General features: G+C 62.7%; 48 protein-coding genes and 2 pseudogenes (1 of these 50 running past the window's edge). 18 read left to right on the top strand and 32 right to left on the bottom strand.

What is annotated here, in order from left to right; genetic code table 11:
- Nucleotides 1-801, top strand: the 3' portion of a protein-coding gene (locus AC07UR_RS31325; protein ID WP_173422376.1) for a hydrogen peroxide-inducible genes activator. 111 nt of this gene lie to the left of the window's left edge; 801 of the gene's 912 nt are visible here — the last part of the coding sequence; its start codon lies off the left edge, out of view; it ends in the stop codon at nt 799-801.
- Between the two features lie 53 nt (nt 802-854).
- Here AC07UR_RS31325 and AC07UR_RS31320 read toward each other — a convergent pair whose 3' ends face one another.
- The 3 genes and pseudogenes from AC07UR_RS31320 to AC07UR_RS31310 form a co-directional block, all read right to left on the bottom strand.
- A complete protein-coding gene (locus AC07UR_RS31320) occupies nt 855-1,844 on the bottom strand; it encodes a sodium-dependent bicarbonate transport family permease (protein ID WP_209792613.1) in 990 nt (329 codons plus the stop codon).
- Nucleotides 1,845-2,354: 510 nt separating this feature from the next.
- Nucleotides 2,355-3,284: a DUF535 family protein gene (locus AC07UR_RS31315; protein WP_494700357.1), complete on the bottom strand. Its 930-nt coding sequence runs from the start codon at nt 3,282-3,284 to the stop codon at nt 2,355-2,357.
- A 587-nt stretch (nt 3,285-3,871) separates the two neighbouring features.
- Nucleotides 3,872-4,076, bottom strand: a pseudogene (locus tag AC07UR_RS31310) (type II toxin-antitoxin system prevent-host-death family antitoxin).
- 106 nt (nt 4,077-4,182) lie between these two features.
- On the opposite strand from AC07UR_RS31310, the gene AC07UR_RS31305 reads away from it, so the two are divergent.
- The 6 genes from AC07UR_RS31305 to AC07UR_RS31280 are packed head-to-tail and all read left to right on the top strand — an operon-like array spanning nt 4,183 to nt 9,255.
- A complete protein-coding gene (locus tag AC07UR_RS31305; RefSeq protein ID WP_209792628.1) occupies nt 4,183-5,226 on the top strand; it encodes a transporter substrate-binding domain-containing protein in 1,044 nt (347 codons plus the stop codon).
- Between the two features lie 29 nt (nt 5,227-5,255).
- Nucleotides 5,256-5,837: a protein-tyrosine phosphatase family protein gene (locus tag AC07UR_RS31300; protein ID WP_209792629.1), complete on the top strand. Its 582-nt coding sequence runs from the start codon at nt 5,256-5,258 to the stop codon at nt 5,835-5,837.
- Nucleotides 5,834-6,454, top strand: coding sequence for a GntR family transcriptional regulator (locus AC07UR_RS31295; protein ID WP_209792630.1), 621 nt, complete (start codon nt 5,834-5,836; stop codon nt 6,452-6,454). The genes AC07UR_RS31300 and AC07UR_RS31295 overlap by 4 nt, the downstream gene beginning before the upstream one ends.
- Nucleotides 6,451-6,960: a protein-tyrosine phosphatase family protein gene (locus tag AC07UR_RS31290; protein ID WP_209792632.1), complete on the top strand. Its 510-nt coding sequence runs from the start codon at nt 6,451-6,453 to the stop codon at nt 6,958-6,960. The genes AC07UR_RS31295 and AC07UR_RS31290 overlap by 4 nt, the downstream gene beginning before the upstream one ends.
- A 7-nt stretch (nt 6,961-6,967) precedes the next feature.
- The gene (locus AC07UR_RS31285; RefSeq protein ID WP_209792635.1) at nt 6,968-8,161 is read left to right on the top strand and encodes an ABC transporter permease subunit; all 1,194 of its coding nucleotides are present in this window, start codon (nt 6,968-6,970) and stop codon (nt 8,159-8,161) included.
- Entirely contained in the window at nt 8,158-9,255 is a 1,098-nt protein-coding gene (locus AC07UR_RS31280; RefSeq protein WP_209792637.1) for an amino acid ABC transporter permease, read from the top strand. The genes AC07UR_RS31285 and AC07UR_RS31280 overlap by 4 nt, the downstream gene beginning before the upstream one ends.
- Before the next feature lie 218 nt (nt 9,256-9,473).
- On the opposite strand, the gene AC07UR_RS31275 is transcribed toward AC07UR_RS31280, so the two are convergent.
- Nucleotides 9,474-9,701 (bottom strand): hypothetical protein, encoded by a 228-nt coding sequence (locus tag AC07UR_RS31275; RefSeq protein ID WP_494700355.1) that lies wholly within the window; start codon nt 9,699-9,701, stop codon nt 9,474-9,476.
- Between AC07UR_RS31275 and AC07UR_RS31270 the strand changes: the two genes are divergently transcribed.
- Nucleotides 9,693-15,164: an autotransporter-associated beta strand repeat-containing protein gene (locus tag AC07UR_RS31270; RefSeq protein WP_209792640.1), complete on the top strand. Its 5,472-nt coding sequence runs from the start codon at nt 9,693-9,695 to the stop codon at nt 15,162-15,164. The two genes, AC07UR_RS31275 and AC07UR_RS31270, sit on opposite strands and share 9 nt — an antisense overlap.
- 71 nt (nt 15,165-15,235) lie before the next feature.
- Nucleotides 15,236-15,895, top strand: coding sequence for an invasion associated locus B family protein (locus tag AC07UR_RS31265; protein ID WP_209792642.1), 660 nt, complete (start codon nt 15,236-15,238; stop codon nt 15,893-15,895).
- Nucleotides 15,896-16,320: 425 nt separating this feature from the next.
- Here the strand turns inward: AC07UR_RS31265 and AC07UR_RS31260 are convergent, their stop codons facing one another.
- From AC07UR_RS31260 to AC07UR_RS31220, 9 genes are all read right to left on the bottom strand, one after another.
- Entirely contained in the window at nt 16,321-18,102 is a 1,782-nt protein-coding gene (locus AC07UR_RS31260) for an adenylate/guanylate cyclase domain-containing protein (protein ID WP_494700354.1), read from the bottom strand.
- A 452-nt stretch (nt 18,103-18,554) separates the two neighbouring features.
- Nucleotides 18,555-19,349: an ABC transporter ATP-binding protein gene (locus AC07UR_RS31255; protein WP_209792644.1), complete on the bottom strand. Its 795-nt coding sequence runs from the start codon at nt 19,347-19,349 to the stop codon at nt 18,555-18,557.
- Nucleotides 19,346-20,308 carry a FecCD family ABC transporter permease gene (locus tag AC07UR_RS31250; protein ID WP_209792646.1) on the bottom strand — a complete coding sequence of 321 codons (963 nt, stop codon included), beginning with the start codon at nt 20,306-20,308 and terminating at the stop codon, nt 19,346-19,348. The genes AC07UR_RS31255 and AC07UR_RS31250 overlap by 4 nt, the downstream gene beginning before the upstream one ends.
- Nucleotides 20,309-20,403: 95 nt before the next feature.
- Nucleotides 20,404-21,465 (bottom strand): iron chelate uptake ABC transporter family permease subunit, encoded by a 1,062-nt coding sequence (locus AC07UR_RS31245; protein ID WP_234942049.1) that lies wholly within the window; start codon nt 21,463-21,465, stop codon nt 20,404-20,406.
- The gene (locus AC07UR_RS31240; RefSeq protein ID WP_209792648.1) at nt 21,462-22,226 is read right to left on the bottom strand and encodes a siderophore-interacting protein; all 765 of its coding nucleotides are present in this window, start codon (nt 22,224-22,226) and stop codon (nt 21,462-21,464) included. Before AC07UR_RS31240 ends, AC07UR_RS31245 begins: the two co-directional genes overlap by 4 nt.
- Nucleotides 22,226-23,266: an iron-siderophore ABC transporter substrate-binding protein gene (locus tag AC07UR_RS31235; protein WP_209792650.1), complete on the bottom strand. Its 1,041-nt coding sequence runs from the start codon at nt 23,264-23,266 to the stop codon at nt 22,226-22,228. The genes AC07UR_RS31240 and AC07UR_RS31235 overlap by 1 nt, the downstream gene beginning before the upstream one ends.
- A 46-nt stretch (nt 23,267-23,312) precedes the next feature.
- On the bottom strand, nt 23,313-25,745 hold the full coding sequence (locus AC07UR_RS31230; RefSeq protein WP_209792652.1) for a TonB-dependent siderophore receptor: 2,433 nt from the start codon (nt 25,743-25,745) through the stop codon (nt 23,313-23,315).
- A 210-nt stretch (nt 25,746-25,955) separates the two neighbouring features.
- Nucleotides 25,956-26,912: a FecR family protein gene (locus tag AC07UR_RS31225; RefSeq protein WP_209792654.1), complete on the bottom strand. Its 957-nt coding sequence runs from the start codon at nt 26,910-26,912 to the stop codon at nt 25,956-25,958.
- Between the two features lie 121 nt (nt 26,913-27,033).
- Nucleotides 27,034-27,513, bottom strand: coding sequence for an RNA polymerase sigma factor (locus tag AC07UR_RS31220; protein WP_327795896.1), 480 nt, complete (start codon nt 27,511-27,513; stop codon nt 27,034-27,036).
- 522 nt (nt 27,514-28,035) lie between these two features.
- Between AC07UR_RS31220 and AC07UR_RS31215 the strand changes: the two genes are divergently transcribed.
- Entirely contained in the window at nt 28,036-29,064 is a 1,029-nt protein-coding gene (locus AC07UR_RS31215; protein ID WP_209792658.1) for a four-carbon acid sugar kinase family protein, read from the top strand.
- Nucleotides 29,065-29,067: 3 nt separating this feature from the next.
- Complete coding sequence (locus AC07UR_RS31210; RefSeq protein ID WP_173422395.1) at nt 29,068-29,769, top strand: FadR/GntR family transcriptional regulator; 702 nt, start codon at nt 29,068-29,070, stop codon at nt 29,767-29,769.
- Nucleotides 29,770-29,892: 123 nt separating this feature from the next.
- Here AC07UR_RS31210 and AC07UR_RS31205 read toward each other — a convergent pair whose 3' ends face one another.
- From AC07UR_RS31205 to AC07UR_RS31195, 3 genes are read right to left on the bottom strand one after another with little or no spacing between them, the layout of a single operon-like run.
- Nucleotides 29,893-31,011, bottom strand: a complete 1,119-nt coding sequence (locus AC07UR_RS31205; protein ID WP_209792660.1) for an iron-containing alcohol dehydrogenase — start codon at nt 31,009-31,011, stop codon at nt 29,893-29,895.
- A 7-nt stretch (nt 31,012-31,018) separates the two neighbouring features.
- Nucleotides 31,019-31,975: a 4-hydroxythreonine-4-phosphate dehydrogenase PdxA gene (gene pdxA, locus AC07UR_RS31200; RefSeq protein WP_173422397.1), complete on the bottom strand. Its 957-nt coding sequence runs from the start codon at nt 31,973-31,975 to the stop codon at nt 31,019-31,021.
- On the bottom strand, nt 31,972-33,168 hold the full coding sequence (locus tag AC07UR_RS31195) for a sialidase family protein (RefSeq protein WP_209792662.1): 1,197 nt from the start codon (nt 33,166-33,168) through the stop codon (nt 31,972-31,974). Before AC07UR_RS31195 ends, pdxA begins: the two co-directional genes overlap by 4 nt.
- Before the next feature lie 236 nt (nt 33,169-33,404).
- Here AC07UR_RS31195 and AC07UR_RS31190 point away from each other — a divergent pair, with 236 nt between their 5' ends.
- The 6 genes from AC07UR_RS31190 (at nt 33,405) to AC07UR_RS31165 (ending at nt 40,276) form a co-directional block, all read left to right on the top strand.
- On the top strand, nt 33,405-34,283 hold the full coding sequence (locus AC07UR_RS31190; RefSeq protein ID WP_209792665.1) for a DMT family transporter: 879 nt from the start codon (nt 33,405-33,407) through the stop codon (nt 34,281-34,283).
- A gap of 33 nt (nt 34,284-34,316) precedes the next feature.
- Nucleotides 34,317-35,816, top strand: coding sequence for an ABC transporter substrate-binding protein (locus AC07UR_RS31185; RefSeq protein WP_209792667.1), 1,500 nt, complete (start codon nt 34,317-34,319; stop codon nt 35,814-35,816).
- Nucleotides 35,817-35,905: 89 nt separating this feature from the next.
- Complete coding sequence (locus tag AC07UR_RS31180) at nt 35,906-36,820, top strand: ABC transporter permease (RefSeq protein WP_173422401.1); 915 nt, start codon at nt 35,906-35,908, stop codon at nt 36,818-36,820.
- Between the two features lie 11 nt (nt 36,821-36,831).
- Entirely contained in the window at nt 36,832-37,755 is a 924-nt protein-coding gene (locus AC07UR_RS31175; RefSeq protein WP_209792670.1) for an ABC transporter permease, read from the top strand.
- On the top strand, nt 37,748-39,367 hold the full coding sequence (locus AC07UR_RS31170) for an ABC transporter ATP-binding protein (RefSeq protein WP_209792672.1): 1,620 nt from the start codon (nt 37,748-37,750) through the stop codon (nt 39,365-39,367). Before AC07UR_RS31175 ends, AC07UR_RS31170 begins: the two co-directional genes overlap by 8 nt.
- Nucleotides 39,368-39,394: 27 nt before the next feature.
- On the top strand, nt 39,395-40,276 hold the full coding sequence (locus AC07UR_RS31165; RefSeq protein ID WP_209792674.1) for a dihydrodipicolinate synthase family protein: 882 nt from the start codon (nt 39,395-39,397) through the stop codon (nt 40,274-40,276).
- 28 nt (nt 40,277-40,304) lie between these two features.
- On the opposite strand, the pseudogene AC07UR_RS31160 reads toward AC07UR_RS31165, so the two are convergent.
- From AC07UR_RS31160 to AC07UR_RS31110, 11 genes and pseudogenes are all read right to left on the bottom strand, one after another.
- Nucleotides 40,305-40,526, bottom strand: a pseudogene (locus AC07UR_RS31160) (HPP family protein); the annotation flags it as partial.
- A gap of 31 nt (nt 40,527-40,557) precedes the next feature.
- Nucleotides 40,558-41,475 carry an FAD:protein FMN transferase gene (locus AC07UR_RS31155; RefSeq protein WP_209792676.1) on the bottom strand — a complete coding sequence of 306 codons (918 nt, stop codon included), beginning with the start codon at nt 41,473-41,475 and terminating at the stop codon, nt 40,558-40,560.
- A gap of 4 nt (nt 41,476-41,479) precedes the next feature.
- Entirely contained in the window at nt 41,480-42,061 is a 582-nt protein-coding gene (locus tag AC07UR_RS31150) for a nitrous oxide reductase accessory protein NosL (RefSeq protein WP_209792678.1), read from the bottom strand.
- A complete protein-coding gene (locus AC07UR_RS31145) occupies nt 42,058-42,879 on the bottom strand; it encodes an ABC transporter permease (protein WP_209792679.1) in 822 nt (273 codons plus the stop codon). Before AC07UR_RS31145 ends, AC07UR_RS31150 begins: the two co-directional genes overlap by 4 nt.
- Nucleotides 42,876-43,775 (bottom strand): ABC transporter ATP-binding protein, encoded by a 900-nt coding sequence (locus AC07UR_RS31140; RefSeq protein ID WP_209792680.1) that lies wholly within the window; start codon nt 43,773-43,775, stop codon nt 42,876-42,878. Before AC07UR_RS31140 ends, AC07UR_RS31145 begins: the two co-directional genes overlap by 4 nt.
- A complete protein-coding gene (locus AC07UR_RS31135; protein ID WP_209792681.1) occupies nt 43,741-45,069 on the bottom strand; it encodes a nitrous oxide reductase family maturation protein NosD in 1,329 nt (442 codons plus the stop codon). The genes AC07UR_RS31140 and AC07UR_RS31135 overlap by 35 nt, the downstream gene beginning before the upstream one ends.
- A 3-nt stretch (nt 45,070-45,072) precedes the next feature.
- Nucleotides 45,073-47,001: a TAT-dependent nitrous-oxide reductase gene (nosZ, locus tag AC07UR_RS31130; protein WP_173422410.1), complete on the bottom strand. Its 1,929-nt coding sequence runs from the start codon at nt 46,999-47,001 to the stop codon at nt 45,073-45,075.
- A 35-nt stretch (nt 47,002-47,036) separates the two neighbouring features.
- Nucleotides 47,037-49,193 (bottom strand): NosR/NirI family protein, encoded by a 2,157-nt coding sequence (locus AC07UR_RS31125; RefSeq protein ID WP_209792682.1) that lies wholly within the window; start codon nt 49,191-49,193, stop codon nt 47,037-47,039.
- Nucleotides 49,194-49,665: 472 nt separating this feature from the next.
- On the bottom strand, nt 49,666-50,337 hold the full coding sequence (gene ric, locus AC07UR_RS31120; protein ID WP_209792683.1) for an iron-sulfur cluster repair di-iron protein: 672 nt from the start codon (nt 50,335-50,337) through the stop codon (nt 49,666-49,668).
- A 177-nt stretch (nt 50,338-50,514) separates the two neighbouring features.
- Nucleotides 50,515-50,835 carry a DUF6522 family protein gene (locus AC07UR_RS31115; protein WP_209792685.1) on the bottom strand — a complete coding sequence of 107 codons (321 nt, stop codon included), beginning with the start codon at nt 50,833-50,835 and terminating at the stop codon, nt 50,515-50,517.
- Nucleotides 50,829-51,038 (bottom strand): hypothetical protein, encoded by a 210-nt coding sequence (locus tag AC07UR_RS31110; RefSeq protein ID WP_173422414.1) that lies wholly within the window; start codon nt 51,036-51,038, stop codon nt 50,829-50,831. The genes AC07UR_RS31115 and AC07UR_RS31110 overlap by 7 nt, the downstream gene beginning before the upstream one ends.
- Nucleotides 51,039-51,274: 236 nt before the next feature.
- Here AC07UR_RS31110 and AC07UR_RS31105 point away from each other — a divergent pair, with 236 nt between their 5' ends.
- The gene (locus AC07UR_RS31105; RefSeq protein ID WP_173422415.1) at nt 51,275-51,682 is read left to right on the top strand and encodes a group III truncated hemoglobin; all 408 of its coding nucleotides are present in this window, start codon (nt 51,275-51,277) and stop codon (nt 51,680-51,682) included.
- Nucleotides 51,683-51,713: 31 nt separating this feature from the next.
- On the opposite strand, the gene AC07UR_RS31100 is transcribed toward AC07UR_RS31105, so the two are convergent.
- The 5 genes from AC07UR_RS31100 to AC07UR_RS31080 form a co-directional block, all read right to left on the bottom strand.
- Nucleotides 51,714-52,898, bottom strand: coding sequence for an NnrS family protein (locus AC07UR_RS31100; RefSeq protein ID WP_209792687.1), 1,185 nt, complete (start codon nt 52,896-52,898; stop codon nt 51,714-51,716).
- On the bottom strand, nt 52,895-53,635 hold the full coding sequence (locus tag AC07UR_RS31095) for an ABC transporter ATP-binding protein (protein WP_209792688.1): 741 nt from the start codon (nt 53,633-53,635) through the stop codon (nt 52,895-52,897). Before AC07UR_RS31095 ends, AC07UR_RS31100 begins: the two co-directional genes overlap by 4 nt.
- Nucleotides 53,632-54,279, bottom strand: coding sequence for an ABC transporter permease (locus tag AC07UR_RS31090; protein WP_234942050.1), 648 nt, complete (start codon nt 54,277-54,279; stop codon nt 53,632-53,634). The genes AC07UR_RS31095 and AC07UR_RS31090 overlap by 4 nt, the downstream gene beginning before the upstream one ends.
- Nucleotides 54,280-54,446: 167 nt before the next feature.
- A complete protein-coding gene (locus AC07UR_RS31085) occupies nt 54,447-55,430 on the bottom strand; it encodes an ABC transporter substrate-binding protein (RefSeq protein WP_209792689.1) in 984 nt (327 codons plus the stop codon).
- Nucleotides 55,431-55,446: 16 nt separating this feature from the next.
- Entirely contained in the window at nt 55,447-57,570 is a 2,124-nt protein-coding gene (locus AC07UR_RS31080; protein WP_234942057.1) for a TonB-dependent receptor, read from the bottom strand.
- Nucleotides 57,571-57,671 lie beyond the last annotated feature (101 nt).

The following is a 57,671-nucleotide window of genomic DNA, read 5'->3' as shown; positions in this document are numbered from 1 at the left end:
GTCCAGATTGGGCTCGTTGAAAAATCCCTCGGGGTAACGCTGTTCGAACGCACCTCGACAAGCGTGGTTACGACCCCGGCGGGCCAGGACGTCGCGCGAAGCGCTCGCATGGCGCTCGCGACGGTCGATGATCTTGTCGAAGGTGCATTGAAGGACACTCAAAGTCTTGGCGGCCTGGTTCGAATGGCCACGGCGCCAACGTTTGGTCCCTACTTTCTTCCAGGGTTCCTGCCAGGGATTCATCGGAAGTTCCCAGCCCTGAAGATCTATATCCGGGAGGATCGGCCGGCATGGATCGAAGCGGCGGTCGCCGAAGGTACGGTCGATTGCGGCCTGGGGCCGGCCCCGGAACGTTCGGGCCTGAGGTTCCGGCGCATAGGAGACGAGAAGATCTTTCTCGGCGTGCCTGCCGAGCACCGGCTGGCATCACAGACGACCGTCAAGACAAGAGCGCTGCGGGGAGAGACGCTTCTGGCGCTTGGAAGTGGTCACCGGCTGCTTGAGAATGTGCGCCATCTTGCGGCGGCTGCCGATGCCCGCGTCATCGATGATTACGAAGGTACAAGTCTCGATTCCATCCGGCAGATGGTCTCCATCGGCATGGGCTGCTCGCTGTTTCCGGAGCTTTATGCGCGTGCCGAGTTTCGCAAGGACGACGATGTCAGGCTGATTGAGATCGAGGACTGGGCGGCCCGTCGCGAGGTTGGCTTTTACTGGCGCGAGAACAGCGGGCGACAGCGCCACTATGAGATCCTCGCGCGCGAAGCGGATGCAGTCGCCCGCGAGAAGGGCATTGCCTGATTGGTGCGCGACCCGCGCCTAGCGTGTCCATCAGGCCTCCCTGCTGCAGTGTCTTAGGAGGCAAGAATACTGGCTATCGAGATGTAAAGTGGCACTCCAACCAGCAGATTGAGCGGGAACGTAACGCCGAGTGCCATGGTCAGGTAGATCTCGGGCCTCGCATCTGGCGCTGCCATGCGCATCGCGGCGGGTGCCGCGATATAGGAGGCGCTGGCCGCAAGGGTCATCAACAATGCCGCGTTGCCATGCGACAGACCAAAAGCCAATGCCGACAGGAACGCGAGAGCAGCAGACAGCGCCGGCATCCAGGCTGCAAACAACATGAGCGGCCAACTGAGGGAGCGCCGACCGGTGCGCAGTCCCTGCCCTGCCACAGCCCCCAGGTCGAGGAGGAAGAGGCAAAGAACACCCCTGAATGGATCCACCAGGAACCCGGAGACGTCCGAGAGGCCATTCTTGCCTGTCACCGCGCCAATGGCAAAGGCGCCGACGAGGACAACGATCGTCACATTGAAGAAGACTTCTCGTATGACGGACTGTTTGGCCAATTGACCGTCTGAGCGGGTTTCCGATCCGGCCTTTCGCAAGAGATAGACGGCACTGATGATGGCGGGCGCTTCCATGGCGGCAGCCACCGCAGCCATCGTGGCGCTGAATTCGAGGCCCAATCGGATCAAGGCATCGGTCGCCGCCGTGAAGGTGACGATCGAAATCGACCCGTAGTGCGCGGCGATCGCCGCCCGCTCGGTTGCCGGCAGGGGCGAAACGTATCCGAGAAAGCGAAAAGCGGCAAACGGCGTCGCCCCCGACAGAACCACTCCGACGAACAGGCACAGAAGCACCTCGCTCGACAGTACACCCATGCTGACCGCGGCCCCTCCTTTGAAACCGATCGCCAGCATCAGGTAGATCGCGATCATCTTTGAAACGCCGCTTGGCAAAGCGATCGACGCGCCCAGAAGCGAGGCACCGAAACCAAGACAAAAGAACAGTACGGGTGCCGAGAGAAGGTTCTGCTCGACGATGGATAGATACAGATTCATGTGATGCCGTCAGATTGGGGTTCTCAAAAAAAGAAGCGGCACGAGCCCAGTCGTGCCGCTCCAAACCTGCGAAGGTACGGCTCCTTGCAGTCGTTTACTTCCGTGGGACGCGTTCGTTTCCGCCCCTTCGGTCGGAGCAATTGCCACGCCGTCAGGCATAGGGCAAATTCATAGTCGCTATAACCGCAATAGATTGCGGCTATTGATGAAGGCTTGACGATGGCGACGTTCGTCCCGGCTGCATGAGTGCCAGTCGTTCGACGCGCGCCTTGAACGCGGCCAAAGACAGATTGCGGCAATCCTCGATTTCAGTAGGCACGGTGCATTCGATCGGCCCGCGGCTGCCTAAAGCTGAGCGAAGCGGTCCACGAAAGCTGGGGCGTATCAGACAGTCGGTTGTCTGTGATCTTCTTCATCGACCAGCCCTGGACATGGAAGGCCCGCCGGACACAGGCAATCGTATTACGCCCGCCAGAGGGGCCAACGTGCCATGCTTAAACACAGCGACGGCTAGCTTCCGCTACCGCTGAGCGATCTTTTTACACTGCTCAGCCGACTTGAAGTGCAATTGCTGATGTCACTGCGCACCTCATCGATTAGAGCCTGACGTAGCCGCCAAGCCGAACGCTTCGATGGGGCGACCTCCTCGATAGATCGTCTGCTGCGAGATGAAGGCAATTCGAAAGTGTAACGGTCACGCGCAACACCACCAAGCTCGACCCAGAATTGGTCGTAATCCGCCATCCATCTTCTTCCGCTCCGGACGTCGAAACTGACGTGACCGACGTTAGAAACCGCCATGATGCTCTTGGCAGCGAAAGATACTTTCAGTTGGTATAGTGCATGGATCAACAGGTCTTTCGGTCTCAGTCCGAAAAGATCGCGCGTCACTTGGATTGTAAACGGTTTGCCGTACTTCTTGGGGCAGCCCTGCAGTCCTCCCACCCATAGGAAGACTGGGCCTGCCTCCACAATCGTTCCGATAGTGAAGCTGAGCGTGGCAACGGTGATTCCGCCGTCCACCGTAAGCAATCGACAACTCAACTCACCTTCTTTGGCAAGCCACCTGGAACTCCGCTCCAGCCTGAGCTCATATCGAGTACCGGTTCGCCCGACGAGTGTCGAAAGGATGAGCCCACCGTCCGTCAGCAACGCTCGGACATCTTCGGGTCCGAGCGTGTCGAGGAGGACGTCGTAGTGAGAGGCAAGCAGTCGAGAACGTTGCGCAGGTCGGAGCCGGTTTAGCAAAAATCTGCGTGCAGGCTTGGCCGCCAAATCGAACGGTATAGTCTCGACGAGAGATTGCTCGGTGATCACATGGAGCTTTTCAAGCCAGCGTAGCGTACTCACTGGCGATCGGAGAATGCCCAACCACAGACGACGCTTCTCTCTGGGAGTGGATGGGCCTAAACGGCCAAAGCATGACCATCCCAACGACACTGTGGTGCGCGGATGGATCGGACCAAGGAAACGCGTCGTCTCTGAGGTCTTCCCCAATGCACTGTTCTGGCCTCGCTCACGGTTGAGCACATGATGATCCTTACAAGAACGGATGCGCTGAGGTTGTAGGCAGAACGGTCAAGGACGTGTCGGCATAGCGTGGAGAATTGACAAAGGATTGAGGGCGTTAAGCTGCACACAGAGGCATTCGGAGCCTCATGCGGCCCGCCGGTAGAGCATGCCATTTTGATCGGGATCATTTCCTGGGGTTGCCGAGCAATTGTCGCGTTCCTGCCGCTTCCGAAACCGCTCCCCCCCCCGAAATTTGCAGGCAAGCCGTTTTTTAAGAAAGGCCGACCGCTCTGCAGCCGCCACGGATGGGCATGGAAACCATCCTTGCGCCTGCAACTGATCATGATTGCCGACTTCGACGACGTGCCCTCCTACATGCCGATGATGCGGTTGCAGGCGCGCACGGTCGCCAGCCGGTGACTGCGGGGCGACGACAGGCTCGATCGCCGATGCCTTCAACATCTGCATGCCGACGACGAATTCGACCAGGATCTGCTGGCTCTACATTCACCGCATCACTGATGCAGATCGTCCCAAGCGCGACCGCAGAGCGGATCATCGACCAGCGTTGGCCGGCCGGCGCGCAAAGCGTCATAGTCATGAGCGGACCTTGCGACGGCCGTCCGCTCGCTGCGCAGCGTCACAATCTGTGGCCCTTCATGGCGCCATCTGCACTTCCTTCGAGGATCGGTTCTGGGCGTCCCGCAGCTGCCGTTCCACAAATTCGTTCCAGGTTATTACCCCGTTGACAGCAGGGAAAACCACTTCTACGGTATAGCTGTATACAGGTATAGCTGTCTATGCCTGACTAAGGAGGGGAAACATCATGCTTCGGTCTTATCTCGCGGCAGCGCTCGCCTGCGCCGCCGGCCTTGCCCTTACGTCCCATGCTCAGGCTGGTCCGGTTTTCGATGAGGTGGTCTCGAGCGGCAAGCTCGTCTGCCTGGTCAGCCCCAGTGCGCCGGGCTTTTCCGTGCCTGACAGCTCCGGTGTCTTCCAAGGCTTCAATGCCGACTTTTGCCGCATGGCGGCCGCTGCCATCCTTGGTGATGCGAGCAAGGCGGATATTCGCGGCATCGGATTTTCCGACTCGCTGAAGAGCCTGGTCTCCCGGCAAGCGCACATTGCCTCTCGCTCGGTCACAGAAACTGGGACACGCTCGGCCGATCCTGGCCTCGCTTTCGTCGCGACCACATTCTATGACGGCCAAGGCTTCATGGTACCGAAGGCGCTGGGCGTGAAATCCGCCACGGAATTGAAGGGTGCGACGATCTGCGCCGAGGACGGCTCGACGACGCTGCTCAACATCGCCGACTGGTTCGCCGCCCATGGCTTCGAGTACAAGGTCGAGAACATTGCTGACAAGACGGCGCGCCTGCAGGCCTTCTTCGCCGGCAAGTGCGACGCCTACGCCTCCGACATGACGGCACTCGCCGCCGACCGCCGCCTTGCCAAGAATCCCGACGACTACGAGCTCCTGCCCGAAATCATCTCCGCCGAGCCGCTGACGCTGGTGGCCCAGCCGGACGAAACACTGGAAAAGGCCATGCGCTGGGCTTTCCAGATCATGTTGAATGCCGACGAGCTCGGCATCAATTCGACCAATGTCGATGCCGCCATCGCCGATCTCGACAAGCAGCCGAAGGCGGTGCAGCGTCTCTTCGCCAAGGATGGCGCGACCGCGGACATGGCCGCCAAGATGAAACTGCCGGCCGACTGGGCCTACCAGGTTATCAAGCAGGTCGGCTCCTACGGAGAAGTGTTCGACCGCCATCTCGGCCCGGAGACGCCCTTCAAGCTGAAGCGCGAAGGCAGCCAGAACGCATCGGCCAGCAAAGGTGGCTTGATGTACGCCTATCCGATACGGTGAAGCGAGCGGCAAGAACGAGGAACGGCGGCGTGGCGGATATCGACGATCCCATATTCATCCGCGCCATCGTCGACTGCCCCGGCGGCGGACGCCTCGTGACCCTCGGCGCGCCGGGCGTCACGATCGATCATCGCGGCGAGATCTGGATCGATCCAGACGGCATCGACGAGACACTCCAGGCGCTCGTCGCCTGCGGGACCGCTCTTTTCCTCTTCCTGGCGCGCGACAGCGACTGCCCGCCCGGCTTCCGCCTCCAGCTACGTGAACGCGTGAAGCAGACGGGCATGGCCTTTGCCGCCCTGCCGATCGACGATTTTTCCGCGCCCGGCGCGGCGTGGATGCGGGCCTGGCAACGGCTGGAAGGACAGGTTTCGGCGCTGCTTGCGCAGGACAGGGCCGTTGCGCTCTGCTGCAGCTACGGCGCAGGGCGCAGCGGCATGGTCGCCGCTCATATTCTCAATGGACAGGGCCTTTCGGTCGAAGAGGCCCTGTCGACGGTGCGCCAGGGCTTTCCGGAATCGGTCGAAAGCCCGCCTCAGGAAAACTGGCTGCATATCCGGAATAACAATTGCGCGCTGGCGCACCAAAGCAATGGAGAGGGGAAAGCGTGAGCTTGCCGCAAACATCGAGATCCGGTCCACCCCGTTCGGAGGAAATGCTGCAGGAGCTGCGCTTCCGCATCTGCATGACCCATCCCGACACGCCGATGATGCTGCACGAGGGCAAGCTGGCGCAGGAATTCGGCGTCAGCCGCACGCCGATCCGCCAGGTTCTGCAGCGGCTCTCCTTCGAGCATCTCCTGGAAACCCGCTCGGGCGTCGGCACGATGGTTAGCGCGCTTGATTCGGCCAAACGCGACCTGCATTTCTCCATGCTGTCGGACATGCTTCGGCTTTGCACGCGCTGCTGCGCCCCGGCCTTTGCGATGCCTTCCCGCATCCAGCTCGCCACGATCGGCGAACTTGCCGCCAATCCCGGTGATGCTCCCCTCGAGAGCTACTTCACCATCCGTGCCCTATTCCTCGATCTCGTCTCCGGCCTGGTGCACGATCCGATCGCCGCCGAAGCACACGCCGCCTTGCATTGGCGGGTAATCCGCTGGCGCATCCAGGTTGCGCATGCGGATATCCAAGCCGCCTTTTCGGCGTTGCGCACGACCGTCGCAGCGGTTGCGACCGCGCAGACGCCGGCCGCCCTTTTCGCCGAGCTCGCAGCGGAAACCGCATGACCGAAACAGCGTTCCTTCGCCCTCTCCGGCTGCCATCCGGCACTGCCGGCACGCTCTGGCTCGGCCCGATGCCCGGCCGGCTGCGCCCTTTTGACGACGACCTCGCCGATCTGCACGCGCAAAAAATCACCCGTATCGTCAGCCTCACTCCGCTCGCAGAAATCGAGGAGAAGGCGCCCGGCTATGCCGCCGCTCTCGCCGGGGAGATCGACATCCCCGTCGCCCGCTTCCCGATCACCGATTTCGGCGTCCCCACGGACGAGGCCGGGCTCTTCGCCATCGCCGGCGACACGGCGCGGGCGCTTGCCGCCGGCGGCCGGGTCTTCGTGCATTGCGCGGCCGGCATCGGCCGCACCGGCACCTTCGCCATCTGCATCCTTCGCGCACTCGGCCTCGATACCGCGGAGGCCACCGCACTTGTCGCCAGCTGCGGCTCCGGGCCGGAGACCGAAGCGCAGAAGGCACTGGTTACCCGTTTCGCCCTACCTGCCGAAACCAACTCCTGAGCGCCCCATGGACCGGAAGCTGCCCCCTCCTCACTCCGCGCACGACGGTCCTCCCAAGACAGGCCCTGCCGTTTCTCTCTCCGATATCGGTGTCGGCCTTGCGATCCTCGCGGCCTTTGCCCTTGTCGCCTACAACGTGCATTCCAACATGACGGCGGCCGGCATCCAGCCGGGCTTCGGCTTCCTCACCCAGCAGGCGGGCTTCGATCTCAGCGAAACGCTCGTTCCCTATGGCGCGAGCGACAGCTATCTGCGGGCGATCCTTGCGGGCCTTGCCAACACCATCGCCGTAGCCCTCGCCAGTCTCGTCATCGCCTGCATCGCCGGCCTGCTGCTTGGGCTTCTCAGCGTCAGCTCCGCGCCGCTCGCCCGCCTCTTCGCGCTTGCTTACGTCGAACTCTTCCGCAACTTGCCGAAGATACTTGTCCTGCTCGTCATCTTCATCGCCGCGGTGAACGGCCTGCCCGCGATCCGACAGGCATTGGTCCTCGGCCCCTTCACGATCTCCAACCGGGCGATCTACCTGCCTTGGCTTTCCGACGATCCGCGCAACAGGACCTTGCTCCTCGCCAGCCTTGTTCTGGTCCCTGCCTTCATCTGGCTCTGGGCAGGCCGCGCCGCCCGGCGTCAGGCCCTCACCGGCCGGCGTCTGCCCGTTCTGCCCGTCGCGTTTGCGCTTTTCATCGTCGTCCCCGGGGTACTCGCCACCGCGCTGCAAGCGCCGCTCGGTCTCTCGTGGCCGACGCTCGAAGGCTTCTCGGTCGAGGGTGGCATCGCGCTTTCCATCCAGTTCTGTACGGTGGCGGTCGCGCTCGGCCTTTATCACGGCGCGCAGATTGCCGAGGTGCTGCGCGGCGGGATCGAGGCCGTTCCGAGCGGCCAGATCGAGGCGGCGGCGGCGCTCGGCCTCAGGAGCGGCCAGACAACCCGTCTCGTCGTCGTACCGCAGGTGCTGCGCACCGTGGTTCCTCCGCTCAACAACCAGTTCGCAAACCTCTTGAAGAACACCTCCATCTCCATCGCCGTCGGCTATTCCGACCTCATGTCGGTCGCCGGCACCGCGATCAACCAGACCTTCCGGCCGCTGGAAACCATGCTGATCACCATGTCGATCTACCTGCTGCTCTGCCTTGTACTCACCGGAGTGCTGAACCATTGGAGCGCCCGTATCCGCGCGCGGGAAGGGAGGGATGGACGATGAGCGGAGCGACACAATCGATCGGCTTCGGCCGGTTTTCCGCCTGGCTGCGGAGGCATCTTTCCCGACCGGGCGCAAGCCTCCTGTCCCTCGCAAGCGGTGGCCTCGCCCTCACCCTCCTATGGGCCATTGCCGATTGGCTCGTCTTCTCGGCCGTGCCGCCCCTTGCCGATCCGTCCGCCTGTGTCGAGGCCGCGGGCGCCTGCTGGCCTTTCTGGGCGGAGAAATCCCGCTTCATCCTGTTCGGCACCTATCCGTTCGACGAGCAGTGGCGGCCGATGCTCGTCTCGCTCCTGCTGATCGGTCTTTCCATCGCCACCGGCCACATGGCTGTAAGTGGGCGCTGGCTGAACATGAAGCTCACCGCCGGACTCTGGCTGGCGGGCATCGCCGCGTCCTTCGCCCTGATGGGCGGCGGCATTCTCGGTCTCGTTCCGGTCGATGCCACCAGGTGGAACGGCCTGCCGATCCTCCTCATCCTGTCCACCATCGCGCTCGCCCTCGCCCTGCCGGTCGGAGTGCTGCTCGCGCTCGCCCGCTACCAGACACGTCATCGGCTGCTGCACCGCGCCGCCGGCGCCTATGTGGAGATCATGCGTGGCGTGCCGATGGTGACGCTGCTCTTCGTCGGTGTCTTCGTGCTGCCGCTGACGCTCCCCAAGGGCACGGCCATCGATCCGATCATCGCGGTCCTCATCGCCCTCGTCTTCTTCCATGCCGCCTATTTCGCCGAGGATGTGCGTAGCGGCCTCATGGCACTGCCTGCCGGTCAACATGAGGCAGCCTCTTCGCTCGGTCTCGGCTTCTGGCAGACCGCCCGCCTCGTGCTTTTGCCACAGGCAATCGAGCGGGCCATGCCCGCCCTCGTCAACAGCACCATCGGCGCCTACAAGGACACATCCCTTGTCGTGATCCTCGGCCTGCACGATCTCAGCGCCACCGCTCGCATGGCCTTCAGCGATGTCGCCTGGGGCAATCAGGCGCTCGAGGCCTATGTCTTCGTTGGCGTCTGGTTCCTCATCTCCTGCTCCTACCTTTCCTGGATCGGCCGACGGCTCGCCGCACGGGCGGCGAAAGGCCGAAATCGGAGCGCCTGATACCCACGCGGCAGCGACATTCTCTTGCAGCTCCGGCCTGCTGTGTCGACGCCGACTCCCAACATGCCGCTCTCGACGAGCAAATTGTCCGTGGGTTTACTCGGCCGTCAGAAGTCCAAGATCACGCCCTTGGCATAGGCCCACGGCGGATCCGGTAGCGTGCCGGCACAGAAACGTTGGCGCCCACCACCGGCCCGACTGTGCTGCTCGGACGCCGGTCAATCTGCAGGCAACCCGGCAGCGATCATCAGGCCCACGAGGCGTTCGGTCGCGTCGAGATAAACCGGACTGGTGTTCTTGGTGGGCGGTGGCAGATTGCGCGCTGTCGAACCCGGCCTCAGCGTCATGGCCTGCGCCAGGGCCGCCCTGGCTTCGTCCGTTCGGCCCAACTGCTGATAGGCCGCGGCCAGCAGGGAGGCACCACGGTCGCGGGCGGCGTGCTCCAAATCGGCAATGGCGGTGTGGCGGGCTCGATTGCCGGCGATGTCGTCAACGACAGCGTGCTCGCCTTCAACCGCAGCGATGCGTTCACTCTCGCCGGCGCCATTTCCGGCAGCGGCGCTGTACGGCAGATCGGTACGGGCACCACGATCCTGACGGGCAGCAACAGCTACACCGGCGGCAGCACGATTTCAGGCGGCACGCTGCAACTCGGCAACGGCGGCGCGACCGGCTCGATCACCGGCAATGTTGTCAACGACGGCATTTTGGCCTTCAACCGCAGCGACGCGGTCACCCTCGCCGGCGCCATTTCGGGTAGCGGCGTGGTGCGGCAGATCGGTACGGGCACCACCATCCTCACCGGCAGCAACACCCATACCGGCGGCACGACGATTTCGGGCGGCACGCTGCAACTCGGCAATGGCGGCGGGACCGGCTCGATCCTGGGCGATGTGGTCAACGACGGCATTTTGGCCTTCAACCGCAGCGACGCGGTCACCTTTTCTGGCGCCATCTCGGGCAATGGCGCGGTGCGGCAAACCGGTTCAGGCACCACCACCCTGACAGGCACCAATACCTACACCGGCGGCACGACGGTTTCAGGCGGCACGCTCCAGATCGGCAATGGCGGCACGACCGGCTCGATCCTGGGCGATGTGGTCAACGACGGCGCGTTCGCCTTCAACCGCAGCGACGCGCTCACCTTTTCCAGCGCGATTTCGGGCAGCGGCGCGGTGCGGCAGATCGGTTCAGGCACCACCATCCTGACCGGCAGCAACAGCTATACCGGCGGCACCACGATTTCAGACGGCACGCTGCAACTCGGCAACGGCGGCGCGTCGGGCTCGATTATCGGCAATGTCGTCAATGACGGCGCGCTCGCCTTCAACCGCAGCGATGCCTTCTCTTTCGCAGGCGCCATCTCGGGAAGTGGAGCCGTACGACAGATCGGTACGGGCACCACCATCCTGACCGGCAGCAACAGCTATACCGGCGGCACGACGATTTCAGGCGGCACGCTGCAACTCGGCAATGGCGGCGCAACCGGCTCGATCACCGGCAATGTCGTCAACGGCGGCGTGCTCGCCTTCAACCGCAGCGATACGTTCACTTTTTCCGGCGCCATCTCGGGCAGCGGCGCTGTGCAGCAGATCGGATCAGGTACGACCGTCCTGACCGGCAGCAATAGCTATACCGGCGACACCACTGTCGCGGGCGGCCAGTTGCAGTTCGGCGACGGCAGCGCGGGCGGAAGCAATACGCTCGGCGGCAAGCTGACCGTGACCGGCGGCACGCTGGCGATCCAGGCGCCGGCGGCCGTGGACGTCGCACAGACCGTGAACTTTGCCGACAACACTGCGCTATCCATCGTCGCGGGCACGAACAACCCCGGGCTGTCGGCCGACAGTATCACGATCGGCAATGGCGTCGGCTTCAACATCGGCGGCATCAATGACGCGAGCCAGCTCGACAAGGTGCTGATAGACACCCGCTCTGGAATCAGCGGTGACTTCGCCAACGTCAGCGTCGGCGGCTTCAGCGGCGCAGTGGACTATCTCACCATGTCCGCCCGCAAATCAGCTGACAACCGGCAATATCTCGCCAGCTACGGTCTGAGCTGGACCGCCGCCAACAATCTCGCCCACGGTACCTTCACGCTGACCAATGCCACCGACAGCTTCACGGTGGGCGCGGCACTTTCCGACCAAGTGGCGAACCCCGCGACGGGCTGGAACGGCACGTCACTGACCAAGGCCGGCATGGGCACGCTCACCCTGACCGGCACCAACAGCTATGGCGGCGGGACGACGATCTCGGGCGGCGTCTTGCAACTCGGCAATGGCGGTTCGACCGGATCGATCCTGGGCGATGTCGTCAACGACGGTGTGTTGGCCTTCAACCGTAGCGATGCGGTCACATTCTCGGGCGCCATCACGGGCAATGGAGCGGTGCGGCAGATCGGTACGGGCACCACGATCCTGAGGGGCAGCAACAGCTACACCGGCGGCACAACGATTTCGGGCGGGGTCTTGCAACTCGGGAACGGCGGTGCGGCCGGCTCGATCCTGGGCGATGTAGTCAACAATGGCGTGCTCGCCTTCAACCGCAGCGATGCAGTTACTTTCTCCGGCGCCATCTCGGGCAACGGTGCGGTACGGCAGATGAGTACGGGCACCACGATCCTGACGGGCAACAACAGCTATACCGGCGGAACGACGATTTCAGGCGGTACGCTGCAACTCGGCAACGGCGGCGCGACCGGATCGATCGTCCGCGACGTCGTCAACAATGGCGTGCTCGCCTTCAACCGCAGCGATGCGGTCACTTTCGCCGGCACCATCTCCGGCAACGGCGCGGTGCGGCAGAACGGTTCCGGCACGACGGTCCTGACCGGCGACAACAGCTATACTGGCGGCACCACGGTCGCGGGTGGGACGCTGCAACTCGGCAACGGCGGCGCGGCCGGCTCGATCATCGGCGACGTCGTCAACCATGGCGTGCTCGCCTTCAACCGCAGCGACGCGGTCACCTTCGCCGGCGCCATCTCGGGCAGCGGCGCTGTGCGGCAGATCGGTTCAGGTACGACGGTCCTGACCGGCAACAATGCCTATATGGGCGACACCACCGTCTCCGGTGGGCGCTTGCAGTTCGGCGACGGCAGCGCCGGCGGTAGCAACGCTCTGGGCGGAAACCTGACCGTGACCGGTGGCACGTTGGCGATCCAGACGCCGGCGACCCTGACCGTCGAGCGGGCAGTCACCCTCGCCGACAACACCGCGCTGTCCATCGTCGCCGGCACGAACAGCCCCACGTTGACCGCCAACCGCGTCACGATCGGCAATGGCGTCGCCTTCAACATCGGCGGCATCAACGATGCGAGCCAACTCGACAAGGTGCTGATAGACACCCGCTCTGGAATAAGCGGCGACTTCGCCAGCGTCACCGTAGGTGGTTTCATCGGCACGGTGGACTATCTCACCGTATCCGGCCGCAAATCGGCAGACAGCCTGCAGTACCTCGCAAGCTATGGGCTGAGCTGGACCGCCGGCAACAATCTCTCCCATGGCACCTTCACGCTGACGGATGCGGCCGACACCTTCACAGTCGGAACGGCGCTCGCCGACCAGACGGCAAATCCCTTGCTTGGCTGGAACGGCACGTCGCTGGCCAAGGCCGGCGCCGGTGCGCTCACTCTTAGCGGCGACAACACCTATAGGGGCGGCACCACGATCGTGGGCGGTGTGCTGTCGATCTCGCGCGACGCCAATCTCGGTGCAGCTTCGGGCGGCGTTTCCTTCACCGGCGGTGCGCTTGCGACCACCGCGAGCTTCGACACTGCTCGCTCGATCGCCCTGACGCAGGCGGGGCGCTTCGACATCGCCGCCGGAACCGAACTCGGGCTGACGGGCGGCCTGTCGGGCAACGGCGACCTGATCAAGCAGGGCAACGGCACGCTGCGGCTCGACAACGGCGCCAACGCCTACGGCAACACGCTGGTTGCGGCCGGTACGCTGATCGGCAATGCCGACTCGATCTCGGGCAAGGTCGGCAACGCCGGAACGGTCGTCTTCGATCAGACGACCAACGCCGCCTTTGCCGGCGACATAGGAGCACTCAATGGCTCGGGCGGCCGGATGATCAAGCGGGGCGCCGGTGCTCTGAGCCTGACCGGCATGTCGTCACTCGATTGGACGGTCCAGGCGGGAAGGCTCGTTACGTCGGCCGAGCGCTTCGGCGGCAACACAGCCCTCGCCGCGGGCGCTTCCCTGACGTTCGACCAGGCCGTCAACACCAGCTATGGCGGTGTGATTTCCGGCAGTGGCAGCTTCGCAAAGGCTGGCGCGGGCCTTCTCACCCTGACGGGCAATTCCTCCGCTTTTTCCGGGGCGACAACGGTCGAGAACGGCACGCTGGCGGTCAACGGCTCACTTGGCGGCACCGTCGACGTCCTGGCCGACGGCCGCCTTCAAGGCAGCGGTGCGGCGAGCAACGTGCGCGTTTCGGGCACGATCGCCCCGGGCAACTCGATCGGCACGCTCAACGTCGCCGGTAATCTCACCTTCAACTCCGGCTCGATCTACGAGGTTGAAGTGAACGCGGCCGGCCAGTCGGACAGGATCGTTGCCAGCGGCACGGCGACCATCGCCGGCGGCTCGGTCAAGGTGCTGGCGGACACGGGCAGCTATGCGCCGGAGACAAAGTACACAATCGTGACCGCCAATGGCGGTCGGAGCGGCAGCTTCAGCGGCGTGAGCTCGAACCTCGCCTTCCTCGATCCTTCGCTCAGCTACGACGCCAGCAACGTCTATCTGAAGCTGACCCGCAACAATATCGACTTCTCCAGCGTCGGTGCAACGCCGAACCAGATCGCCACCGGCGACGGAGTCGAAAGCCTTGGGAGAGGCAATCCGGTCTACAACGCCATCACAAACCTGTCGGCACCACAGGCACGAAACGCCTTCGACCAGCTCTCGGGCGAGATCCACGCTTCGGCGAAGTCGGCGCTCATCGAAGACAGTCGCTTCGCCCGCAATGCCATCAACGAACGCCTTCGCGCGGCCTTCGACAGTGCCGGCGCTTCGAACGGCACGGTTACGAGCTATGTCGGCGGCAAGCCGGTCGCGGTCGAGGCGACAACCGATCGTCTGGCGTTCTGGAGCCAGGGCTTCGGCTCCTGGGGGCACACGGATGGCGACGGCAACGCAGCACGTCTCAACCGCTCGACGGGTGGATTCTTCGCTGGCGCGGACGTCCCGGCGTTCGACAAGTGGCGCTTCGGCGCGATCGCGGGCTACAGCCACACCAGTTTCGACGTGAAGGAACGCTCCTCCTCCGGCTCGAGCGAAAACTATCACGCCGGCCTCTATGGCGGCGCCAGCTGGGGCGATCTCGCCTTGCGGACCGGTGCTGCCTACACCTGGCACGACGTCTCGACCTCGCGGAAGGTCACGACCCCCGGGTTCAGCGACACTCTGAGCGGCGATTACGACGCCAGCACGGCGCAAGTCTTCGGCGAACTCGGCTATGGCTTCGCCATGGGCACGGCTCGGCTCGAGCCCTTCGCCAATCTCGCTCACGTCAGCGTTCATACGGATGACTTCGCCGAGAGGGGTGGGGCGGCGGCACTCGGCAGCAAGGGCGACACGGCGGAATCGACGTTGACGACACTGGGTCTTCGCGCCTCGAGCACCTTCGACCTCAACGGCGCGGCCGTAACGGTCAACGGCATGGCCGGCTGGCGCCACGCCTTCGGCGATACGGTGCCGCTTTCGACGATGCGCTTTGCCGGAGGCGGCGACGTCTTCCTGACCGCGGGGGTTCCGATTGCTCGCAACGTTGCGGTGGTCGAAGCCGGCCTCGACTATGCGCTGTCGCCAAACGCAACGATCGGCGTGACCTATGCCGGCCAGTTTGCCTCAGACATCGCCGACCAGTCCGCCCGCATCAACCTCAACGTCAAGTTCTGAAGGTGAACCCAATTGACTGTGACCAAAGACAAGCATCGCCCGCAGCGCACGACCGAGCGAAAGGCGCTTGCATGACGCGCAACAGCATTCGCCACCTTGGGCTCACTTCCACATCGCTCGCGATTGCCGTGGGCGTGGCGCTGTATCTCGTGCCGGAGCTCGCGTCTTCGACGCCGAGCGGTGCAGCACCCGTTACCGCCGGCCACGACGACCCGGCTCCACAGCGTTTCCAGCTGGCTCAGGCGCAGACTGAGAGCCGAACCGCTGGCGGTAAAGCAGCATCGTCCTTGCCGGGAGGGGCATCGTCGCTGAACGAGACCTATCAGGACTGGAGTGTGGCCTGCGTACAGGATACGAGCGCAAAGCGCTGCGTGCTGTCGCAGGTCCAGGCGCAGCAGAACGGACAACGCCTGCTGGCGATCGAACTGAATGCACCGTCGGCAAACTCTGTGTCGGGCACGCTGGTCCTGCCGTTCGGTCTGGCGCTCGAGCCCGGCGTCACCTTCCAGATCGACGACAAGCCGGCGATGCAGCCCGTGCACTTCCACACTTGCCTCCCGGTCGGATGCCTCGTTTCAGTGACCTTTGACACCCCAACGCTGGTCGCGCTGCGCGCCGGCGCGGCGCTTAGGGTCAAGGCCGTCGCTGTTGGCGGGGCAGCGGCTCCGCTCTCGATCTCCTTGCAAGGTTTCGGTACTGCGCTTGACCGCGTGGCGACGCTGGCGCGCTAGGATAGGCCGAACCCGTAACATGCGTGTGGCCCGTATGCGTGTGGCAAGTGATCTCCTCGAGATTTCGTTCCGCAATCGGTGATCTCGGGTGTCGCTTCGGAAGCGAGGAGGCTTGGTGTTCCCGCGCCGGGCCGACTATTGCGGGGTGCCGCGGGAAGTCCTGCGAATACGGCACTTGGGAAGCTTGGCTCGAGTTCTTCTTGAACGTCTCCAATGACGCAATTGGCGTCATAGCTTCAGGTGTTCGCTGAAAGTCTCAAAGGCGGGGTCACCGGACGCTCACTGTACATCGGTCACTCACGCCACTGATTTCCGTCTCGTTCGGTGGGCTTAACGCCCGGCGCGGGCCTGAAATCCAGCACACGATTGGCTACGCGATCAGCGCGTCGGTGCCTCGTTGCCAGCAAGTGACGCCAGGCCAACCGCTACTGAACCGTCGGAGATTCCGCAGAAGTAAGATCTCGGTTAATCGGCGCAAGCGACGCAACTTTGCCAAGTTGGACAACCTCGGTCGCCTCACCACGTCCGCGCAGCCAATGCTCGCCCATCGGGATCGTAGAAAAGCTGTCGTCGAGCCTTGAGGCGGTCTCTCTGGAAAGGGCAATGCAGGCGGGTGCATCCGGCATCGCCATCTTGCCCACTTCCAGGAGCCGCTGGCTGATGTTCACCGTATCGCCCACGATCGTGTAATTGACCCGGTCGGACGCGCCGATATTGCCGACAATGACAAGGCCGGTGTGGATGCCGATGCGCACTCGAAGCGGTGGCCGACCTTCCGCCGCTCCCTTGATATTGTCGTTCTCCAGTTCTTCGCGGATGATTGCGGCCGCACGGACTGCGGCAGCGGCATGATCCTCCAGATGATCCGGGGCGCCGAAAAATGCCAGCATGCCGTCGCCGAGAAACTTGTCGACGGCGCCGCCGTTCGCATCGACCGCGCGGCAAAGAATGGCAAAATGGTGGTTGAGGAGCCGCCCTGCAGCGGCGGCATCCATCTGCTCCGACAACGTCGTGAAGCCGGCGATGTCGGTGAACATGACGGTGACGACTGCTTCGCGCGGTTCGGCAATCCCCATCTGTCCGCTGCGCACCAGCTTGGAAACAAGAGAGCGCGGCACGTAGGTGGAAAACGCGCGAAGACCCACAAGCATCGCATTGAAGGCAGAGGCCTGCTCATCCAGTTCCAGAACCCTGCTGCGCGGCAGCGGCGTTACATCGTCAAGTTCGAAGTTGGCAACGCGCGACGCCTGGCCGGCGATCGCTTGTATAGGACGAGATAGACGCCGCCCCAACAGGACGGCAACCACGACCGCTGCGGCCATGGCGCCAAGGCCCAGCAGCGCCGACCCCATGACACGTTCGATCTCGTCGCCTATCTGTCCGGCCTCGAAATACGCCCCGATGGTCCATGGCCGTTCACCGTAACCAGCGATCCTGCGCGTGATAGCGATGTAGCTGTCCGCTCCCGACAGTGAGGCAGACGCAGCTTGATCGTCGATGCTGATCTCGGCGACCTCGATATCGCGGCCGCGCTTGGCGCTGAATTCCGTCTCCGTCGTCCGCTCGCCGTAGCGCGCAAGCACCGGGTCGCCGAATGCGACAAGTGGCGTCAGCGGCCGCGTGACCGAATTTGGATCGGCTAGGCGAGGGTCTGCCAGGACGGTTCCGTCGCCATCCAGGATGAAGGCATGTGTACCGAAGCGCGACGACAATTCTCGGGTGATTTCCGACAGCTTGCGCAGCTCCACGGCGGCGATCACCCAGCCTCGTGTTTCTCCATCACGCTGAAGCGGGGTCGAGACATTGGCGAACAGGCCGTACTCGTTGGCCACGAATGCGCCCCACTGACGCCCATCGAGCTGACGCCGGCCTTCAAGGGCAGCGCGGACCTGAGGAGATTTCTCGGGAGCAGCCGGAAGATGCCGGATCTCATTGGCGGGAAAGTCGCGCCCGCCACGGGCAGCACCTCTGCATTTCAAGTCGGCGGTGCACACCAGCATCGCATTTGCGCCGGGCGTCGCCGAGAGCGCACCGGCAAGGGCTGCCGACATTTTCGCATCGTCGATCTCAAAATCGCTCTGCGCGTAAAGCTGCGCGACGCCGGCCACCGCATTCTCTGCGCGTCCCATTTCGGCGCGCAGAAGGTCTTCCATTGCATCGACCAGAAGCGTCGACTGAGCGCCGAGCAGATCCAAGGTATTGCGCACGTTAGCGCCTACCGACAACGCCAGAACGCCCCCCACAGACACAAACACCAGCGCGCCGAAGCTCAACGCCATGAGCGCGGCGATCGGGATCCGGCGCCGGTCAGTACTGCGCCGGGCCGCATTTGTTGATGGTTCGGAGGTGCTCATGCACTCAATGTCATCGAGTCCCCCGGATTTGCAAGCCCACCCACCCTGCGGCAAGTTTGCGTCCTCCGCGCCGGTCTTGAGCCGCACATTGGGCGCGGGCTCCGGCAACGCCTGCCCGGCGCACAGCCCCTCGGCAACGGGCAGGCAGTGTCAAGATGGCCGGAGAGCCGGCAGGTAAGGTCCGGCCCAGGCATCCTAACGCTCGGCAGAACCGTTGCAGGCCGCCTCGAAGGCGCTGATCCATAGGGTAGCCGCCTCTGGGCCGTCTGATGCGGACGTTTTCGACCAAACTCCGGTCGCTGTCGTCAGCGTAGCTTTGGTCGTGGCACGATCAAGGGCGTTGCGGAAACCGGGTCGTCAATAATCATGCATGAGAGCCCGAAGACGTCCTCCACCAGCTTTGGGGTTATGATCTTGGCCGGCTCACCCTCGGCGACGATGGCGCCATCGCGCATCGCTATCATATGGGTGGCGTAACGGCAGGCGTGATTGAGGTCGTGAAGCACCGCCACCAACGTTCGGCCACGGTGACGGCTGAGATGCTGGCAGAGATCCAGCAGTTCGATCTGGTGGGCGATATCGAGGAAGGTTGTCGGCTCATCCAACAAAAGGATCGGCGTTTCCTGCGCCAACACCACGCCGATCCAGACACGTTGACGCTGACCGCCGGAGAGTTCGTCCACCGGTCGATCTGCGAGATCGGCGACTCCTGTCAGCTCCATAGCCTCCCATACGGCCGCTTCATCCGCCTTCGACCATTGCCTCAGAAAGGACTGATGTGGATAACGCCCCCGCGACACCAGATCGAAAACCGAAATCCCCTCCGGCGCCACTGATGATTGCGGCAACAGTCCGATCCTGCTCGCCACGGCCTTTGCTGCGTATTTGCCGATCTCCTTGCCATCAAGGACGATCTGCCCCGAACTGGGCGACAGAAGGCGCGCCAGTGCCCGCAGCAAAGTGGACTTGCCACTGGCATTGGGGCCAACGATCACCGTGAACGAGCCATCGGGTATGCCGACCGAAAGGTCGGCGGAGATGATCCGCCGTTCGTATGCCAGCGTGACGGCCCTTGCGTGAAGCCGAGGATTATTGCTCATGACCTTCTGATCTCCCGCAGCAAAAGCCCGACAAAGTAAAGCCCGCCGATGCTGACCGTCATGGTGCCGACCGGCAGCGGGGATGCAAACGCATGTTGAGCCAGCCAGTCGGCCGCAAGCAGCATGAGCCCGCCCACAAGCGCAGACGATGCCAGCGGAACACCGGGCGCATGCGCCAGCCGTCGGGCGATCTGGGGCGCGGCGAGTGCAGCGAAGGCTATCGGCCCCGAAACTGCGGTGACGGTTGCCATCAGGGCCACGCCCAGCAACAGGAGGGCAAGGCGTGTGACGCCGGCGGAAACACCGGTGGAAACGGCGAGATCGTCGCCAAGTTCGAGCTGCCGCATTGGGCGGGCCAGAGCAATGGTAAGGGGCATTAACGCAAGGAGAACGGCTGCGACGAGGTTGACATCGGATTGACCGAGGCCGTTCAAAGTCCCCGCCCCCCAAATCGCCGCAGCAAGTGCTGCCGGCAAGTCTGCCTGGCGCATCAGCCAGAGATTGAAAGCGCCGAGCATCGCGGAAACACCGATCCCAACGATGATCAGTCGGAAGCCCTGGATGCCATTCTTCCAGGCAAACGCATAGACAATCATGGCCGTCGCCAAGCCGCCGATGACCGCACCAACCCCCATCTCCTGCGGCCCGCCGCCAAGGATCAGCATCGCGACGAGCGCACCGGAATAGGAGCCGGTGGAAAAACCGATGACGTCAGGGCTGCCCAGCGGATTGCGTGTGAGCGACTGAAAGATGGCGCCGCTGAGGCCGAGAGCCATGCCCAGCAGCAAGGCCAGCAGCACGCGCGGCAGACGCCATTCCACCACGACCATTCGCACGTTCGGCGAAGCCCCGCCCACCAGCGCCGCCCAGATATCGGTAGCGGCCACAGGCAGTCTTCCGCTCGACAGCGACACAAGCATCAACACCAGCGCGAGCCCTACCAGTACCGCAAACAGCATGGCCGCACGCAAATTCAGGCGAAATGAGACCTGCTCGCTCAAGCAGCGAACGGGTCTGACGACCTGTCCAGTGGCTGGATTTCCCGGCGGCCCGCTCACAGGCCGGTCGCCTTTCGGCGGCGCGCAAGCAGGATCAAAACAGGTGCACCGATCAGGGCCGTCAAGATTCCGGCCTCCAGTTCGTCGGGCGCGATCAGCAGGCGACCGGCAACGTCGGCAACCAGGATCAGGATCGCTGAAAACACAGCCGTCAGGATCACGATCCAGCGTTGGTCCGGCCCGCTGAACCAGCATATAGCATGCGGAACCATCAATCCGAGGAAGCCGACCGGACCGGCCGCCGCCGTCGCGCCACCGGCCAGAAGCGTGACGGCTATTGCCACCCCGACCCTGGTGAGACCGAGGCCGGCACCGAGGGTGCTCGCCAACTCGTCGCCAAGCGCAACCGCATTCAACGGTCGCGCAAGAACAAGCGCCAGCAAATGCCCGGTAGCGATCACCGGAGCGACTGTCGCGACAATATGCATGTCCCGGCCGGCGATCGAACCGATCGACCAGTGACGCATCTGGTCGAAGGCTTGCGGGTTCAGAAGCGTGATCGAAGAGCCAATGCCTGACAGGACCGCGGAAAGCGCGACCCCCGCCAGAACGAGCCGCATCGGCGTCGCACCATCTCGCCCCGAGGCGCCGACAGCATAGACAACCGCCGTCGCGGCAACGGCACCCAGCATGGCAAAGCCGAGATAGGCGTCGATAGTCCTGAGGCCGAGAAGCCCGACGGCCACGATCACGAAAAAGGCGGCACCGGCGTTGACGCCGAGGATGCCGGGGTCGGCAAGAGGATTGCGTGTGGCCGCCTGGATCAGCGCGCCGGAGACACCGAAGGCACTGCCTGCAAGCAGGCCAAGCAGCGTGCGCGGCAAGCGGTAGTCACGGATGATCACGTGCTCGACCGATGTCGGATCAAACCCAAGGAACGCTTGAAGCGCAATCTCGGGCGCGATGGTCCTGACGCCGACGAGCAGGCTCGCGACCATCGCCACGATCAACAGGACCGTGCCGGCAAGGAGGGCAAGTACCTTGCTCCTGCCGCGCGATCGCACCACCCGTTGGGCACGCGTTGTTGCCGGGACGCCGAGCGTCACGCCCATGCTCATACCCGTGCCTGTCCGAGGATCCAGTAGCCGACTGCGGTGATCCGTTGTTTGTCGAAGCCGAGCGCATCGCGAAAATGCATGCGGCTTTCGCTGACGGACGTCGCTTCGCCGGCGATCCAGATATAGCCGGGGCCATCCGGCAACGGGATGCCGCGCGCAATCTGCTCCAACCCGCTGGCACGGCCGTGCTTGCCGAAACTGTCGTACCAGGAAACGCTGATATCTGCCTTGGACGTCAACTCCTGGCGGTCGGCCATGTCGGGCAGTTCGACATGCACCTTCGCCGCGATACCTTCGGGAAGTTCCTCAAGGATCCGCGCCGCCGCCGGCAGGCCGGTGATGTCAGAAAGCAGCACGATCCATTGGGCGTCGGATGGAAGGCGATAGCGGCCTTCCGGATTGCAGAGACCGACCACATCGCCCGGTTTTGCCGAGAGCGCCCAGCTCGCGCCGACACCGCCGTCATGCACGACGAGATCGACGACCATTTCGCCGTGGGCAGGATCCCAGCCCCGGATGGTATAGGGCCGGTTCGGGCAGGGCTTGGAGCCATCCGGTCTCCCCCACTTTCCATTGGCAAAGACAGGGAGCGTCACCGGCGTGTCGTCATCCGGGGCGAAGGCCAACCGGATCCACTCGTCCGCATGCCCGGTCTCCACCAGTCGCTCTGCCCCGTCCACGTCGAGAACCACCCGGATCATCGAGGGGGTCAAACGTTCGGCCGTGCGAACGCGGGAGAAGAAATAGTCTTCGTGATACATCAGGGCTCCTTGCCGGCGCGGCTGTCAGCCAATTCGATCGCCTGGGCCAGTCGCGGCACCAGACCTGGAAATCCGTAAGGGATGGCGAGAACACTCGGCCAGGAGGCCGACCAGACGGAAACCGGATCTTCAAGCACCACATAGGCGCCCGCTGTGACGGGTCGAAACAGCCGGAACAGCGGCTGGTTCTCCATCGAACCTCTGGCATCGCCTTCGTACCACATGATCAGGACATCGCTTTCGACCGTGTCGAGTTGCTCAAGGCTGATGTCGAGAGAACTTCTGCCCGGGTTTTGCCGGGAAAGCCGTTCTACGCCGGGGGCGATGCGCATGCCGAGGTCGACCAGCCAGTCGACCCGCGTCTCGCCGGGCAAATAGACGACCATTGAACCGGAGCCCGGGAAATAGGTGCCGAAGGTAAAGCTGCGCCCAATCAGGCTCTCATTTTGCCGGGCAAGCCGAGCCAGGAACGATTTCGTCCGATCGATAAGTACTTCGGCCTCCGCCGGTCGGCCCAGGGCCTTGCCGATCTGCCGTGTCTGCTCGCGCCAATCGGCCCGCCACGGTCCGCTCGCGTAGCCGATCGTCGGAGCGATCGTCGAAAGCCGCTCGTAGCTGCGAGCAGCCATGTCTGAAAAGACGTTGACGATCAGATCGGGCGCCAGGCCGAGGATCGTTTCGTAATCGGCCTGCCCGCCGTCGAGCAGGTGCGGCCGAACGGACCCGAGCCTTTCTTCGCACCAGGGGGCGATGCCGCTTTCGAACATGCCGCGACGAACCATGGCGATCGGCGTTTCACCGAAAGCAAGCACGCTGTCCTCGTCGCACCAGCCGACGGTGACTATGCGCTTCGGCGCCGCCGGCACGACTGTCGCGCCGAGCGCATGTTCGACAGTTACGGGAAAGCTTGGCGTTTGCCCCATGGACGCACCCGCCCTTGAGGCCAGCAATGACGCGAAGCCTCCGGCAAGCACGGCGCGACGCGACAAGAAACCGCCTGTCGCGTCACCGATTGCCGATGTCAGCCGTGTTGCCGTCAACGTCGCCCTCCCGTTGCGGCCGGCACGCCTTGCGCCGACGCCACCTTTAGAACTTGAACTTCGTGGAAACGCTGAAGCTGCGCGGCTCACCGTAGAACCCGGTGTCGAAATTACCGAAGCCCGCATAGTACTTCTCGTTCAGGAGGTTCTTCGCATTGAAGGTGAGATCGACCTTCTCGTTGAAGCTGTACCGGGCCATCAGATCCACCAGGAAGACGTTCTTCTGGCTGAGAACAGCGTATTCCGAGGCCGGGCTCCACACCTTGCCATAGATCTCGTCCTGCCAGCGGATGCCGCCGCCGACCGTCAGCTTCTCCCACTCTCCGGGCAGCTGATAGGTGGTGAAGAGCTTGACGACGTTTTCCGGTGCGCTCGTCTGGATGAAGGAATAGACCCGGTCGCCGTCGGCCTTGCGGGCATGGGCGTATGTGTAGCCCGCATAGACGTTCCAGCCAGGCAGCACCTCGCCGGACGCCTCCAGTTCAAACCCCTTCGTCGTCACCCCGTCGGCGGCGGTGTAGTAGGGATCGCCCGTCACGGGATCGGTCCCGGCCTGTTCGCCGACGTTGTCCTGCCTGGTCAGAAAGACGGCAGCGGTCGTGTTCAAGGCACCGTCGAAGAACGCCCCCTTCACGCCGGCTTCGTAGCTATTGCCCATTTCGGGATCGAGATAGGCACCTGCAACATCCTGGCTTTTTTGCGGTTTGAAAATGCTCGTGTAGCTTGCATAAACTGAATAGCTGTCCGTCAGATCATAGACGACGCCGAGATAGGGCGTGAGTTCGCCCTTGACCGAGTAGGCCGCCGCGCCTGCCCACGTTCCGCTGGCATTGTCGTACGTGCCATAGTCGTTCGTGTCCCACCAGCTTATGCGGCTTCCAGCGATGACGGAGAGCTCATCGGTCGGCTTCAGGCGAATGGCGGCATAGGCGCCGTACTGGGTCGTCTTCGTTTGATATTTGCCGACGAGATCGAACCCCGGCTCCTGCGTCTTGCCGTCCCAATCGAAGAAGTTGGGCACGTTCGGGTCATAACCGACGCCGCCATAGCCGTACCAGGGACCTTTGTCGGAAGTGCGCGATGCCGTGGCGCCGATCATCAGATCATGGTCCCGGCCAAACAGCTCGATCGGACCGGAAGCCCTGACATCGGCGGTGTTTTGAACGACATTGCCGCCGTAACGCCCGACATACTGGAAGACACCGGCACCCGTCACCGGATCTGGCCAACCGCCGCCGGCCGACCCGAGCACGCTGTCATGACCGTTGCGACGATGGTTGAGCGTCACATCCAGGTTCCAGCCGTTGTCGAACTCGTGCACGAGCGTTGCAAAATAGTTGTTTGCATAGGTGTTGCGGCGGCTCCACTCCGTGGCCGGATTCTTGGAGACATCCCAATCGGTACGCGAGCCGTCGCTGTAGAACATCGGCAGCCCCGTCCAGCTCGACCCGCGCGGAAGATTGCGCTGGTAGTCGGCACCGACGGTCAGTGTCGTATCATCTGTGATGTCGGCTTCGAGCACACCGTAGAGCGTGAACTTGCGTTTCTCGTAGTGATCCAGATAGGACTTGCCGTCTTCGTAGGCGCCGGCGAAGCGTCCACGCAGGGAGCCATCAGCATTCAGCGGACCGGAGACGTCCATCTCCGAACGATACGTATCCCAGGAACCGGCAGTCCCTGTCAGCGAGGCCTGGAACGTGTCGGTCGGCTTCTTGCGCACCAGATTGACGGCGGCGCCGGGGCTCCCTGCCCCCTGCAGCAAGCCGTTGGCGCCCTTCACGATTTCGACCCGGTCGTAGATCGTCATGTCGGCGTTGCTCAGCCCATAATCGTAAACCCCGTCGGTCTTGGCGAGCACGCCGTCATACTGAAACTCGGTCAGGGCGAAACCGCGCGCAAAGAATTCGGTACGGTCACTGTCGTAGCGCTGGATGCTGATACCCGTGGCGCTGCCGAGGGCATCGGCAATCGTCGTTGCCTGTCGATCATCAAGCAACTGCCGGGTGACAACGGTCACCGACTGCGGCGTTTCCCTGATCGACAACGGCAGGCCCGCCGCGGTTGCCATCTCTCCTGTCGTATATGAACCGGTCCCTTCGGTTGCAGCGCCCAGGCCGCTTACCTCGATCTTCTGCAGAGCCGTGGCCCCGTCTGGGGTGACGGCGCCTTCACCCGAGGTGGTGCGACGCGGGTCCGAGATGGTCACCGTGTTGGTCCCGGTGAAGCGGTAGACCAGGCCGGTGCCGGCAAGAAGCCTGGCAAGAGCGGCGTCGGTGGTAAAGCTGCCCGAAAGTCCAGCACTGCGCAGTCCACGTACGACGTCCGCCGGATAGAGCATTTGCAGGCCGGCATCATCTCCAAAGCGCATGATCGCCGCGTCAAGCGGGCCTGCGGGGATGCTGAAACCGGCAGCGGCGGGCCGTATGCTCTTCGGTGTCGTCTGTTGGGCATATGCCGGCGTGATGGCAACGGATGCCATCAGCGCGCATGCCAGCCCCGAAACAACGACCCCCGTACCCCATGCGGCACGTTCCCTCGATCCTCTCGCCATACCTCGACGTCACTCCATTCCTGCAAATAATTCAAAGGCCTCAAGGGCACTCGTCTCAAAGACGGATCTCGGCGTGAGCCCCCTCACCCCTGAAGTTGAATATACTTGTCAGGAATATTTCTTTTTGCTCTCCAGCCTTCAGGCTGCGCGCAAAAGCACCAGGTAATCGGTCAGGCGGAGGACCCGGACGGGCAAGGCCGCGCTAAGTGCACCGAGCACGCCGTCCGGATTGGCAATCTCGAATATCCCGCTAACGCGAAGATTATCGAGCTCGCTGTCGACGATGCGGATGGTGCCGGCGCGATAGCGATTAACGTCGGCGATAACCTGCCGCAACGGCCGGTCCTTGAAGATAAGCTTGCCGCGCCGCCAAGCCGTCTCGCTCTGAACATCGACATCGCCGACGTCGCCGAGACCGGTTTCGCCGTAGGAGACGTTTTGACCGACCTGAAGGATCGCGGAAGAGTGGTCCGGTGCCATCACGGAAACGGCGCTCTCCTCGACCGAGACGGTTACCGTGTCCGACCATCGATGCACGACAAAACGCGTTCCAAGCGCGGTTGTCGTACCGGCCCCCGCCTCGACAATGAACGGACGCCGCGCATCTTTCGCGACATCGAAGAACGCTCGGCCCCGCAACAGCTGCACGGAGCGCCTGCTCTCGATGAAGTCCACGGCAATCGCCGTGTCCGCGTCAAGGCTCACTCTTGATCCGTCTGCGAGTGCAAGCTCTCGTAGTTCCGCGGTCCCTGTCTCATAATCGCTCAGCAGAAAATCAGGCAATCCGTTCAACCCGACATAGCCTGCGACCCCGAGCATGGCAGCGCCGCCTGCCAAAAAGCTGCGGCGGCCAAAGGCTGCGGAACGACTGGCAATCGGCAGCCCGCGCTGCCCCCTGGGATCGCCAACAATGTCCAGATCGGACCAGATGCCCGCAAGCTTCTCATACTCCTTGCGGTGCGACGGTGACGCAGCCATCCATGTCGCATGCGCCGATCGTTCGGCGGCCGTCGCCTCACCGGAGGTCAGGCGGACGAACCAGGCGAGCGCCTCGTCTTTCGGTTGTTCTTTCGAGGGATCCCTGGCTTCTGCCATCACCAACACCGGCTCTTTGCATGGACAGGAACGCCACGATGAAGTTTCCTGCTATCAACGGTCGCTATATAGACGGATTTCGCGTGTGAGTACCTCACCCCTCGTTTCATTTGCATCCGCCTCAATCCAGCAAACCGTCGAGCCGATCACGGCAGGTGGCCAGCGCCTTCATGATCAACTTCTCCACGGCGCTGCGTGTAATGCCGAGTTCGGCGGCGATTTCTGAATGGCTGAGACCATCGAACTTGTGCATCAGAAAGACTTCGCGCTGACGCGCAGGCAGATCTGCAACGACGCGCTCCAGAGCCGCGAGGCGCTGGCGATAGTCGATCACCCGATCGACAGATACCTCCCCCGACCTGACGTCAGGAAATTCAATCGGAGATATGTGGCGCTCTTGCGCGTTACGGCGACGCACATGGTCAACCGCAACATTGTTTGCCATTCGAAACAGATAGGCCTGCGGGTTTTGGATCGGGGTGTCTGACGGCATATTGCGGACCCGCAGATAGGTATCCTGGATCACGTCATCAGCATCTGCCCGCCCCTTGAAACGCTGGGCCACATGCCGGACGAGATCGCCGTAGCTTTCCGTCAGCACCTGCAGGATCGTCTTCTTAGGGTTGGGGGGCATCCGCGATGGAACCGTTAAACTGCAAGGCCTGATACAGCGCCGAGCTCACCCCCGCCTGTGAGCGCGTCTTAAAGAAGATAAACTTGAGTTTCAATATCATATTATCGTTTCGCTATGGAGCATGCATTCCTTGCTCAGGCAACGACCTGACTGCGCCAGTCACCTCATGATTTGGCTAGGCGCAAGTCGGCGTACGGCATTCGCAAGACGATGAGCCGAATTCGCGTCCGCGTTGACGGTATCCGCGCCCGCAGGCGGCCTCCCGCGGTCGCGATAGTGCTCGGGATTGACGAATGTAACGGTCAGCGCCGCTTGCGCACCTGCTGCGGCGAAGAGAATGACGGTGATCGCGAGTGACAGGATGTTTCCCGGTGCGCATGACATGCTCCATTTCATCATCATATTTGTAACTCACCTCTCAAATTTTCTTGACATTTCAATCAAAAATGCCGGAACTAAAGATAACAACAAATTCTTGGAGTTCGTGTCATGCTGGCCATTGTCGCCGATGATCTGACAGGCGCCCTGGATGCAGCTGCTCCATTTGCCAGCAGAGGCCTTCATACGGAGATTGCGCTCACCGTCGGGGCGATCGCTGCGGCCCTGAGCGAGAACCCGCAGGTAATTTCAATCAATGTTGCTTCGCGAGAACTGGACCTCGCAGGCGCGCAGAGCGCAACGACGGCGGCGCTCGCCGCATTGCCGCCTGGCACACGCCTGTTCAAGAAGGTCGACTCGCGCCTCAAGGGCCACATTGCCGCCGAGCTCGACGTCACCCCTTATCGCTCGGCGCTGATGGCACCGGCCATTCCGGATTTCGGGCGGATAGTGAATGACGGCCATGTGCAGGGGTTCGGCGTCGACAGGCCGATATCGATTGCGGAGAAGCTCGGCAGGCACGTGGGCCAAATCACTGTGCCCGATGTCGCGACCTTGGAAGATATGAACGGCTGGCTGCTTGCATCACAGGAGCAAGGCGTGGACCTGCTTATCGGCGCGCGCGGACTGGCGGAGCAACTCGCGCACCAAATGAGCGGCGGGGCCGATCCGCGCGCTGCGGAGGTCCCGCCAGGCCCGGGACTTTTCGTCATCGGCTCGCGAGACCCGATTACCTTGGCGCAGATCGAGGAGTTGCGGGCCACGCGCAAGCCGCGCTACATGCCCGCACCAAACGGCCGGCTGACCGACGAGACCGCAGATGAGAGCCTGATAACGCTGGTACAGGCGGTTCCCGGGAGCGCACCGACGAGTTCGCAGGACGTATCGCGTCTTCTGGCAGAAAGCGTATTTCCGGCACTGACCAGGGCCGCTTCCACCTTGCTTCTTTCCGGCGGCGCAACCGCCGAAGCCGTGCTAGAGAAAATGGGGATCACCCGTTTCAGACTGGTTGGTGAGTGCCTGCCCGGACTGGGCTTGGCCCACGCGGACGGCCGTTGCATCATTGCCAAGTCCGGGGGATTCGGCCAACCGGGAACGTTGAGGGAGATTGCGGACAGGATCCTCCGCAGTATGGGATGACAGATGGGACTGGAGAACGGAACGACACGCAAGAGCCTGGCCGACTTCGCCTTCGAACGGATGCACCGCGCGATCAAGTCCGGCGCCTATCAGCCCGATGAGCGCTTGCCGACCGAGCACGAACTGGCGGCGGAATTCGAAGTGTCGCGCCCGGTCATCCGCGAAGCGCTCCAGCGCCTGCGGGACCAGGGCTTGATCTATTCGCGCCGGGGCGCTGGCAGTTTCGTTCGCGCGCTTGGCATGAAAGAGCCGCTCGGCTTCGGACAGTTGGAGAATGTTGCGGATCTCTTGAACTGCTACGAGTTCCGGCTGACGGTCGAACCGGCCGCAGCCGCGGCCGCAGCCGCCCGCCACGATACCGCAAGCCTTGGCGCCATTCGTCAGGCGCTCGAATTGATGCGGGATGCCACCAATCGCCAGTCGCACCGCGAGGACGCGGACTTCCAGTTTCATTTGGCGATCGCGCGCGCGGCCCGCAACAGCTACTTCTCGACCGCAATGGAAGCACTCAAGGACCATATTGCCGTCGGCATGAAATTTCACGGCGCATCGGTCAAGCGCGAGGCGGCCGGCCTTACCCGTGTTTTTGCCGAACATGAGGCAATCGCCGAAGCGATCGCCTCAGGCGATGGCACGAGGGCAAAGCAACTGATGCTTGATCACCTGACCGGCTCGCGTGAGCGCCTCTTTCAGGCGACCAGATAGGCCGGACGATCTGGAAGTCATGACCTCCACCAGAGATGGAGGTTTATCTTGCATACAAAGAAAAATGCCTCGGCCAACAGCCGAGGCATTTTTACCGGGAAGAACGAATACCAATCAGGCCGGCTAGAAGGCTGCCTTATAGACCGACAGGACATCCTCGACGGTCATATCGACCGGATTGTTATCCATCAGGCGGCGGTTTGCATGCGCTTCACTCGCGTAGAGAGGCAGATCATCCGCAGCCGCACCATGAGCGGCAAGCGACATCTCGATGCCCAGGTTCCTGCAGAAACCCTGCGCCGCGCTCAAAAGCTCGGTTTCGGACAGTGCGCCGCCGAAGCCGAGCGCAAGCGCGACCTCATCCGTCTTCTTTGCCGCAACAGGCTGGTTGAAGGCAAGCACGTGCGGAAAGATGATGGCGTTGGCGAGCCCGTGCGGCAAACCGAGCCGGGTGCCGAGAGGATAGGCAATGGCGTGTCCAGCGGCCGTGTTGACGGGGCCAAGGCAGATGCCGCCGTAGTAGGATGCGAGCATCAGGCCTTCCCGCGCCTCGGTATCGGAGCCGTCCCTGACCGCCCGCGCCAGATACTTGCCGACGAGACGGAAGCCCATGCGCGCGAACCCGTCGATCATCGGATGCGCCCGCTTGTTGGTGAAAGCCTCGACACAATGAGCCATAGCGTCGACGCCGGTCGCTGCCGTGACCGCCGGCGGCACCGAATAGGTCAACTCGGGATCGAGAACGGCAAAGTCCGCGATCATGTGCGGGCTTTCCACGGCGACCTTGTTGCCCTTTGCAGGGTCGGTGATCAACGAACGAATACCCGCCTCGGAACCTGTTCCCGCCGTGGTGGCGACCTGCGCCAGGCGTGTGCGACGACCCGCGACACGGTTCGGCCCCGCGACGTCGCCGAGCGTCTGATCCGAATCCCAGAGCACGGCAGCCAGCTTTGCCACGTCGAGCACCGAACCGCCGCCGAGCCCGACGATCAGGTCCGGCTTGCACCTCCGCGCCGTCTCAATCGCCGCCTCCAGCGTCGCGATATCCGGTTCGCCCGGAATTGCATCAAACACGGTAACGCGGCCGGAAAGCTTCAGCCGATCGACAAATCCGGCGGTTATCGGCGTTGCTATCACGAGCGTGGACTGCACATCTGCCGCCCAGGCGCCGACCTCGCCGATGAGGCCGGCCCCGACCGCCAGGCGGCGGGGTTGATGAAGGGTGATTTGAGCGATGGTCATGGCTTGGTCATCCTTGCTTGGCGCGGCCGTTGACGAGCTTGCGCGCATAGGCGATGGCGGAGTTCATATTGCCGTGGTTGGCGATCCCCTTTCCGGCGATGTCGAAGGCCGTCCCGTGGTCGACGGACGTGCGGTCGATCGGCAGATCCACCGAGACGTTCACCGCCGTGTCGAAGGCAACAAGCTTGATGGGGATGTGTCCCTGATCGTGGTACTGGGCAACAATCAGATCGAATGCGCCGGAATAGGCGCGGTAAAATACCGTGTCGGCCGAAATCGGCCCCTGGACGTCGATCCCTTCCGCACGTGCAGCTGCGACCGCAGGCGCGATCTGGTCGTCATCCTCGGTGCCGAAGAGGCCGTTCTCGCCACAATGCGGATTAATGCCGGCGACCGCGATTTTCGGCGCGGCGTAGCCGATGCGCTTCAGATGCGCGTCGCCGGCCCTGATCGTCGCCAGTACCCTTTCGGTCGTCGCTCGCCTGATGGCCTCCTGCAGCGAGACATGGGTCGAGACATGGATGACCTTCAGCCGTTCGGAAGCGAGCAGCATATAGGCCGCCTTCGAACCGGTCAGGCTGCGCAGCATGCCGGTATGGCCATCATAGTGATGGCCGGCAAGGTTCAGTGCTTCCTTGTTGATCGGGGCGGTGACGATGCAGCCGATCGCGCCAGCTTCGGCATCCCGCACCGCTTTCTCGATGAATCGGAAGGCGGCATCGCCGGCCACCGCGCTCAACTGCCCCCAGGGAAGCGGCGCGCCCTCGATCGGCAGATCGACGACGAAAGGCGCAAGATCGATGTCAATGCCGAGTGCGGATCGAGCCGTTTCGAGCGTGGTCAGATTGCCGTAGATCCGCGTCTGATCCCGATCTGCAGGCGACATTTCAGCCAAGGCGCGGACCGCGATCTCAGGCCCGACCCCGCATGGGTCACCCATGGTTATTCCGATGATATTGCTCATGAAACACTCCGTCGAGCCGCGCCGTCCCAGCCGGGAGCAAGGCGGACATATTTGATCGCACGCCGATGATAGGTGTAGGCGAGATGCATGGTGCCGTCAGGACTTTCGAGCAGCCACGGGTAGGACATTTCCTGGTTGCGGCCGTCGGTCGAATCGTTGGACAGGCAGGTGCCTGGACCATCTTCGACGACCTGGCGCATGGCAAAGGAACGCCCCTCGTCCTCGGAGAGGCAGAGCGCGACGGGTGCTCGCGGCACCCCCCACACTGGAACGCACCCTCCGGTTGGATCCGCATCCGGCCGGTTATCCTCCTCGCCCAGTTCGTCGTAGAGCGAAGCGCGTCGGTCGGTCGACGACAGCGCATTGATGGGATTGCAGATCATGGCGATCCGGCCGTCGCGAAGGCGGGCGGCGGCAAGCGATGAATTGTTGTTCGCCACATCCGTGGCATGAGGTACGGACCAGGTCCGCCCACCGTCGCTGCTGTCGCTGCGGTAGACGAAATCGGCCTGCCGGCGCCGAAAGAAAGAAACAAGCCGATCCTCTCCGAGAGCCACGGGCGACATATGCACACAGCCAGTGGACTGGTCGATGTCATCAAGCCGCCAGGTCTCGCCGCCATCGACCGACACACCCACGGCCGCGGTATCGTGGCTACCATTCCATTTCTGGCCGGGGCGCTGCACGCAGCGGAAAATTGGCAACAGCCATGCTCCGTCATCGCGAATGACGATGGGCGCACGCACGAAGCAACCACGCGGAAGATCGAGATACCGACCTTGCGCGGCGACGAGCCTGTGCGGATCCAACGGGTCGTGCTGCACCTCGGCCATGCGGATGCGGCATTCATCCTGATTGCCCGAAGGCTGGGAGGTATGAAAAAGCCAAAGTCTGCCGTCCGGCGCGGAAAACAACACCGGATTCTGCTCAGAGTGCGAAGGATCGTCACTCAGGCGCTGGGGCGGACCCCAGTTCGCAGAGCCTTCCACCAGCACCGATGCGAAGATGGAGATATCCGACTTGCCCTCGAGCGTTCCACCGAACCAGGCGCACACGAGTGCGCCGTCATCGAGCAGATGCAGGAAAGCTGCATGATTCTGGATCATTGGCGAAGGCAACAAGGCTTCGTCGCGCCCCTTGGACACGGATTGAAGCACGCCGGTCATGTTGCGAGCGATTTCATCGGGATGCATTTGGTCCTCCAGTCAGGTTTGAAAATCGCTCAATTTTTCAAGTTGTCAAGTTTATTAATGTCACTTTTCTGATTTGCGCTTCACGCAATGATTTGCTAACTGATTGATATAATTGCTTTAATATTGACATATAGCTTTGAATTAAAAATTACATGACGAAACGATTTGACAACATTACGAAAAAGATGGATGGTCGAGCCAACCTGGAACGAGGATGCCGGGGACGGAGGAATTTCATGCACAGCACCAGCAGCCGCCATCAGGCTACGACGGCCGTCGTCTTTGCAGCGGGAGCAGCTACGCTTGCCGCGTCGGATGCCGTGATCGTACGGGCGCTGAGCGGCGCCGTGCACCCTTTCGTCATCGGATTTTTCCGCGCTTTTTTCGGTGCGCTGATCCTTCTGCCCTGGATCGCACTGCGTCCATCCGTTCTACGCACGACCCACCCGATGCGTCAGCACGCCTTGCGCGCCGCTTTCAAGCTGCTGGCGATGATTGCGCTGTTTGCCGCCTTTAGCTGGGGGCCGCTCGCCGATGTTACCGCCATCGCCTTCACATCTCCGATCTTCGTCGTCCTTGGCGCAGCACTGACGTTGGGCGAGCGACCCGGCCCGGCGATGATCGCGGCAGTCGCCCTCGGCTTTGCCGGCGCCATGCTGATGATCGGACCGTCGGGAACTGGCTTCACGCTGGCAATCCTGCTGGCGCTGACGGGCGCGGTGCTTCAATCGGCAATCCAGCTGATCCTGAAGTCCATGTCGAAAGGTGACGCGACGTCGACACTGGTCGTGTGGAACCTTCTCTTGACCGTACCGATCGCCCTGCTGTTCGCCCTCCCCTTTTTCACCATGCCTGGTCCGAGGGAAATGGGGCTTCTGGCGCTTCAGGGCGTGGTCGGCACCGCCTGCATGGCGCTGATGACGCACGCCTTTTCGTTGGCGCCGGCAACGGTCGTGGCGCCGGTGGACTTCCTGCGCCTGCCGCTCGTCGCCTTCGGTGGATTTGCCCTGTTCGGCGAAACCGTCGCCCTGACCACCATCGGCGGAGGCGCGCTCATATGCTGCGCCGCCTTGATTGCCGCGCGTTCCGGAAAATTCGGATCCGCTGCCAAATAGAACTGAACCAGACTTTCTAGGGAGGAGAATGCAATGAAGAAAACGCTTATCCTGGGTGCGCTCCTGTTGGGCTCCACCATATCGCCCGTCTTTGCCGCATCGGGGCCGATCAAGATCGTGCTTGCGGAGGAAGCCGATCTGCTTGAGCCGTGCATGGCGACCCGCTCGAACATCGGCCGCGTCATCATGCAGAACGTCAGCGAGACCCTGACCGAACTCGACGTTCGCGGCGGCAAGGGCGTGCTGCCACGTCTTGCGGAGAAGTGGGAACAGAACGAAGACGGCAGCTGGCGTTTCCACCTTCGCCAGGGCGTGAAATTCTCTGACGGCACGACCTTCGACGCCAAGGACGTCAAGCATAGTTTCGACCGCATCATGAGCGACAAGAATGCCTGCGAGTCGCGCCGCTACTTTGGCGGCATGACGGTCACCGCTAATGTCGTCGACGATCACACGATCGACTTCAGCGCCGATCCGGTTCAGCCGATCCTTCCACTCTTGATGTCACTCGTCACGATCGTGCCGGAGGAAACACCGCTCGAATTCATCCGCGAGCCGATCGGCACCGGTCCTTACAAACTGACGAACTGGACGCCGGGCCAGCAGATCGTGCTGACGGAACGCGACGACTATTGGGGCCAGAAGCCGCAGGTTACCGAAGCAACCTACCTGTTCCGTGCAGACCCGTCCGTGCGTGCAGCTATGGTTCAGGCCGGCGAGGCCGATCTTTCACCCTCCATCTCGCAGCTCGACGCGACAAACCCCAAGACCGACTTCTCCTATCTCGACAGCGAGACCGTGTACCTGCGCATCGACCACAATATCGAGCCGATGAACGACGTGCGCGTCCGCCGTGCCCTCAACATGGCTATCGACCGTCAGGCGTTCCTCGGCACCCTGGTTCCAGACAGCGCGCTGCTCGCCACGGCCATCGTGCCGCCACCGACGCTCGGCTGGAATCCTGATGTCAAGGTCTTCCCGTACGATCCGGAAGGCGCGAAAAAACTGCTGGAGGAAGCCAAGGCGGAAGGTGTGAAGGTCGAGACACCGATCACCATCATCGCGCGCTCGGCAAACTTCCCGAACGTGACGGAGATCATGGAAGCCATCCAGGCGCAATTGCAGGAAGTCGGCTTCAAGATCGATCTGAAGTTCGTCGAGGTCGCAGAGCATGAAGGCTACTATTCCAAGCCGTTCAAGGAAGGTCGCGGACCGCAGCTCGTCGCAGCCATGCACGACAACTCCAAGGGCGACCCGTCCTTCTCCATGTTCTTCAAGTACGCGACCGAGGGTACGCAGTCAGGCTTCTCCGACCCCAAGGTCGACGATCTGATCAAGCGCGCGTCGGCCGCCACCGGCGACGAACGGGCCAAGCTCTGGTCGGAAACCATCGCTTATGTGCATGATGAAGTGGTAGCCGACGTGTTGCTCTTCCACATGGTCGGCTTCTCGCGCGTTTCCGAACGCCTGGACTTCAAGCCCACCATGGCGACCAACTCGATGCTCCAGCTCTCGGAGATCAGCATCAAGTGAACTGTTCTGGCGGTCATCAGGAGACCGCCAGTGACGGACGCAATCAAGGCGGCGGGACGATCTCGCCGCCTCTGCAATCCAGGGGCACAATGATGAGCTTCATTCGTAAACGCGCCGTGGCCAGCCTGATTTCGCTGGTCGGCCTGATCGTGATGGTCTTTTTCCTCTCGCGTCTGACAGGAGATCCTGCCGCGCTCTTCCTTCCCGTCGAAGCCTCGGCGGAAATGAAGCAGCAATTTCGCGAGATCCACGGCCTCAACGATCCGCTCATGGTGCAGTTTGCCCGCTATGTCGGCGACGTCGTCACCGGTGATTTCGGTGAATCCCTTCGCAAGGCGCGCCCGGCACTGGACGTGGTCCTGGAGGCTTTCGTGTGGACGCTCTGGCTTGCCGCCATCACCATGTCCCTGGTGACCGGCGCTGCCATCGTGGTCGGCTCGCTGGCCGCCTTCCGCGCCGGCGGCTTTTTCGACCGCCTCTCTTCCGTCATCTCGCTGATCGGTGCCGCCGTACCGGACTTCTGGCTCGCCATCGTCGCGATCGTCGTCTTCTCGGTAAACCTTGCCTGGCTTCCCACGTCCGGCACGGGCTCACTGCTGCACTGGATCCTGCCGATCGGCGTGCTGTTCGTCCGACCGTTCGGCATCATCGTTCAGGTGGTGCGCGGCTCGATGATATCAGCGCTGTCGTCGGCTTACGTGAAGACGGCGCGCGCCAAGGGCGTGAAGTCCGGGCCGATCATCTTCCTGCACGCACTGCGCAACGCCATGCTTCCGGTCATCACCGTCATAGGCGACCAGGCGGCGAGCCTCTTGAACGGCGCGGTTATCGTCGAAACCATTTTCGGCTTTCCCGGTGTCGGCAAGCTGATGATCGATTCCATCCTGCAGCGTGACTTCAATGTGGTGCTGGCCGCCATTCTCGTCACCGCGCTCGCGATCTTCGTCATGAACCTGCTGATCGACCTTGCTTACGCGCTGCTCGATCCCCGCATCCGTCATTGAAGAGTTCGGCCATGACCTTACAGACGACAGATACGACAATCGCCGCGGAACCGGGATTTGCGGTTCGCATGGCCCGCATGCTGTGGGCCGACAAGTTCGCCCTCTGTGCCGCCATTTTCCTCATTGTCGTCCTCGTCCTGGCGATCGTCGGACCGAGCTGGCTCGGCGATCTCGCGACCAAGCAGAACCTGCGCGGCCGAAATGCAGCGCCCTTCGAGTGGGAACGCGGCTGGGTGTGGTGGATGGGAGCGGATGCGCTCGGGCGCCCGTTGCTTGCCCGCATCATCGTGGCAACGCAAAACACGCTCATGGTGGCTGCCGGCGCCGTGGCGATCTCCGCCGTCGTCGGCACGACCCTCGGCCTGATCGCGGGCTTCTCCTCGCCACGCGTCAACCAGATCATCATGCGGCTGGCCGACGTCATCATGTCGTTCCCGTCGCTCCTGATCGCGGTGATCGTACTTTATGTTCTCGGTTCATCGATCCTGAACCTGATGCTGGTTCTTTCGATCACGCGCATTCCGGTTTACCTGCGCACGACGCGAGCCGAGGTGCTGGAGATTCGCGAACGCATGTTCGTACAGGCCGCCCGCGTCATGGGCGCATCGAACCGGCGTATCCTGTTCCGGCACATCCTGCCGGTGGTGCTACCGACGCTGACGACACTCGCCACGCTCGACTTCGCCTATGTGATGCTGGCCGAAAGCGCGCTCTCCTTCCTCGGCATCGGCATCCAGCCGCCCGAGATCACCTGGGGCCTGATGATTTCCCAAGGGCGGCAGTATCTCACCAATGCCTGGTGGCTTTCCTTCTGGCCGGGCCTTGCAATCATCCTGACGACCATGTCGCTGAACCTGCTTTCGAACTGGATGCGTATCGCGCTCGATCCCGTCCAGCGCTGGCGCCTGGAAATGAAAGGCCGCAAGAATGGCTGACCACCTGCTGGAAGTCCGCAACCTCTCGGTCGAGTTCCACACGGCCATGGGCGTCGTCAAAGCCGTCCGCAACATCTCGTACCATATCAACCGCGGCGAGACGCTCGCGATCCTGGGTGAGAGCGGCTCGGGAAAGTCGGTCTCCTCGTCGGCGATCATGAACCTGATCGACATGCCACCAGGGCACATCAGCTCGGGCGAGATCCTGCTTGACGGCGTCGATCTGCTGAAGATGCCGGCACACAAGCGACGCGAGGTGAACGGCCGCCGGATTGCGATGATCTTTCAGGATCCGCTCAGCCATCTGAACCCGGTCTATACCGTCGGCTGGCAGATACGCGAGGCGTTGACCACTCATGGTGCCGCGAGTGCGGCGGCGCAGTCGGAAGCTCTGCGTCTGCTCACCCGCGTCGGCATACCCGACCCGGAAAAATCGCTCGACAAATATCCGCACGAATTTTCCGGCGGCCAGCGCCAGCGCGTCATGATCGCCATGGCGCTTGCGCTTCGCCCCGATCTGCTCATTGCCGATGAGCCGACGACTGCGCTCGATGTGACGGTGCAGGCTGAAGTGCTGGCGCTGCTGGAAGAATTGCAGCAGGAAACCGGAATGGCCGTCCTGATCATCACGCACGACCTCGGCGTTGTTGCCGAGATCGCCGATCGCGTCGTGGTGATGGAAAAGGGCGAACTGGTCGAGGCCGGGACGGTTCGCGAGGTCTACAAGAACCCGCAGCACCCCTACACCCGCAAACTGATCGCCGCCGCTCCCGGGAAGGGCAAGATGCACACGCCGGTCGCACGCGGCGAGCCGGTTCTGTCGGTCCGCGACGTGCGCAAGCACTACGGCAGTTTCGAGGCGCTGAAAGGCATCTCCTTCGACCTGATGCCCGGTGAGACCATGGCCGTCGTCGGCGAAAGCGGTTCGGGCAAATCCACCCTTGCCCGCATTCTCGTCAGGCTGGACGAACCCGACGGCGGCAGCGCGTTGTGGAAGGGCCGAGATCTTTTCCAGCTGTCGCCGGCGGAACTCTACAAATTGCGGCGCGACCTGCAGATGGTGTTCCAGGACCCCACCCAGTCGCTCAATCCGCGAATGACCGTCTACCAGTTGATTTCCGAGGCCTGGGTAATCCATCCGGACATCCTGCCGAAGGCAAAATGGCGCGAACGCGTGGCCGAGCTGCTGGTGCAGGTCGGTCTCGGCCCGGAACATATGGGACGATATCCGCATCAGTTCTCCGGCGGCCAGCGCCAGCGCATCGCCATTGCCCGGGCGCTTGCCCTCGAGCCGCAACTGATCATCTGCGACGAAGCGGTTTCAGCGCTTGATGTCTCGGTTCAGGCCCAGGTCATTACCTTGCTCGACCGGCTTCGCAAGGACATGGGCATCGCCTTCATCTTCATCGCTCATGATCTTCCGGTCGTTCGCGATTTTGCCGACCACGTCATGGTGATGCAGAAGGGCCATGTCGTGGAACTGGGCACGGTGCAGGAGGTGTTTGAAACCCCGCGCCAGGACTATACCCGCGCGTTGCTGGCAGCCGGGCTTGATCCCGACCCCGATGTTCAGGCGGCCAATCGCGCCGCCCGGCTCGAATGCGCCTCCTAAGGCGTCCCCCAATCCCTGGAGACTGAAATGTCCAAGCAAGCCTTTGTCGCGCTCGTCACCTGCTTCAACGACGATGAGACCATCAACTACGAAGCGACACGCGCGCAGGTGCGTCGACAGGTCGACGCCGGCAACAACATCATGTGCGCCGGAACCAACGGCGACTTCAGCGCCCTCACCTTCGAAGAGAAAGTGCGCCTGACAGAGGAAGTCACCGATGAGGTCGCCGGTCGCGTCAAGGTTATCGTCAATGCCGGCATGCCCGCCACGTTCGAAACGCTGAAGCTCGCGCGTGAATTCGACCGCATCGGCGTTGACGGGATCGCCGTAGTCACGCCCTTCTTCATCGCCTGCACGCAGGACGGCCTGATCCGTCACTTCTCGACCGTTGCCGACGCGGTCGAAACACCCGTCTATCTCTACGATATTCCGGCCCGCACCCAGAACCACATCGAGCCGGAGACCGCGCGCACGCTGTCACGTCACGGCAACATCGCCGGCATCAAGGATTCCGGCGGCGCCAAGGAGACGCTGGAGGCCTATCTGGCGGTGGCTAAGGACGTGGAGGGCTTCGAAGTTTACTCCGGTCCCGACCATCTGGTGCTGTGGGCCCTGCAGAACGGCGCGGCCGGCTGCATCTCGGGTCTTGGCAATGCCATGCCCAACGTCCTCGCGGGCATCTTGAACGCCTTCAACACCGGCGACATTGCCGAAGCCGAGAGGCAGCAGGCGATCTATTCCGCCTTCCGCACGGATCTCTATGCCCTCGGCTTCGCGCCGGCGATGGTCAAGCGCTCGCTCTATCTGCAGGACGCCTCCGTCGGCGCAAGCCGCCAGCCGGCCCTGTTGCCCAACAAGGATCAGGACGCCCAGATCGCGGGCATTCTGCGCCGCTACGACCTCCTGTGACCGGTGATTGCCCCCAGAAGCGCGATAGATAGGCGACACGTCGGTCCGAGGGTGGCTCAACCGTCTGATGCCCGTTTGAAACGGGCATCAGGACGTGCGGGTAGTTGCGCTTCGCGAGCTTGTGAAACAGAACGCCGAGCCCAACAAGCAGGCAGGAATTCAGCGCAATCGGAACCAGCGGAAACCAGAATCCCGAGCTCGCAACGACGGGGTCTCCAAGCACCGCGGTCAATGCGGCCGAGCGAGGCGGCGCTCAAGCTCGATCTTGCCGCGGCAGCGCATCAGAAGACACGAGATATCCCTTCCAAGCGCGCGCCCTCAAAACGCCCGATCATAGCGAGGATCGATCCTTCATCCGGCAAGAGGCAAGCGGCTGTCGCGAGTGCGTCGGCCATGGCGGCGGAAGGGGCAGAGATCGAGACGGAGCGCCAGTTGGCGGGCGCGGGCATCCCGGTCGCGGGATCGAGAATATGACCGTCTCTTCCGGCCTGATCAAAGGTTGTACCGAGCGGCGCTGACGTGGCCAGTGCGCGCTGGCGTAACGCCAGGCGCTCCCCCGTCTCCAATCGCACCGGCCATTCGCCGCCCCCTGGCTGTCCCCCGAGCGCACGGAACTCGCCGGTGTCGATCAGGATGTCTGTCAGGCCCTCAGCATCCAGAAGGACGGCGATCCGGTCTGCGACATAGCCTTGACCGATGCCGTTCAGCGTCAGCGCCATGTCCGGGCTCAGGGTGACCGCTGCAGCTTCAAGCCTCACCTTGCCCCAGCCGGTATCGGCTCGCGCACGTTCGACGGCCTTCGCATCAGGCCGCTTCCCATTTGCGGCGGATTCAGCCCAGAGCTTCCAGAGCGGCTGTATCGTCGGATCGAACCGCCCGCCACTCGCCCGATGCACGGCACCGGCCAGTGACAGACATTCCAGCAGCTCGAAGGGTGGGGCATCAAGGTGACCATCGCGGTTCAGCCGTGAAAGCGCGCTTTCTGGACGATAGAGACTGAGGATGGTTTCCAGGCGATCGATCTCGGCCATGACGCGCGTGACGATGGCGTCAGCATCAGGGTGATCAATCCGGATAGAGGCGCGCGCGCCAAGAGCCTGGCCCGTCCAGAAGCGGGCTGCCGATTTGGCGTGGGCGACAGCGGGCACAGTTGCCAGGACTGCGGAAATTGCGATCAGGCGGCGTCGGGTCAGCATCATGGGATCAACCTCCGGCTGGATGGGGCAGTGCACGTAGACGGCCGAGATAATCGTCGTCGCCCGCACCCTGTTCCGAGCCGGTCTCCACCGGGGTCAGAACCATGGCATCGGTGATATCGGCAAGCGCCAGCACCTTACCGCCCTCAGCAAGGGAGAAAGCCGCCGCCGCATCGCGGTTCGAAAAGGGCACGGCTTCGGGCGCGCCCATGCCACCTCGCCGGGTGGAGCCAACGACGTAGAAGGCCTTGCCGGCGACAATCCAGTTGCCGTCACCGGGCTGATCCCACGTCGCCCCTGCGGCCCCCATATCATTGACGTAGATGGCGAGGATCGGCGCAATCTGCTCCGGCCCGCGAGCGTAGGCGATAGCGTCGCGCACCTGGCTGAAGAAAAGCGGCGCCGGGTTTCCTTCAAGAAAGATCTGGGCCTTCGGCCCGGGATGCTCCAGAAGGTTCATCTGGCAGTAATGTCCGAGGGTCTCGGGCGTCATGTCCAGGGGCGCAATGCTCTGGACAACGTCCTCCTTGCAGGCGGCAAGCAGCGCCAGCCCGGCAGCGAGCAGGACGAAGCGAAGTCGGCTCCTCATGGCGTCACCCTCCGGAAGGCTGCGGCAGCTAGCGCAATGGCGGCAAGCGGCCAGAAGAAAAGGGAAGCTGCCGATTGCCAGAGCGGAATCGCGCCCGCAGCCCCACCTAGGCCGCCGGCGGCAGCAACGGCTTGTGCGGCCGAAAGATTGAAGACGCGAAAGGCGTCGGCCGGGTTGGCGAGCAAAGCGACGGGCAATGCCTGTGTGGTGAAGGCCCCACCGCGATCCGTAACGATCAGCGCCAACAGGGCGAGGTCGTAGAGGACCACCGCCACCAGCCATAGGGCGATGGCCAGCCCCGCTGCCCCCGACGGCCGCCGCGCCAGCGCCGATAGCGCATAACCCGTGCCAAGGAATGTCGCGCCGAGCAGGACCGAGGACCAGATCAGCCGCCATAACGCGCCGAACCCGTTGACGGCTTCCGGATCGGACCAGACAGCGACCAAGGCCGCCGTACCGTAACCGAGCGTCACGGCAAGGCCGAGGATTGCGAGATGCGCCAGCAGCTTGCCGAGCAGGATCTGCAGGCGCGAGACGGGATAGGTGAGCAGAAGCGGAAGCGTGCCGCGCTCCACCTCGCCCGCCACCGCGTCGAAACTCATCAGCAATGCCAGCAGCGGAACGAGATAGACCGCAAGCGAAGTGAGCGAGGCGACCGTGACCGAGAGCCGGTCAACGCCGACATCGCCCGTCGGGGCCGAGCCGGCGGCGGCCAGCACCAGAGCGAACAGCACCATCATGCCAGTGGCGATAGAGACCCAACGATTGCGAAAAGCGATGCGGAACTCGCTCGTGGCGGTGGCAAGGATGCGGTTCATTGCCCGTCCCTCCGACTGAAATGGCTGTAGATATCCTCGAGGCTGGGCGGGATCACATCGAGATCGATAACGGCGTTCCCAAGGGCTGCGATACGGGCAAGAAGCGGCAGTTTTTCCGATTGCGAGCAGCAAAGGCGCACGAGACCGTCCGTGCCCGGCGTGCCTTCGGGAAAGGTTGCCGCCAGCCCTGCCGCATGGCCGGGCGCGGCACGAACGGAAAAGGCGACCGGAAGCGCTGCGCGCGCCCGAAGATCGGCAAGCGTACCTTCCGCCACGAGTTCCCCGCCGGAAAGGATGAGGATGCGATCAGTGCGTGCCTCCACCTCGGTCAACACGTGGGAAGAGAGCAGGATGGCGGTTCCCTCTGCGGCCAACCCGTCGAGCAGATCATAGAAGTCCCGTCGCGACACCGGGTCGAGGCCCGAGGTTGGTTCGTCCAGAACCAGGAGGCGTGGGCGACCGATCAGCGTCTGAGCCAACCCCACACGCTGGCGCATGCCTTTGGAATAGGTGCCGATCCGCCGCCGGGCGGCATGGGCGAGCCCGACCCGTGCAAGAAGCTCTATCGCCTGCCGCGGGTTTTCACCGCGCAGCGCGAGATAGTGGCGAAGCTGCTCCTCACCGGTCAGGGCCGGGTGAAAGGCGGCATTTTCCGGCAGATACGCCACTTGCGTCCGCGCCGCGGGCGAACCGGGCGCTGTGCCGCAGACCGAGACCTCGCCGCTGTCGAAGGGGATGAGACCAAGCACGATCTTCATCATCGTCGATTTGCCTGCGCCGTTATGGCCGAGCAGCGCCGCGCGCCGTCCCGGCTCCAGCGTCAGGGAGACGGACTTCAGCGCTTCCACGGATTGGAAGCGCTTAGTGAGCCTGGAGATTGTCAGCGTCGGTGTCATCGTAATTTCCTTCAGTCCAGCGCCCGGCTGCCTCGGACTCATGGCCCAGGATTTCGAGGGGGACAGGGATGGTCAGGGGGCGCATCAGCGGCGCGCTATCGCGCACGCCTCCGGGCAGCGTGGCGGGGAAGTCCCTCTGGCTCCAGCGTACGATCTGCACGGCGGGCGAGCCGATCAGCAGGCTTGCCGCCGGCTGCGACCAGAGGATCTGGTCCACCAGGTCGTTGGGGCGGTAGAAACTATCCGCAATGCCGTCGCCGTTGAGATCGAAGGCCGGATGGTCGGACCAGAAATTGCCGCGGCCATCATGGCTCCATTCCATATTGCGGGTGCCGACATATTTCACCTGCTCGCGGTTGGCGATGAAGGCGTTGTCCGTCAGCACATTCTTCTCCGAGCCGGCGGTGAAGTGGATGCCGATGCCGCAGTTCTCGAAACGGTTGCCCCAGATCAGGTTCTTGTGGGCGTTGTAGATGAAGAGGCATTTCTTCGTACCGCCACGTACCAGATTGCCCGACACGTCGGCATTGTTGGCATAATTCAGCATCAGCCCGTGCTCACGGTCACCGAGACTGAGATTGTTCAGAATCTTGGCACGGTTGGAGAACATGATGGCGAAGCCCAGATGATTTCCAACCGAGACATTGCCGGAGACCTCGGTGTTGCGGGTGTACATGAAGTGCACGGCGAAGCGCAGGTCGCGCATGATGTTGCCGCGATAAACACTGTCGGCGCTGGCGTTCGAAAAAATGCCGTCGCGACCGTAGCGAATGGTATTGCCTTCCAGCAGCGTGCCCGGGCTGTTCCAGACATAGATGCCGTTGCCCCGCTCGTTCATACGGGCGCTCCGCGTGCCGACGATCTCGTTCGCCGCGATAACGGCATTGCGACCGCCATGGACGTCGATGCCGTGCATATTGTCGGTGACGAGCAGATTTTCGACGCGGGCGCGGTCGGCGCCTTGGACGATTTTCACACCGGCGTCGAGGTCCTGGTTCACGCGGCCCGAGCCGGCGACTGTGAACCCTTTCAAGGTCACGTCCGGCGCGGTGATCGTCACCACGCTGCCCTGCCCGAGCCCATCCACGATTGCCGCGCGGTTACCGACAATCGTGAGGGACCGGTCGATGGTGACGGGGCCAGTATAGGCCCCGTCGGTCAGTGTCAGGACATCGCCGGGCTGAGCTCCGGCAATCGCCGCTGCGAGGCTGCCCGTACCCGGCATGACCGCGCGCTCCGCCGCTGCGAGCGGCGAGGCGATAAGGATGCCGATGAGGAGAACGGACAGACGCATCGATCAGGCGCCCTTCGGTTCCACGAACATGCGTCCGCGCATTTCCATGTGCAGCGCATGGCAGAACCACTGGCAATAGTACCAGTAGACGCCGGGATTGGCCGCGACGAAGGTGACGGAGCTCGTCTGCTGCGGCCCGACCTCCATCGCAACCCCGTGATTGCCCATGGTGAAACCGTGGGTCAGGTCATCGATCTCGTCGAGATTGGTGACGATGACCGTGACCTCATCGCCTTCCTTCACCGTGAAGCTTGGCTGGCTGAAGCTCGGCGCGACCGAGGTCAGGTAGACGCGAACCTTGTTGCCGTCGCGGATCACGGCCTCCGTCCATTCGTCGATGTCGACGCCATCGGCCTCGGCCTGCTTGCGTGTTTCGGCCCACAACGGGTCCTTCCGATCCCAGACCGAGCGGATGTTCGGCAGGACCGAGGGGGCGACCGCGATGGCGTCATGCGGTTCGGCGAAGTTCGGGCCGTCGTGCACCAGCACCATCTTGTCGCCGGAAATGTCGATCAGCTGATCGTTTTCCGGCTTCAGCGGACCGACATTCAGGAACCGGTCCTTGGAGAATTTGCACAGGCACACCAGCCAGTCGTTGGTGGCGTCCAGCGTCTCGCCCATCACCGTCTTCAGGTGGCCAGGCTGATACTGAACGTCGAGCTTGTCCTTGATCGGATTGATCTTTTCTCCAGCATAGGCGCGAATGGCCTCATCGATATTCCACTTGACCACCTGGCTGTCGAGGAAGAGTGACGTGTAGGCGTTGCCGCGTCCGTCGAAGGCCGTGTGCAACGGGCCGAGGCCCAGTTCAGGCTCCGCCACCACCGCGCTGCGCGGCTCGGCATTGTCGTAGAACAGGGCGTCGAACTTCGTCACGTCGAGCACGGTGACGGTCGGCGAGAGCTTGCCGGCAACACACAGATGCTTCTTGTCCGGCGCCATGTTGCAGCCGTGCGGGTTGTTGGCGATCGGGATGTAACGGGTGAAAAGGGACTTGGCCTCCTTGCGCCCGTCCACCACCTTGACGCCGTTGATCTCCTCATACTGCCCGGCCGCAATGGCCTTCTCGATCTCGACGATGTTGAAGACGACGACGTGGTCCATCTCGGACTTGGTCATCTCCTCCAGCGTCATGCCCATTTCGGAGTTGTAGCTGGTCGAGAACGCCCACTTGCCTTCGTAGTCGGCATCGCAATTGTCGAGATTGCCCGAGACCTTCACCTGCCAGGCCACATCCCATTTGTCGGCATCGACAGCGGTGAAGACGTTCACATAGGTCGACACGTCCGTCATCGTCGAGCCGTCATTGACGAGCGGTGCTTCGTCCTCGCCATTGCAGAACACATAGTTCGAACGCGGCCATTTCTGCGGACGCATGCCGTGGATACCCTTGGCATTGGGGATCTCCAGGATGGCGTCGGTCTTCATCACGTCGCAGCGCACCCGCGCCACGCGCGTGTTGGCCTTGTCGTTCATGAACAGGTAGCGGCCGTCATATTTGCCGTCGGTGAAGGACATATGGACGTGGTGCAGGTCGCCGTTGTCGTGGATTTTCTTGCCGTTGGCGGCGAGCTGCTTTTTCGTCTTCTCCGACATCGTGCGCTGGTGGATGTGGATCGATTCATTGGTCTGGCCCCAGCCGGTGGCCGAGCAACGGTTGAACACCGGAACCCGCATCAGCTCGCGCATCGAGGGGATGCCGAGAATGCGCATTTCGCCGGTCTGGCCCGAGGACCAGAAGCCGTAATAGTCATCAAGCTTGCCCGGTGCGACCGAGCCGTCGGCACCTGTCGCGGCACGGGCCGGAGTGGCCAGCCCGACAGCTCCGAGGCCCAGTGCGGCGGGCCCCACCGTGCCGGCCAGAATGGCGCTGCCTGCCGTCGCGCTGAAGAGAGCCCGGCGGCTCAGTCCCTTGTTTTCCTTTGATTCCATGATCGGGTTCCTTTTTGTTTGAACCTTGGCTTCGTTTAAACTTTGGCTGCGGGTTGCGGGGGCGGCGCGCCGCCCGGGCTTGCCGCAAGCTTTGCCCGCGACTTCATCTTCTTGATCACGACGGGGCAGACGCTTTCGGACTGATAGAGGACCTGGCAGTGCAGGCAGTTGATGCACTCGTTCGGATTGATTTCGCCGGTGCGATGGATCGCCTGCACCGGACACTGGATGGCGCAGGTCTGGCAGGGGTTTCCGCATTCGTGGTAGCGCTTGAGCCAGTCGAACATGCGCATACGCGCGGGGATCGCCAGCGCCGCACCCAGCGGGCACAGGTAGCGGCAATAGAACCGCTCGACGAAGAGCCCGGCGACGAGAAGTGCTGCGGCATAGGCCACAAACGGCCAGGCGCGGATGAATTTCAGGATGATCGCAGTCTTGAACGGTTCGATCTCGGCCAGATGTTCGGCCTGCTCGACACTGATCAGCGATGCCCCGAAAAGACCGAGGAAGATCATGTATTTGATCGGCCAGAGCCGTTCGTGCAGGCCCCAGGGCAGCGTCCATTGCGGAATGCGCAGCTTGCGCGCGATCTGGTTGGTCAGCTCCTGTAGGGCGCCGAAGGGGCAGAGCCAGCCGCAATAAGCTCCCCGTCCCCAGAACAGGAGTGCCGCGGCAACGGCAAACCAGAGGATGAAGGTGAGCGGGTCCAGCAGGAAAGCCTGCCAGCTGAAGCCGCTGACGAAGCTCCCGAACAGAGCCATCAGGTTGACGACGGAAAGCTGCGCGTTGGCGTACCAGCCGAGGAAAACCAGCGTCACCGTCAGGAAGATGATGCGGAAGATATAGAACCCCTTCGCATTCCTGACGGCATAGGTCTGGAAGAAGAACACGCCCGTCAGCACAACGAGCATGGCGCCGAGCACCACAATCTTCAGCTTCGAGTCGTCCCAGATGCGCTTCCAGAGATCGGCCTGAGCGGCCCCTTCGCCACGGTCGGCAACGGCAGCGACTTCCTTTGGCGGCGGCGCGACGGCGCGCAGGTACTTCTGCGGAAGCTGATAGCCCAGGTCGAATGTATGGAAGACCTTCTCGATCGGCCCGACCTCACGCTGCGCCAGGAGCTGGATGCGGAAGGGTTTTGTCGGGTCGAAGCCGAGGCCTGCCGGGATGCGGAACAGGTCCATCTCGTTGAATTCCGGCGCACCGGAAAGCGCGATGGCTCCCAGCCGACGATGGTCGCGATCACGAAAACGAACGGAAACATCGTCCTGGATCAGCACGATGCGATCGAAGATGCCGCCGCGCACATAGCCCGAGCCCTTGAAGGAATAGAGGCCGCGCCCCACGAGCGCGATGGCGTGCTCACCCTCGCCGAGCCATGCCTCCAGGTTCTTCTCCTCGGCTGTCCCGAGAATCGCCCTGCCGATGGGGGGCGCCGAGACCAGCGCTGCCTGCATCTCGATGAACGTGGTTTCCGGTGCTTGCGCAATGGCGCGTTCACGGGCGCGCTCATCGGGATGGCCCGCGAAAGCAGCATTGACCTGCGCCACGTCGAGCGACAGGCGACGCAGCGTGCCGTCACCCTCTGCCTTGGTCCAGTCGGACGGCGCGGCGGCCGCAGGATCGATTTCGAAGCGCGGGCCGGTATTGGCCTTTTCCGGCGCCAACCCGCCGAGGCCGAGCGCTCGCGCGACCTTGAGCCCGGAACGGACAATCGAATCGTCGATGACCATGACCGTCACTGTCGCGCCGGAGATAATATCGACCTCATGGGTCGTGCCACCGGATTTTGCCTCGGCGACGAGATCGAGGCCGGCGTAACCGGCGACGAGCGCTTTTACCTTGGCATCCGGAATGCCGATGAGGACGATGGGCTCCGAGTGTTTCACCAGCCGGACGCCGACGATCTTCGCGTCCTTGTCCACCGCCACGAGGGTGTGGATCGGCTTGCCGGAGTAGCCGGTCGTCCCGACGAAATCCGAGGTCATGAAGACCCAAGCCACCGTCTGGCCGCCCTTCAGCACCGGGGCCACCGCGAGATCGTCGCGCACAGCGCCGAAGCCATCCGCCCCCGGCACAATGTCCGAGGCCGTTGCGGCCGGTAAAAACTCCTGCAGCACCGTTGCCGCGCTGGCGGATACGGTGCTGCACAGGCTGACGCAGAACAGAAGGACAAGACGGACGAATTTCATTCCAGGGCGTTTCCCGCAAATCGTTGCAGGACCAATGGAACGTTGGTGAAGGATGGTCGTTGATCTGGCTCAAACAACCGCTGCTTGTCAGGCCGAAGTTGGAGACCGAAGCAAAATTCATTGCGCGCACCGCGCTTCAGGACGACCAGAGGAAGATTTTCCTCGCTTCGCCGGTAACTGCACGAGAAGAGATGAACTCGAAGGCGGGATGTGGAGCTTGTCTCCTAACCGCCCACGATACTGTGACTGCAAGCGGATGGCCGGCTGCACGGTTGGCTATGGAGATTGGCCGCCGCCATGCCCGAGAGGCTCATTGACGGCGTCGCCTTCGCACGATGCAGGCGTCTCCAGGCATTGGGTTGATTAACGAATTTGAACAGAGACTTAGGCGTTGCCAGTGAAGAAACAAAAAAACTGCCGGGTAGTTCGGTTGGGAAGACCCTCCCAACCGAACTGCCGTCGGTGAACCGGGCTACTGGGCCGCTTCGACGCCTGGAAAACGAGGAAACAGAACCTCGTTTTCCAGATGCATATGCGTGACAAGATCGTCGCAGAACTTTTCAACGCCGATGTAGAGAGCTGTCCAGGACCGACATGCGTCGCCCGGAAGCGCAAAGCCATGCGTCAAATGCTCGATCACGGCGAGACTTCTACTTTCGATTGTATGCTCGTCCCGCATGCCTGCGATCAAATGCCCGATATCCGGATCCGGCTCATGCCGCATCATGGGAAACAGAGCGAGCTCTTCTCGCGCCATGTGGGGAAGGAGGTGATCCTTCAGTTCGGCGAGCGCCTCTGCAAGGCCGAGCGGCGCCGAGCGATGCGAACCGTGAACGTGTTCTACCTTTTGGGCGAGCGGGATCAACCACTCCAAATCGTTGCGGTGCGTCTGGTGATAGCGCTCCAGGATATGAGCGATAAGCTCACTGGTCTCAGCCGGCGCTTCGCGCCTTGCCGCGAGCTCGAGCGCCTGGAGACGCGCGAGCAAGTGAACCGCATCGACCCCGGCATCTGTCGCCGCCTCGGCAAGCGACGCCTCGCCGCCGCAGCAAAAGTTGATACCGTGCTGCCTGAGCAGTTCGGCAGCCCCCGGAAGCTCGCATGCAAACGCTCCGACGGAAGTATCCAGGTTATAGTCAGTCAATGTGTTCTCCCTGCTGTCTCAAGCGGTGATCAACCGCGAGCGAAGTTAAGACGGGACAAGATCATGACCCGCTGATCAGTTGGGAAACTGAGCCGTTTTGACTGATCGTTCTTTGTTGAAACGCAACTTCTATCAGGAGAGATCGCAACCGCTGACGATCTGAACAGCCGAAGGATCCTAGCCGGCGTTGCCGTGGCGGCGGCGCCAGTTGGCCAGGCGCTCTCGATCAAACGAGAAGACTTCGTCGATCACCGTACCGTCGGCAGACACCGTCGCCGTCCAGAGGCGACCGCCGCACCGCAGCGTCAGCCTGAATGTTCCCAGGTGCTCCCCCTGACCGATCTCAACCTGGCTCCTGACTTCGCCACGGTTGAGGCGGCTCCGCAGCTCCGTCGGCGGCAGACGCAGCGCCGATGACATCGTTGCCGCCGGCACAGAAAAATCGCCACCGGCATCGCGGTCGACGCGCAGAATTCGCCGGCTTGTCAATGTCAGCATTGGACAGCTCTTTCCGATAACGCATTTTCGTTCGCGAAGGGTCCGGTCCAGTGGAGGCGGTCACGTGATGTCTCGAGGCGGACGGCAAGAAGATCGAACAAGGAACCGTCACCGACGCCGGCGGCTGGCATGCTCGCCAGCAGTTCGGCGACCTCGACCGTGCAATCGCACAATGTCGGATCTTTTACTTCCATATCGATCATCACGCTGATCCTCCGCTGTGCTCGATCGTCCAACAGATGGACGTTCGTCGGGGTACCTGTCCGTTCCTTGTTAGGCTCGCAGCGACACGCCCTCGTTGCGCTGACGCAAGCTTTCGATGTTCACCACGTCTCACCTCGGTGTCGCCGCTACGACAGCATGCCGCATGTCCGCCGATTTACAGCGTCGTTCTCGAGGCCTATGGAATGCACCATCAGAAGACGTTGATGGAAACATCATGGGTGCGACGCTGCTTCCAACCAGCATATCCGAAGACCTGATCACGGCAATTGTTCACGACTTCTACGACCGTATCCGTCGCGACTCCGTGCTTGGACCTATCTTCAACGCGCGCATCGGCGAACACTGGGATTTGCATCTTTCAACGCTCGTCGACTTCTGGTCGTCCATCGCCCTGAAAACGGGCCGCTATGGCGGCAAGCCTCACGTCGTGCACCAAGGCCTCGACGTTACACCCGAACACTTCGAGCACTGGCTCAAAATGTTCGAGGCAACCGTTTCCCAACATTGCGCCGGTGAGGCGGCAGACTTCTTTCTCGACCGTGCAAGGCGGATCGCCGAGAGTCTGCAGATCGGTCTCAACATCGGACCGAACGCACTCAAGCTGCCCACGAGGCACCTGTAGATTGGACATTTTCAACGACGTTTCCGCCAGCTTACCGGCAGGCGCCGTCCGCCAGGCCCGGCCGAACCAGGAATGGAACAAAGCCCTGCAGCCATATGGCGAAGGCGGCCGACCACAGAATGGCGCTTGCCGCATGATGGGCGCCGTAGAATTCCGGTACAAAGCCGAACTCCGGCAGAACCCTCAGGACGGCCGACGCGGCCACAAGCCCAATTGAGACATAGGCTTGCCACGGCAAGGCGACGAGATCCCGGCCAGTATGGCGCAGCCCTGCGACGATGAAGACTGCGATGACGGCAAGCCCGAGTGTGCCGACGCCGAGCAGGTGCAATCCCGCAAGTGCGGGCACATCCGCACCCAGGCGCGCAGCGCCCAGCGCAAGAAACCCCAGGCCCCCGAACATATTGGCCACTGCAAGCGTCAGCACCTCTGGCTTGAGCACGGCGCGACCGATGAACCACTCGGCCAGCCGATCGAAAAAGGCCGCTCCCGCTGCCAAGGCGATCCAGCCCGGCACGAGGGAGTGGGGAAGAAGCAATGACAAAACGATGTAGGCCGACACCATGGCGCTTGCCGCATGCCGGCGACCCGGATGCGGACGGTAGGGCGAGCTTGCCCCCGTCGGGTCCAGGGCGAGGTTGATGACGACGACGCTGATGCGCGCGGCCGAAAGGGAAAAGAACACCACGAAAATGGACAGCGCAGCATCGATAAACCGCGCAGAAAGCTCGTACTCACCCAGAAACCACGCGATACGGATACCCGCCTCGGCAAACACGAATGCGCTGAGCCAGAACACGAACGACAGATGATTGGTGGTTCGGCGGGCGATCATCGGCCTGATGATCACGACCAGAAGCGCACAGTAGAACACCATGTCCGTCAATCCGGCAAACAGACTTAGAGCATCCCACCCGACAACACCGACGATACGTCCTGGCAGCCAGAGTAGCGCAAACATGACAAGGGCGCGGGACCTTGTCGGGTTCGTATCCGTCCATTCCGGCACCGCCGATGCGAGAAAGCCCGCCAAAGCCATGCCGTAAGTCCCAAAGAGCATCTCGTGCGCGTGCCATTGCGACGAAGGAATGCTGGTTGCAAGCGGCAGGTCGTAGGCGTCGACGATGACCCATAGCACTGGCCATAACGCGCCGTGCGCGGCCGCAAGCGGGAAGAAAAGGCGCAATGCCTCTTTCAATACAGGCGCCGTCTTCATGTCGATCTTTCCTCGGCAGAAAAAAGCTCGGCGAAGTCCCGATCCTGTGTCCATTGGGTCAGGCGATGGAAGATTTCGAGATCGGAGCGCTCGCCCGGCCGGCCCTCGATGGTCTTGTGCGTGAGAACGGATCCATCCCTGGCCGACAACACGAGCAGGCGATCGCAGATGCGCAATGCTTCTGCGAGGTCGTGGGTGACGAAAAGAGCGCCGAAACCCTGCTGGCGCGCAGCCGTCATGATCTGGTCCTGAAGAAGTCGCCTCAGCCCGACATCGACCGCGCTGAACGGCTCGTCGAGAAACATCATGTCGGGAGAGACCGCGAGCGCCCGGGCAACACCGGCCCGCTGGCGCATTCCGCCAGAAAGCTCCGAGGGATACTTGCCGAAATCCGTCTCGCGAAGCCCAACACCGAGCGCAAATTCGCCTGCTCGTTTGCGTCGCTCGGACAAACGCACGCCATCAGCGGCCAGCCCGTAAGCGATGTTGTCGAGCAAGGTCAGCCAGGGCAGCAAGCGCGGTTCCTGGAACACGACCGCATGCCGCCGATAGGTCCGCACGACCCTTCCCTTCGCCGGCTCGACGATGCCGGCGGCAATCTGGAGAAGCGTGGTCTTGCCACATCCCGAGGGGCCAAGCAGGCCTACGATCTCTCCGCCGTCGATCGACAGATCGAAATTCTCAAACACCGTGCGTCCGAGAAATGCATGTCCGACGCGGCTCATCGTCAGCTTCATCGCTTCACCCCCCAGGGCAAACCGGCGGCGCGCCACCGCTCCAGTGCTTCGCGCAGCAGATGCAGGAAGCCATAGTCCGTCAGAAGTGCGAGCACCACGGTGATCGCCAGCCAGGCCGTGACCTGTGGAATGTCGAAGAGCGCGCGAGCCTCCGCCAGCGCGCCTCCAATCCCGCCGGAGTTCGACAACAGCTCGGCCATGACAGTCACCTTCCAGGCACTGCCGGCAGTCGTTGTCCAGGCGGGAAACAGATAGGAAAGGACATGCGGCCCCGTGACCGTGCGCAGCTGGTAGAAGCGAGACGCACCGAACGCCTTAGCCATGACCTCCAGCTGGCGGTCACGCTTGGCCACGCCCTCAAGCGCGCCGGCAAAGGAGACCGGCAGCGAGGCGATGAGCACGGTCATGACGGCGGTGCCACCGGATGAGCCGAACCAGATCAGCGCCAGCACGATCCACCCGATCGGCGGAACCCCGAGCATGACGGTAACAACGGGCTTCAGCAGTCGCATCGCCGCGAAGGAGTAACCGGCGGCAAGACCGAGAGCGGTTCCGAAAACCGCCGCCAGTGCGAAGCCTGTCAGCGCGCGCCCGGCACTCTGCGCGATAATGGATGGAGACAGCGGATCCTCTGCAATCCGCATGATCGCCGAAACCGTTTCCAATGGAGACGGGAGAATGAAAGAGCCATAGATCTCGTGACCGGCCTGCCACGCGGCGAGAAAACAGCAGATCCCGGCAGCGCCGGCCCAAGCGGACCAGAGGTACCGTCCAAGCCAGCTCCCGGCCGCAAGGCAGTTTGTGCGCAGGGTCACAGCAGATAGAAACCGTCGTCTGGCAGCCTTCCGCCGATGATCGCGGGGTTGGTCTGCGCAAGAATTTCGTAGAAATGCTCCAGATCCGGTCGCGCCGCGCGTGCGCGGGAAGCAACCAGATGGCTTGTGGGAAAGGACGCAGCGATGATCTCGGGCGGGAAGCCCAGGGCTTCCGAAGCGCTGGCGGTGGCCGTCAGCGGATCGGCAAGCACTTGCTCAAGTGCCTTTTCCAGGGCCAATTGAAGCCCTTCCACCCCTGACGGACCGATCCGGTCGCACATCTCACGTGTCAATGCCAGGCCTGCCTGAGGAATGGCTGGCTTTCCCGAAAACTTCGCCCATTCCTGTTGGACGTCGATCACCCGGTGCACATCCATGAACAGGGATTTGGCCTTCAGGATCACCCCGGTCGCCGCCGGTTCGCTGAGCAGCGCTGCATCCACCCGGCCGGTCAGGAGCAGTTGAACGGCCTCGGGCGGTGTCGCCGCATATTCCAGACGGATCGCCGATGGCTCCATCCCCGCCTCCTGAACGAGCCGGCCGATGACGAGATCCGGCATGTCGTTTCGAAACGGAAGCGCGAGAGACTTGCCTCTCAAGCGTTCGAGCGTCGTCAGCGTCTCGTCCTTGGAGACGATGTAGAGCAGGCCATTGCTGAGAATGTTGAGCAGGCCTATGTCCAGGCCGCGGTTGCGCAGGTTTGCGGCGCCGTAGCTCGGCATCACCACGGCACCCATGTTGCCCGACGCCACCGCGGCACGCATTTCATCAGGCGATTTCCACGCCTTAAAGACGGCACCCGGCATGACATCGGCAAGCAGGCCTGTTTTGATCGCATGCGCCAGCACCGCACTTGGCGCAGCCGGTGGGCCGTAAATCGTCAGCACGTCGCGGGCGCGCACGATCGACGGCGCACCGAGGCCCGAAAGCGCCATGACGGACAGGCCGGCCAATGTCTTGCGGCGGGTAAGAACAACCATCGGTGTTTTCCTTGTGCTAGAAGCGCGCCTTGAGACCGGCGTAAAAGCCGCGACCATCGCCTGGCAAGTAGACCGCCTGGTTGGCGCTCGCCTGATCGACGATCAGGGTTGACGACGCGTAGGTCTTGTCGAAGAGGTTGGTGATTTCGCCGTAGAACGAGAAGACGTCATTGACGCGGTACTCAGTCCTAAGGTCGACGACCGCATAGGGATCGGCATAGACGGTGTTCATGTTGTCGACGGGCGTTTTCGACGGGACCCATTGCAGTGCTGCGATCAGATCCCAGTCTTCGTTCGCCGCGTATTGAAGGCTTGCATGCACGACCTGGCGAGGTGCGCCCGCAAGCCTGTTGTCACCCCGCAGCGGATCATCATCAAAGCGGAAGTCCTGGTAGGTATAGGCAAGACGCGCGCTCCATTTGTCGGTGATCGGCCGGGAAAGCCCGAATTCCACACCGAAATGGGTGGTCCTATCAGCGTTGAACGCCGCGAGCAGCGAGCCGCTTTCATCGCGCAGGCTCAGCAATTCATCATGCACCCAGGAGTAATAGGTCACAGCGTCGAAGGACCATGCCCCCTGCTGGCCGCGCCACCCGGCCTCCAGGGTGGTGGCCGTCTGAGCATCCAGGTCAGGCGTCGAGAAACCGCTGGGCGACGCGTTGGGCGTGCCGCCGGTCGTGCCCAGAAGATCGTCATGCGTCGGCGGCTCGAAGCTGCGGCTGAGTGCCGCGAACAACATCTGATCTTCGTTCGGCCGCCAGCTTACCGCCAGCGCCGGGCTCCAGCCGCCATAATCCCGCCCGTAGCTCGTGTCCACCGCCGGAACGGTGGAGTTCACCGCTCCACCGGGACCGAAGGCGAGCCTTGGACGCGACGCCGCGGACCATTGATCGTCATTGTCCCTCGTGGCGTAGGTGTAGGACAGCGACGGAGAAAGCGTTACAGCGTCTGACAGCGGTATGTTGAAGCCGCCGGTCAGCGATAGCGTCGAGGCATCCAGGTCGTTCGTGCCAAAGAGCGCGCCCGCCGTGCCGTTGCGGTTGATCGCATAGGTTCGATCGGATGATCCAACCACATATTGCGCGGTGGCTTCGAACAGAGGCAGCGCTGCAATCTCGTCCGGCTGATAGGCATACCGGAGTTGCGCGGTCAGATCTCCGCCATCCGTGTTGCGCACACCGCTCGAGATCGGAAAGCGGAACATATCCCTGGTGTAGGTATATCCGAGCCCGATATCGAACAGGTGTTCTTCGAGCACGATCGAGGTGCGCGAACCGATGAGAAACTGGCTGGCTTCGCGTCGCGGCCGGTCGCGCAAGACATTCGGCCCTATGCTTGACGGCGGGCCGGAAGAAACCTGCCGCGGATCCGCATTGAGCGCCTCGCGGTTCAGTGGCCCCGCGACGTCGAAGGATAGGTCGGTGTAGCCAGCGAAGAGCCGCGTCGAAACGGTATCGGAAAGCTCCAGCTCAACCGCGCCGCCTAAGGAGACACGCTGCGAGCCGTTATAGACGCGGAACCCGTCACGGCGGCTGATATCGGCATAAATGCCTGCGGCGAAGCGCTCGCCATCGAAACCTGTTCGCGCCGATGCGTCCGCACGCCCGAAACTTCCACCACCGGTGGCAAGCACGGTTTCGTCATCGATGGGCGAAACAAAATTCATCGCGCCGCCGAGCACGCTCGCGCCGAGGCGATTGGCAAGGTAGCCGCGATAGACCTCGATCAGGCTGGCTTCGCCAGGATTTGCAAGACCAACGATGTAAGATCCGTCGGCGCGATTGATCGCAAGTCCGTCCTTGAGCACGAGAATGCCGCGTTCGACCGGGTTCTGCTGAAGCCCCGAACCCCGGATCTGGATGCGCGGCTGATCATTGCCGCCAAAAAACCGCTGGACCACCACGCCGGGCACGGCCTCCAGCGCCTGGGCAACGGTCGGTATTGCAGGCGCGGGCGTCGCGTCAACGTCGACTGACGCCACGCCCCCAGGCAGAGCCTGCAGTCGACGCGCCGCTTCATCGGCCGTATTCGCCCACCTGCTGCCAGTCACGGTTATGGTTTGCAACGTCGTTGTGGCGCCTGGCGTCGCCGATTGTGCCAACGCGAGGTTTGACACACCCGTCGCCAACGCACCGCCCATCACTAAAGCTTGCCAGCCAACCCTTTGCATGCCCCTGTCCTTTCAACCCCTGATGTTGAAAGGGATATCGGCGATCACCCGATGACCGACTTTGCGCCAGC

This window comes from Ensifer sp. GW821-FHT05G01, from assembly GCF_059419585.1.
Note: the sequence above shows the minus strand (reverse complement) of the source record. Positions and strands in the feature narration are given on the sequence as shown.

Excerpts from the sequence above, each read along its gene's own strand:
- AC07UR_RS31180 (WP_173422401.1), top strand. The coding sequence starts at position 35,906 with ATGATGAGCTTCATTCGTAAACGCGCCGTGGCCAGCCTGATTTCGCTG.
- AC07UR_RS31145 (WP_209792679.1), bottom strand. The coding sequence starts at position 42,879 with ATGAACCGCATCCTTGCCACCGCCACGAGCGAGTTCCGCATCGCTTTT.
- AC07UR_RS31095 (WP_209792688.1), bottom strand. The coding sequence starts at position 53,635 with ATGAAGCTGACGATGAGCCGCGTCGGACATGCATTTCTCGGACGCACG.
- AC07UR_RS31185 (WP_209792667.1), top strand. The coding sequence starts at position 34,317 with ATGAAGAAAACGCTTATCCTGGGTGCGCTCCTGTTGGGCTCCACCATA.
- AC07UR_RS31105 (WP_173422415.1), top strand. The coding sequence starts at position 51,275 with ATGGGTGCGACGCTGCTTCCAACCAGCATATCCGAAGACCTGATCACG.
- AC07UR_RS31210 (WP_173422395.1), top strand. The coding sequence starts at position 29,068 with ATGGGACTGGAGAACGGAACGACACGCAAGAGCCTGGCCGACTTCGCC.
- AC07UR_RS31125 (WP_209792682.1), bottom strand. The coding sequence starts at position 49,193 with ATGAAATTCGTCCGTCTTGTCCTTCTGTTCTGCGTCAGCCTGTGCAGC.
- AC07UR_RS31170 (WP_209792672.1), top strand. The coding sequence starts at position 37,748 with ATGGCTGACCACCTGCTGGAAGTCCGCAACCTCTCGGTCGAGTTCCAC.
- AC07UR_RS31140 (WP_209792680.1), bottom strand. The coding sequence starts at position 43,775 with ATGACACCGACGCTGACAATCTCCAGGCTCACTAAGCGCTTCCAATCC.
- AC07UR_RS31195 (WP_209792662.1), bottom strand. The coding sequence starts at position 33,168 with ATGCATCCCGATGAAATCGCTCGCAACATGACCGGCGTGCTTCAATCC.
- AC07UR_RS31225 (WP_209792654.1), bottom strand. The coding sequence starts at position 26,912 with ATGGCAGAAGCCAGGGATCCCTCGAAAGAACAACCGAAAGACGAGGCG.
- AC07UR_RS31305 (WP_209792628.1), top strand. The coding sequence starts at position 4,183 with ATGCTTCGGTCTTATCTCGCGGCAGCGCTCGCCTGCGCCGCCGGCCTT.
- AC07UR_RS31135 (WP_209792681.1), bottom strand. The coding sequence starts at position 45,069 with ATGCGTCTGTCCGTTCTCCTCATCGGCATCCTTATCGCCTCGCCGCTC.
- AC07UR_RS31320 (WP_209792613.1), bottom strand. The coding sequence starts at position 1,844 with ATGAATCTGTATCTATCCATCGTCGAGCAGAACCTTCTCTCGGCACCC.
- AC07UR_RS31090 (WP_234942050.1), bottom strand. The coding sequence starts at position 54,279 with ATGCGGATTGCAGAGGATCCGCTGTCTCCATCCATTATCGCGCAGAGT.
- AC07UR_RS31115 (WP_209792685.1), bottom strand. The coding sequence starts at position 50,835 with ATGCTGACATTGACAAGCCGGCGAATTCTGCGCGTCGACCGCGATGCC.
- AC07UR_RS31100 (WP_209792687.1), bottom strand. The coding sequence starts at position 52,898 with ATGAAGACGGCGCCTGTATTGAAAGAGGCATTGCGCCTTTTCTTCCCG.
- AC07UR_RS31190 (WP_209792665.1), top strand. The coding sequence starts at position 33,405 with ATGCACAGCACCAGCAGCCGCCATCAGGCTACGACGGCCGTCGTCTTT.
- AC07UR_RS31250 (WP_209792646.1), bottom strand. The coding sequence starts at position 20,308 with ATGCTGTTTGCGGTACTGGTAGGGCTCGCGCTGGTGTTGATGCTTGTG.
- AC07UR_RS31080 (WP_234942057.1), bottom strand. The coding sequence starts at position 57,570 with ATGGGCGGTGCGTTGGCGACGGGTGTGTCAAACCTCGCGTTGGCACAA.
- AC07UR_RS31265 (WP_209792642.1), top strand. The coding sequence starts at position 15,236 with ATGACGCGCAACAGCATTCGCCACCTTGGGCTCACTTCCACATCGCTC.
- AC07UR_RS31240 (WP_209792648.1), bottom strand. The coding sequence starts at position 22,226 with ATGTATCACGAAGACTATTTCTTCTCCCGCGTTCGCACGGCCGAACGT.
- AC07UR_RS31085 (WP_209792689.1), bottom strand. The coding sequence starts at position 55,430 with ATGGTTGTTCTTACCCGCCGCAAGACATTGGCCGGCCTGTCCGTCATG.
- AC07UR_RS31155 (WP_209792676.1), bottom strand. The coding sequence starts at position 41,475 with ATGATGCTGACCCGACGCCGCCTGATCGCAATTTCCGCAGTCCTGGCA.
- pdxA (WP_173422397.1), bottom strand. The coding sequence starts at position 31,975 with ATGAGCAATATCATCGGAATAACCATGGGTGACCCATGCGGGGTCGGG.
- AC07UR_RS31245 (WP_234942049.1), bottom strand. The coding sequence starts at position 21,465 with ATGAGCATGGGCGTGACGCTCGGCGTCCCGGCAACAACGCGTGCCCAA.
- AC07UR_RS31280 (WP_209792637.1), top strand. The coding sequence starts at position 8,158 with ATGAGCGGAGCGACACAATCGATCGGCTTCGGCCGGTTTTCCGCCTGG.
- AC07UR_RS31150 (WP_209792678.1), bottom strand. The coding sequence starts at position 42,061 with ATGAGGAGCCGACTTCGCTTCGTCCTGCTCGCTGCCGGGCTGGCGCTG.
- AC07UR_RS31285 (WP_209792635.1), top strand. The coding sequence starts at position 6,968 with ATGGACCGGAAGCTGCCCCCTCCTCACTCCGCGCACGACGGTCCTCCC.
- AC07UR_RS31175 (WP_209792670.1), top strand. The coding sequence starts at position 36,832 with ATGACCTTACAGACGACAGATACGACAATCGCCGCGGAACCGGGATTT.
- AC07UR_RS31205 (WP_209792660.1), bottom strand. The coding sequence starts at position 31,011 with ATGACCATCGCTCAAATCACCCTTCATCAACCCCGCCGCCTGGCGGTC.
- AC07UR_RS31165 (WP_209792674.1), top strand. The coding sequence starts at position 39,395 with ATGTCCAAGCAAGCCTTTGTCGCGCTCGTCACCTGCTTCAACGACGAT.
- AC07UR_RS31255 (WP_209792644.1), bottom strand. The coding sequence starts at position 19,349 with ATGAGCAATAATCCTCGGCTTCACGCAAGGGCCGTCACGCTGGCATAC.
- AC07UR_RS31290 (WP_209792632.1), top strand. The coding sequence starts at position 6,451 with ATGACCGAAACAGCGTTCCTTCGCCCTCTCCGGCTGCCATCCGGCACT.
- AC07UR_RS31230 (WP_209792652.1), bottom strand. The coding sequence starts at position 25,745 with ATGGCATCCGTTGCCATCACGCCGGCATATGCCCAACAGACGACACCG.
- AC07UR_RS31110 (WP_173422414.1), bottom strand. The coding sequence starts at position 51,038 with ATGATCGATATGGAAGTAAAAGATCCGACATTGTGCGATTGCACGGTC.
- nosZ (WP_173422410.1), bottom strand. The coding sequence starts at position 47,001 with ATGGAATCAAAGGAAAACAAGGGACTGAGCCGCCGGGCTCTCTTCAGC.
- AC07UR_RS31215 (WP_209792658.1), top strand. The coding sequence starts at position 28,036 with ATGCTGGCCATTGTCGCCGATGATCTGACAGGCGCCCTGGATGCAGCT.